The organism is Aeromonas sp. ANP5, from assembly GCF_963870295.1.
Lineage (GTDB): Bacteria > Pseudomonadota > Gammaproteobacteria > Enterobacterales > Aeromonadaceae > Aeromonas > Aeromonas veronii.
Map to the genome: position 1 here is coordinate 1 of NZ_CAWMRY010000032.1, position 57,237 is coordinate 57,237.

Consider the following 57,237-nt stretch of genomic DNA (forward strand, 5'->3'; position numbering starts at 1 on the left):
CGGGACAAGTGAAAGAAAAAGGCCCTGTTGCCAGGGCCTTGAACTCACCGTTTTTTCTCTGCCAGATAGGGAGCAAATTGCGGCGTGTACTCGGCCTTGAACCCCTGTTCGGTCTTGATGATGAGATAGACCGCCAGCTGGTGCTGTTTGGCAAATGCCAACCCCGCTTCAGGCCCCATCACCATCAGCGCGGTATCGAGAGCATCGGCCTCCAGCGCGGTCGGGGTGATGACGCTGGCGGAAACCAACTTGTGGGTGACCGGCTGGCCGGTGGCGGGGTCGATGATATGGGAGTAACGCTGGCCATCCAGCTCGTAGTAGTTGCGATAGCTGCCCGCGGTGCTGAGCGCCATACCGTTGGGGATGACGATATCGGAAAACGCTCCCGGTTGATCGGATGGTTCGACGATGGCCACTTTCCATGGCGAGCCCTTGCTGTTGTTGCCCTTGCTGCGCACCGCACCGGCCACTTCGATCAGGTAGTTGTGTACCCCCTTGCCTTCGAGCAGGGCGGCAATCTCGTCAGAGGCGGCCCCCTCGCCAAGGGTGGAGAGGTCGAGATAGAGATCCGGGATCGTTTTTTCGAGCAGGAAGTGATCCCCTTGCGGGGTCAGGGTCAGCTTGTCGATGCCCACCTTGTGGCGGGCGGCGGCGATGGCCGCCTCATCGGGCCGCTTGACCGGCCGTTTGTCCGGGCCAAAGCCCCACAGATTTACCAGAGGCCCCACGGTCACATCCAGCTTGCCGTCGGTCAGCTTACCGGCATCCATCCCCTGCTGGACTATGATGGCCATGGCGGGCGGGATGGCAAACGGGGTATTGGCTGGCCCCTGATTGAAACGGGAGATGAGCGAACCCGGATCGTAGGTGGAGATCTCCTTGTTCATCCGGGCTAGCAAACTTTCTACGTCACTTTTGAGGGCGGGCTCCCCACCGGGGTAGCTATCGCTCAGGGTCACCACATAGTAGGTGCCCATGGTCTTGCCCTGAATACGGGTCTGGGCAGGCGGGGTTGGTTGGCAGCCGGCCAGCGCCAGCAGCAGGGTCAGCAGCAGGCCGCGCAGGGCCGCCACGGGGGTTATCGCATTCATCCGGCGCTCTCATCTGGAGAAGGTTCATATCGGGGCGCTAGCTTAGCCAAGGGGCGCCCGCCGGGCGAGCCCTGATAGGGGCAATCGGAGGGAAAAGAGCAGAAAAAATTAAACAGTTTTGAACCTGTGACAGCCGAGCGCCGTATCGTCCATCCGTGAGGGAGATAGTGGCGAGTAGAGCACCGTCTGGTGACCTGGCCCGCAGCTTTGGCCAAAAGCCATAGCCGATTGAAGACAATTGAGTAAAATGAAGGTCGATTTAGACGGCATCTTTGCGAAGCGTTAACCGCATCCGCCAAGTCGTTGCCATCCATTGCCAATCAAAGGAGAAGATGATGAAAAAGGCGATTACCCTGCTGTTTCTGAGTACCCTGGCTGCCCCCGTGCTGGCGGATGAGTGTGCACTGGTCATCGAAGGCAATGATGCCATGCAGTACAACCTCAAAGAGATGAGCGTGCCGGCCACCTGCAAGGAGGTGACGGTCACCCTGAACCACACCGGCAAGCTGCCCGTGACCGCCATGGGTCACAACTGGGTGCTGGCCAGCACCGCCGACTATCAGACCGTGGCAACTGCCGGGATGAGCGCCGGGGCCGAGAACGGTTATCTGCCCAAGGATGATCCTCGTGTGCTGGCTCACACCAAGCTGGTCGGCGGCGGCGAGAGCAGCAGCGTGACCTTCAAGACCGACGGTCTGGCGGGCAAGGATCTCACCTTCTTCTGCTCCTTCCCCGGCCACTTCGCCATGATGAAGGGCTCCTTCAAGGTCAACTAAGGTGCTGACCGGCACGAGCCGGTTGCCTCAATAGAAAAGCCGGGATTTCCCGGCTTTTCTATTGAGCTATATATCTGACAGAATTGGCTGGCATCAGACGAGGTTTTTGTTCTAAAGACGCTGGAAGATACACGGAAATGCAATTAGTAAAATTGGTTCTCAGTTGTTGTTTACTCTTGGTGTGTACCATCGCCTTGGCAGCAGAACCTCCGGTAAAGAAAAGTCGTAGTGGTATATGTCATCCGAAAGGGGGGACTTATTACAACCGAACCAAGCATTATATCCCTTATGACACAATGCAAGCATGCCTCGACAGTGGAGGGCGGGCACCCAAACGTTAATCAAATTAGAGCCAGAGTGAAAACTCAGCCAAGTCATAGCATTTGACATTTTTGGTCGCGCATTTTTTCGCCTCGGATTTTAGCCATTCAAATGCAGCTTTTTTATGGCCTTGGCCTTCAATCAAAATGATGACATTTTGTTCAGGGGCTTTGTTTGCGCTTTGTAAAAAGAAAGGAAATTTACGGTCTACAGAGCCAGAAACTTGTTGCTGATGAGGCTCAATACGAGTTAACCCATCAATTGGATGGTTAATTACAAAAGCACTGATTGCTTTAAGCCCATAGAGATCCTCGTAAGGAACTCTGCATTTGAATGTTTTGGCATTAACTAATTTATTATCCTCAACATAACCAAATTCATTCAAAATCTCTCTAATTCTTTTCTGTAGTTGTTGATTACTTTTTTCTTCTTCAGTGGTGAGTTCTGGTGGTGTTTCGAATCCATCAAGTGTGTATTGCATAGGATCTCTCATCACAAAAGCCATGAGAGACCCATATTACTCCGAGATATATAACTTTCAATATTCGTGAGTGATTTTTAACCGCGGCAGATCCTATTTGAGAACATCCTGCAGGGTAAAGAAGGCGATGGCGGTCTTCTTCTGGCATTCGAAGTGAATGATCTCTTCACCGGTCACCACCAGTGTCTCGTTGATGGCCACCTCTTTGCCCTGCACGGCCAGCTGGCCGCTCAGCAGGTGACAGAGGTAGGTCTTCTCTGGCTCGAGGGTAAGGGTCAGCGGGAAGGGGAGGTTCAGTACCCGCACGTTGGCGCTGATGCGATCCGGATGGTAGATAAGTCCCAGATCGGTCACCTCTTTTTTCAGCAACTCGCAGTGGGTCTCCTCATCGCCGCTAAAGTGCGCCGCCTCGAAGGTGGCGTAGGGGTGGCCGTTGAGCACAAAGCCTGCCCCGCTCACCGGCAGCAAAATGCGCTGATAGCCGGGAAAGGGGGAGAAGGGACCCGCGCTCTTGATGGGGGCCGAGCTCAGTCGATAGTCAAAATCGAGTTTGGCAAGGCTGCTCCCCGTGGGGGAGATGAGGATCTGGCTGGTGGTGCCCTGCTGGTTTTTCCAGGGCATCTTCTGGTGGTCAGACTCTTTAATCAGGGTGATCACGGGCACTTCCTCACGATAAAAAAACGCAGGGAGCCGGGGACATCAGCCCCGGCTCCCTGATAGAGATTGGCGATGATAAAGGCGATCAGCCCTGACCATCCAGCGCAGCCAGCCGTGCTTCCATGGCGGCGAGACGACTCTTGAGCTCGCTCACCTCCTGCTCCAGCTCGCTCAGGCGGTCGGCGGCAGGGGAGGCATAGGCCGCGGCGGGGGCAGCATCCATCATCGCCTGAATATCCACTTCGCCGCTAAACAGGTGAACGTAGCGGGATTCGCGCTTGCCCGGCTCGCGCGGCAGCTTGACCACGTAGGGTCCACGCTCGATGAGCTGGGTCAGCACCGCATCCACCTCGGTGACATCATCGAAGCTGCAGAGGCGGTTGGTACGGGAGCGCAGCTCCCCCGGGGTTTGCGGGCCGCGCAGCAGCAGTTCGCAGACGATGCCGAGCTCCTGGGCACTGAATTTCAGCTCGCCAAATTCGGTGTTGCAGAATCTGTGCTGATAGCGGGGCACCCGGGCGTTGAAGCCTGCAGTGTTGACCACCAGCCGCTTGCGGATCAGCTCGTCCACCACGGCGCGGATATCGAGCTCGGAGAGCTCCAGCACCGGCTCGCGGTTGCTCTTCTGGTTGCAGGCGTTGACCAGTGCATTAAGGGAGAGGGGATATTGATCTGGGGTGCAGATCTCTTTTTCAATCAGACAGCCGATGACGCGGGCTTCCAGCGGGCCAAGTACTAACTCCATTTCCTACTCCCTTCCAAATCGAGACATCAAGAGCCCCTATCTTAGTCATGGTCCGCGCCGCGTCTAGCGTTGTGCGCCATTTTTGCGAGCTGATCAGGGCGTTGGCGAAAGGCTCGCCAACGCCAGAGGCCTCCGCTTTTTATCGCTGCCCCTGATAGAAGCGCGCCTTATTGGCATACATGGCATCGTCAGCTACCCGGCTCAGCTCCGCCAGGGGGGTCTGGTCGCTGCTGCTCCAGCCGATGGCAAAACGCAGCGGGAAGCTATGCTCCCCATGCTGCACGATGGCGTGCTGCTGGCTTGCCTCCAATCTGCCTGCCAGCAGCTGGCTGGCGAGGTGATCTGCCTCCGCCAGCAAGACGAACTCGTCGCCGCCGATGCGGAAAATCTTCTCATCCTGACGGCAGAGGGTGCGCAGCTGGCGAGCCATCTGGATCAGCAGGGCGTCGCCAGCCTCGTGCCCATACTGGTCGTTGGTACGCTTGAGGCCGTTGAGATCGAGCATGAAGAGGGCGAGGTGACGTTCGGGATGGCGTGCCAGCACCGCTTGATAGTGGTGGAAGGTCTCTTCGAACGCCTGCCGGTTGGGCAGCCCGGTGAGGTTGTCGGTGCGGGCGACCCGCGCCAGCTCGTCGGTGAAGAGGCGCCCCTCGATGCCCACCGCCAACTGCTTGGCAAACAGCCGCAAGATGGCCCTGTCTTCGGACTCCAGCCCTTCGGCGCTCACCATCAGATAGCCAAACAGCACGCCGCTCTGGCTACCGGGCAGGGTCATGATCTTCCAGAGTGCGTTATCCCACTGGCATTCGGAGTGTTTGACCTCCTCATCCATCAGTTGAGTCAGTTTCTCCTGCAGGGCATCCCGCAAGGGGGAATCGACCCCCTGGGTCAGGGAGTAGTGGGGCTGGCCATCGCGACGGATCACCAGTCCCCAGCGGTGGCCGGGATAGAGCTGCGAGAGTTGCAGCAGGGCGGAGCTGGCCAGCTCGGCAATATCGATATCCAGCTGCTGGTGCAGACCGAACTGCAGCCAGGATTGCAGGATATGGCGGCTACGCTCCTCCCGGCTCAGGGCCGAGCGCAGGGCGGTCGTTTGCGAGGCAACCTCTTGCTCCAGTTCGTCGTTGAAGCCGAGCAGCCGCTGGTTGAAGGCCTCTTTCTCGCTATTGGCCTGCTGCAGCTGTTCATTTTGCTGATAGAGCGCCCGCACCTGATCCGAGATGGTGCTGGCCATATCCTGCAGCAACTGGCGCACCTCGTCGTACTCCACAAAGCGCAGCGGTGCCTGCCGTTGCTGGTAGTTGCCCTTGCCATAGCTGCGCACCAGCGCGGCCAGCGAGCGCAGCGGTCGGGTGAACCAGCGGGTGAGCCAGATGCAGCCGATGGCCACCAGCAGCAACATGACGGCGATGCTGACGGTCAGCAACTGCTGGGATTTATTGAGCTCGCTGACCCTGTCATTGCTGTAGCTGTAGAGGGTGATGGTAGGGGTGATCTCCTGCTCCAGCTGGGGCCAGCCAATGGCCAGGGGCTGCGCCAACTTGCTTGGCTCCCTGTCATCTATGGCGTTCTGGTGAGCCCCTTCGTAGAGACGGTTCTCGCCCTGGGAGATCACCAAATATTCGCTCCCCTTGAGATAGGTTTCCAGCAACTGGGCCATCTGTCGCCAGGGGAGAATGGCCATCACGAAGCCGGAAGGGGTCTGCATCACCCCAGCGCGCTGGTGGTTGCGATAGATGGGGGCTACCAGCGCCAGCCCGCGGCTGCGGTTTTGCTCCATGTCGTCGACCAGCACGGGATCATCGACGGGCAGCAGCAGATGCTTGCCCTGTTTTGCCTCGCGGGTCTTGCCCCAGGCCATCAGCTGCGGCATCAGGTTGCTCGACTCGAGGTGGGAGGCCTGACCATTGATGTATTCCACCACCAACCCCTTGTCATCGATGAGGTAGGCCGAGGTGAGCAGGCTGTTGGATTTGACAAAGGTGGCCAGCGCCAGCCGGGCATGGCTGGAGAAGAGAAAGTTGTCGAGGGCCTGATGGAGCACCCGATCCTGACTGAGTTGATTGATCTGGGTGCCGATCAGCTCGCTGCGAAAGCGGGCCTCTCGGGTCATGCTGGTGAGGGCTCGCTCCAGCTGTGACTGCTCGCTCTGGGCGATGATCTGGTGCTGGCGGATCAGCAACACTGTGCTGGCCAGCAGCGCCGGCAGCAGGGCGACGGTGAACAGGATGATGATGAGGGTCGGGCCGAGCCGAAAGGTGCGATGTTTCATGGTGTTTTGACCTGCCGGTACTGCTGATCAGCCAGCTGCTGCATATAGCGGGCGGTGTCGGCGGCACTGATCCCCTCTTTAAAGCGCTCGAACCCTTTCTCCATCGCTTGCCAGGCGATGGACATGGCGCTGTCGGAGGGCATGGGGGTACTGAGGGTGAACTGCTCCAGCAGCACTTTTTCCTGAGGCGTGGGATGGCGGCTGATGGCGGCGAATGCCTGCTGATTGACCGGCAGCAGCGCCCCCTGATGATAGATGAACTGCTGAATATCCTGACGCTGGATAAAGTCCATCAGTGCCTTGATGACGGGTTGCCGATCCTCATCGTCCATCGCCCAGCGGGAGGCTCCCAACACGTAGGCGCCGCTCATGGAGTGCATGGGATGGCTTTGCCAGCGGGGCAGCAGGGCGACGCCCAGCTTATCCCCCATGTTCTTCACCAGATCATTGAACGCCCAGTCCCCATTGATGAGGTAGGCGCTCTTGCCCTCATTGAAGCGGGCGAGGGCGGTGTCATAGTCGCACTCGGGATCGACCCACTGTTCGCTGGCGACGGTGCGGTAGGCCTCCAGCGCCTGCACCATGGCTGGGCTGTCGAGGGTGATGCGCCCTTCGGTCACCGGCGAGCCGCCAAAGGTGTGTAAAAAGGCGGCGAAGTAGTACATGTCGTGATAGGGCCAGCTGACGGGGTAGACCCCCTTGACCTTGAGGGCCGGGGTGATAGCTGTCAGTTGCTGCCATTGGGTCACCGGAGTCGAGACCAGCGCCTTGTTGTAAAACAGCATCAGATGGTTGCCCTGCATCATGGGCATGCCCCAGCGTTGCCGATCCAGGGTGACATAACGCAAGGCACTGGCCATCAATGAGGGGGAAAACCACTCGGCCGGGAGGGGAGCGAGGGTCATCTGGCGATAGAGGCCGATAAAATCGGAGGGGATCAGCATCAGATCGGGCAGCCCCTTGGCCTGAGCTGCCAGCAGGAGATCCGCCTTGATCTTGCCCGGCTCAATCTGGGTGACCCGTACTCTGTGGTTCCCCTCCTGATTGAAGCGGGCGATCACGTCGTCGATCACGTAACCGGCCTGCTGGGAGTGCCACAGCTCCAGTTCAGGCTCCTGAGCCTGCAGGGGATGGCTCAATGCGAACAGGCAAAGCAGCAAGAGATGATAAAAAGATCGTTTTCTGCTCATGTTATCATCACCGTTATTCCCTGAATTCCAAGGGAAAAATGTAACAAACTACCGGCAAGATCGGTAGGCTCGGGTGTCAACTAATTGACTGAAACAACAAAAAGCCCGGCGCGTGGGCCGGGCTAGGGGATAAATTGCTTATCCGCATATTCTTCGAGGCATCTATTGTGGATGTTGTTTGAGGATGTCGTATATCTCCTCTTTCAGTTTGAGTTTCTGTTTTTTCAGATCTCTCACCTCGGCGCTATAGTCGCTGGCGTGATGCTTTTCCAACTTTCTAATCTCCGCATCCAGGTCGTTGTGCAAGTCAAACTTCTTCTGGAAATGGACATCACTGCTCTTCAGTTTCGAGATGAGTTCTCTGTACTCTGGGAACATGTAATGGAGCCTCCTTGGTTTCGTTTGATTGTGCCTGTAAGACCAAAGCTACCCCTTAGTGCCGGGGATAAATGTGATCCTGATCGGATTTGGGGGCAATGATTTGGAGTATTCGGCGGGATATTTATAACTTGTTGAATCAAAACAAGATAAGTGATTTATCAATCTGAATGGTGAGCCAAACTGTGCGACAAGTCACAACAGGTGCAGTGTTGGCGTGAGGGTGCAGGATCAAAAAAGGGGCCGAGTGGCCCCTTTTTATGGATGCAGGCAACGTTACTCTTTATCTTCGTCCGCCTGCTCTTTTTTCTTTTTCTTCTCGGGCAGCGGCTTGCCATCGCGGTGGATCACCTTGCCCGCTTCAAAGCCAATCTGGGCCGCCAGCTCCTCCAGATCCGCCGACTTGGCCTGATCCCCGATGGCGTAGCGATAGTTGGCGATGGAGAGCTTTTCGGCCACCGGCGTGCCCGGGACGATAGGCTCGCGCCAGCCCTGGCCGATGTGGGCCACTAGGGTGCCGTTCATCAACAGCTCGCCGACGATCTCCTGGGTCGGATTGCCCTTGCCGTAGGTGAGACCCTGCGGGTGCTTCTTGCCGACCAGCGGCTCGTTGCTGGCGGGGATCAGCTTGGTGCGGATCAGCCACTTGGGCTTTTTGGTGTTGCCCACCGCCTTGCCGGTCTGGTACTCGTTGATCTTGATGGTCTTGATCATCTGGGCCATGAAGTCCTTGGTCAGAGCCTTCTGGGCGTCGCTGGTTTCATCGATGGCGATGGGGGCCACATACCAGGTCTGGGTGGCTTGAGCCTTGGGAGCGGCAGGGGCAGTTTGCGCCATGGCCAGGGGGCTGAGCAGGATGGCAGCCAGCAAGAGTCCTATCTTCTTCATTGTGATTCCGCTTTTGTTTCAACAAGAATTTTGTTTTGCCAGCGACGACTGCGCCAGCGCCAGAACATGGCCAGACCGCGCACCCACTCGTCGCAGGCCAGCGCCAGCCAGATACCGACCAGTCCATAACCCTGCATGATACCGAGGAAATAGGAGAGTGGCACGGCAATTCCCCACATGGAGAGCAACGCCATGTAGAGGGGGAAACGGGCATCCCCGGTGGCCCGCAGGGCATTGATCACCACCAGATTGAAGGTGCGGCCGGGTTCGAGGATAAGGCTGATAAGAAACAGTTGCGCCACCTGAGTGATGATGTCGGCATCATCGGTAAAGAGGCTGATGATGGTACGGCCATTGAGGGCTGCCGCCACGGCGATGACGCAGGTGACTGCCAGCCCCAGCTTGAGGCTTTTGAGCAGCTGTTGATAGGCGCGATCGAACTGCCTGGCACCTGCCAGATGACCGATGATGATCTCGTTGCCAAGGCCGATGGAGAGGCCAAACAGCAGGATAAACAGGCAGATCTGAAAGAAGTAGGACTGGGTTGCCAGCGCCTTGTCACCCAGCAGTCCGACAAAGGCTGTCACCACCATAAACTGCAGCATCCAGGAGAGGTTCTCTCCTGCCGCAGGCAGGCCGATATGGAGCACCTTGCCCAGCATCTCCCGACTGGGGTGGACGATATCGCGCACCACCAGCCGAATGCCGGTCTTGCGGGCGACCAGCCACACCAGCAGCACCACGCCGATCAGTCGCCCGGCAACTGTGCTGATGGCGACACCGGCGACGCCAAGCTGGGGCAGGCCGAACCAGCCGTAGAGCAGCAGCAGGTTGCCGACGAAGGTGATGAGGTTGACGATGAGGGTCACATACATCGCCTGACGGGTGTGGCCGTGAGCGCGCAGGGTGGCAGCCAGACAGAGGGCCGCGGCCTCCGGTAACAGGCAGAGACCGATGATCTGCAAGTAAAGCGTCCCGTCGCTCATCAGATTGGCAGGCAGGTTCATCAGCGCCAGCATGGTGCTGGCCCCCGCCATCACGCCGATGGCGGCCACCAGACCGATCAGCAGGTTGAAGCCGATGGCGGTGTGGATCACCACCCGACTTTTCTCCCGATCGCCCGCCCCCAGATACTGGGTGATCACCACGCTGGTGCCGATGCTGACGAAGCTGAACAATGTGATGGCGAGATCGAACACCTGATTGCCGACCGCCAGCGCGGCCACTCCCTGATAGGAGACGTGACCCACCATGAAGGTGTTGAGGGCGCCGGTCAGAAAGTGCAGGGCGAGATCGATAAAGAGCGGCCAGGTCAGCGCAAAGAGGGTACCCGGGCCTGCGTGGGATTGAGATTGCATGGCATGTCCAACAGCTGGGAGGGCACGGGGGAGTGCCCTCTGGGGGCGCATTTAACACCAAGGCCCTGGCCGGTGCAATCCTTGTACAGGATTGCACCGGCCAGGGGAGCAGGCCAAGGGGTCAGGCAGGCGTGGCGCCCGCCTCCTGTTCGCTTGGCAGGGTGAGGCGAGCCGAGTCGGGCAGGGCATCATCCTGCGGCCAATTCGAGCGGATGGCATCTGTGGTGCTCTCCACCACCGCATCATCCTTGAACACCGGCTCGCGGTAGCAGCGGGTCAGGCGCAGCGCCTGATACATGTCGGGGCAGAGGATGATCCCCTCATCGCCCACCCGCACGCCTGCCTGCTTTAACCAGTGAGTCATCTGGCCGTGGCGACCCGCCATCACCATATGGATGCCGCGCCGTTTCAGCTCTTTGTGCAGCTCTCCCACCATGCTCATCACGCTGATGTCCTGATGGGTGAAGCAGGCGACCGCATCGATCACCAGACACTTGGGGGCTCGGGGATCCTGCACCAGCAGGGCCAGCACCCGCCGCTTGAAGTAGGGGGCGTTGAAGTAGGTGAGCGGCGAGTTGAAGCGATAGACCAGAATACCCGGGATCGCCTTGGCCTGTTCGTTGTCCCCCAGGGTACGTACCACCCCCTCGTCATCCATGCCAAGCAGCTGGTCGGTGGGACGCATCACATTGCGCAGGAACTGGAACAGCCCCAGCAACACGGCAAGGGTGATCCCCGGGATTACCCCCATGGTAAGCACGCTGATAAAGGTGACCAGCGCCAGCCAGAAGGCGGAGCGATCGGAGTGGCGCAGGGCCCAAAGACCGCGAAAATCGGTGAGCGACAGGGAGGCCATCACCAGTACCACCCCGAGGGCGGCGGTGGGAATATATTTGAGCGGCGCAGTCAGATAGAAGGTGATGAGGGCGATCACCGCCGCGGCGATGATGGAGACCAGCTGGCTCTTGCCGCCGTTGGCATCGTTGACCGCGGTGCGTGAATCCGCGCCGCTGATGGCAAAGCCTTGCGAGACCGCCGAGGCGAGGTTCGCCATACCGAGGGCTCGAAACTCCTTGTCCGCGTCTATCTCATAACCGTTTTTGGCTGCAAAGCTGCGAGCGGTCAGCATCATGGAGACGAAGCTCACCATGGCCAGGTTAAGGGCAGGCAGCACCAGCTCCCGCATCAGACCGGGGGGAAATTCCGGCATCTGGAACGCGGGCAGGCCGGAGCCCACCGTCCCCAGGGTGGCGATATCAAACTGGCCGAGATTAAAGCCCCACACCAGCGCAGCGGTCACCACCATGGCCACCATGGAGGAGGGCCATGCCGGTTTGTAGCGCTTGGCCAGCAGCAAGGTGAGCAGGGCTACCAGACTCATGGCCAGAGTGGGCAGATGGGTCTGGGTGATATAGGTGGCCCCGCTGGCGATCCGCTCGATGAGGTAACGTTCGCTGAAAGTGAAGCCGAAGATCTTGGAGAGCTGGCCCACCATGATGGTGATGGCCACACCATTGAGCAGCCCCATCAGGATCGGGCGGGAGAGAAAGTCCGCCAGCACTCCCAGCTTGAAGCGGCTGGCAATCAGGCACCAGAAGCCGGTCATGGCGGTCATGGTCATCACCAGTTGCCAGTGACGGGTGGGGTCGCCTGCGGCTAGCGGCGTCACCACGGCGGCGATGACCGCACAGGTGGCGGCATCGGGGCCGACAATCAGCTGGCGGGAGGTGCCAAACAGGGCGTAGACCAGCATGGGCAGGATGCAGGAGTAGAGACCGACGATGGCACCCACCCCGGCAAGCTCGGCATAGGCGATGGCGACGGGCAGCGCCACGGCCGCCACCGAGAGTCCGGCGCGAAGATCTGGCATCAACCAGGCGCGCTGGTAATGCAGCAGGGCGGCGAGGCCCGGTAGCCAGCGTTCGAGAGAGAAGAAGTCGCGCATTATTTAACCCATTGAGTTACAACCAGCTTTTCCCCTAGTGTGCCCAAGGTTATCGAAAGATTGCAATCAGGTTATGGCCAGTTTACCTGAAGGTCAGGCCAGATAGCCTGCCAGCGTTTCTCCTTGATGCGCTGGGTAAAAATCTGTTTGTCCTGACGACATCTGGGGTTGGCACTCACTTGCAGCGACCAGTTGATGGTAAAGCCGTAGGGGGCGAGCCACTCGAACTCGCCATCTCGGGTGAGGCGTACGCCGATGCAGGTGGGCACCTCGACCCAGTGGCTGAGCGCCTCAAGGCTGCTGGCAAACGGCGCTACCAGCTGGCGAGTGTGCATGCGAGCCTGATTGCGTACTTCCCACTGCTGGCCGGGCAGGCGTTTGGCGAGCCAAGCTTCGTGCTCCGCTTCGGCCAGCCCTTGCGGGTCGCTTTTATCGAGATAGATAAGGTCGATATCGTTGAGCGGGGTGGGCACCGCCTTGTGGTGAAGGTGATCCCAGATGAGGTTGCGGATAAAACCGGCCCCCAGCGCCCAGTCGGGCAGATTGAGCTCGGCCGCGGCTTGCAGGCAGGCCATCCGCTGCGGATCGGCCCGCAGCAGGGCTTCTGTTTTGGCTTGGAATTGCTGTTCGAGGGCGGAGTTCAGAGGTTCAGTTGTTGGCATTGCGGCGTAACCAGACATCAATGTAGCGGCAGCTCGGCACTATAGTGAGCCCCTCCGCCTGAGTCCAGTTGAAGAAGGCGCGTGCCAGCTGATCGGCAATCCCCTGCACCCGCAGCTCGGGGGGCACGAAGGTGCTGTAGGCGTCGATGGTCTTGGCATCGAGCCGCCGGTAGCGCAGTCTCGACTCTTTCCCCTCCACCATACAGATGAACTGCTGCTGGTTGGCCTGATGGATGATGTCGCTCATGGTGGGCACCTCTGGCATAAAGTTGGGTCTCTCGGCACAACATAACTGTTAGCCAAGGTATAGAACAGATAGTGGATGATGTATCGATTGTTATCAGGATTATTGAGCCAGCTCTTGCTCTCTGGCTTTTATCTTGGCACGAATCGATGTGGCAATAATCAGCAAGTTCGGAAGAGGTAAAAATGGACACGGTAATGTTGAAAGTTACCCGGAAGGTGTTGGCTCAAAGTCAGAACAGCCCAGATCAGCGGCAGATTGCGATTTCTGATGCATCCAACCCTGAACTCAAGGTTCAGTTTGAAACGGCAGGTAAAAATAGAAAAATTCGGCTGTTGTTGGCCAAGAGAATCTCATTGTGGATGGGGGATACGGGGGCTATTTGGTATAGCCACAACCACGCGAGCAAAAAGAACCAAGAGGATTTTGATCAACTCTTTTCATTGTTGGCGCACCATCCTGATGCGCCATTCCAGTTTATTTGTGAGGTTGCGGCCGATTAGCCACTAGGCCCAGGCTCGCTCCAGCAGGGTGAGTAACTGCTCACGGTCGGCGTCCTTGCGATTGAACAGCATGGCACCGTCGTTGACCGCCAGATCGCGGATCTCGGTCAGTAGCGAGCGATCGCTTACCCCTGCCTCGCTCATGGTGCGCGGCAGCTTGACCGCTTGCCACAAGGTGTCGCGCAGGGTGCGAATGGCTGTGATGGTCGCCTCCGCCCGCTGATGGGCCGGGGTGGCGGCAAAGCGCTCTGCCCCCACCAGCGGCAACAGCAGCCGGGCCAACTCGCTATCCACCTCGGGGCGGTTGTAGTCGAGCACGGTCGGCAAAAAGAGGTTCATGCATAGCCCGTGGGGCAGATGGCAGCGCGCTCCCAGACTGTGGCCGAGGGCGTGCACCAGCCCCACCATGGAGTTGGAAAAAGCCATGCCAGCCAGCGTGGAGCCTTCCGCCAGTTGCAGCCGCAGCTGCTTGTTTTGCGGGTCGTGGATGATTTGCGGCAGGGCGCTGGCGATCTTCTCCACTGCCATCAGGGCCAGCGCATCGCTCACCGGGTTCTTGGCGGTACCGATAAAGGCCTCGATGGCGTGGGTCATGGCGTCCATGGCGGTAGCGGCGGTGATATTGAGGGGCAGTCCCTGGGTCAGGCGCGGGTCGAGCACCGCCAGCTGGGGCAGCAGGAAGGGGGAGGTGAAGGGCACCTTGCGCCCGCTCGCCTCATCCTTGATCACTGCAACCAATGTCACTTCTGATCCTGTGCCCGCCGTGGTGGGCACCACCGCCAGCGGCTTGAGGGGACGGGTTAGGCAACCGGCGCCCGAGTAGTCGAGCAGATGATCCCCCCCCATGGAAGTGAGAATGTTGACTGCCTTGGCGGTGTCGATGACCGAGCCGCCCCCCAGCGCCACCAGACTGTCGCAGTCGAGCTCGCGATAGCGTTTGGCGATCCGCTCCACCACGGCGGTGGAAGAGTCGGCCGGGATCTCGTCCCAGATGGCGGCGACCGGCAGCTCCCCCTCGGCCAGCACATTGGCCAGCAGGGTGGCAAGGCCGGTGGCATTGACCCCCTTGTCGGTCAGCAACAGCGGGCGATGGGCCCCGAGGCTGGCCAGCTCGCTGGCCAGCTGCTCCAGCGCCTGTTCACCGGCCAGCAGTTTGACCGGGCAGAAAAAATCGTAATAGCGGCTCATTTCAAGGCTCCTTGCGCGTTAGCCGGTCACCAGACCCAGATAGATGTTGCAGGCCCGGCCGATCTTGTTGGTCGGGGCGGGATAGTGGCGCAGCAGAGGCCGCGCGATAAAGGCGGGCAGGATCAGGGACTGCAACTGCTCAAGCCCCCGCACCAGATGCATGGCAACGGTCAGGTCTCCCTCCACCAGCAGCCGGTTTTCGCCAAATGCCTGATTGACCCCGAGCCGAAAACTCAGGGCGCGAAAGGCGATATTGGGATGCTTGAAGCGCACCCGCAGCGGATGGATGGTGGCATGAGGGGCGACTGGCGCGCCGGGATACCAGCGCCCACCCTGCTTGTGCATGTTCATGGCGTAGCCGATGCCGCCTACTTCGAGGCGAATAGCCAACCCGTCCGGCAACGGCGCCAATTCACGGCGTACTGCCTCGTCGGTGCGGGCGGCGCGGCAGAGGGTACGACCCACCACCCAGAGCAGTGTGGTGATCCAGAGGCTGCGGCCAAGTGCGGCCAGAGATTCAACGGTCGGAGTTGTCATAGGGGTTGGCTCCTGAGATGGCTGACCAGAAGAGGGCAAAGGCACTGGCTTGCCAGTAGCCGTCTTCTCCCAGCTCCGGTTGATCGACAAACAGTGATGCGCAGGCGAGGAACTGGCCCTGACACACCTCCAGCAACAGTGGCGCGGGTGCCTGCATCAGCTCGCCGCTGGCCTGCCCCTTTGCCAGCAGGGCAGGCAGAAAGCGCAGGGCATCGTTCAGGATCTGGCTGCGGGCCGGTCTGGCCAGCAGCGGAGAGTGAAAGAAACCCAGCACAAATTTGAGCTCATTAGGGTTAGCCAGCATCCACCCCATCGCCTGTTGCCAGTAGTGGCGGGTCTGGTCGTACAGCGGCAGGGTGGGATCTGCTTCATGGATGGCGCCCCCCATCCGGGTCTTTACATCCTGATAGAGGGCGAGGATCAGCGCCTCCTTGCTCGGAAAGTGGTGGAACAGAGTGCCGTTGGCCACCCCGGCCGCCTTGGCGATACGGGCGGTGGCAGCCCCCTGCAGGCCATCTTCGGCGCAGAGGGCGAGGGCGGCATCCAGGATCTGGCGGCGCTTGTCGGTCATGGTTTGTGGCTGCGGGATAGCCTGGTTCATGGTCATCTCCATCATCGCAGGAAGAAGGCCATCATCAGCTTCTGGATCCAGCTGTGGTAGGGCGGATGGATCAGGGACCCGGTGGTGAACTTGCCGCGGGTCAGCACGGTTTTCGCCTTGGAGAAGGTAAGAAACCCCTCGTGGCCGTGGTAGTGGCCCATGCCGGAGGCGCCGATGCCGCCAAACGGCACATCGTCGGCCGCCACCTGAAACAGGCTCTCGTTGATCGCCATGCCGCCGGAGTGAGTCTCCCGGGTCACCCGCGCCTGCAGCTCGGGGTCGAAGCTCATCAGATAGAGGGCCAGCGGGCGGGGCCGCTCGGCAACATAGGCGAGCGCCTCCTCCAGAGTGTCGTAGGGGATAAGTGGCAGCAGCGGCCCGAAGATCTCCTGCTGCATCACCTGACAATGATGGGGCACCCCGGTCAGCAGGTGGGGCACCAGCAGGCGACGCTGATCGTCGCGGGCAGGGCTGCCACAGGGGTGGAGCTGGGCTCCCGCCTGCTCGGCTTCATCCAGCCAGCTGACGAGGCGCTGATACTGGCGGTCGTTGATGATGGCGCCGTAGTCAGCACTATTGAGCCCCTGCGGGTAGAGCTTACTGAAGTGGCGGCGATAGGCGGCGATAAAGTTATCCACCTCGCTGCGGGGCAGCAGCACATAGTCGGGGGCGACGCAGATCTGCCCAGCGTTGAGGCTCTTGCCGAAGATCATCCGCTCGACCGCGGTGGCGACCGGCATGTCGGGGGCGATGAGACAGGGGCTCTTGCCTCCCAGCTCAAGGGTGAGGGGGGTAAGCTGGGGCGCGGCGGCAGCCATCACCAGCTTGCCCACCATGGTGGAGCCGGTAAAGAGCAGGTGATCGAACGGCAGTGAGCTGAACGCCGCCGCCATCTGGGCATCCCCTTCGATGATGGCGATCTCGTTTTCGTCAAATACGCTGGTGAGCATGGTGCGCAGCACGGCATTGGTATGGGGAGTGAACTCGGAGAGTTTCAGCATCGCCCGGTTGCCCGCCGCGATGGCGGTGATGAGGGGGCCAAGGCTCAGCATCACCGGAAAGTTCCACGGCACGATAATGCCGACCACCCCGAGCGGCTGGAAGTGCACCTCTACTTTGGCGGGGGCCAGCAGCAGGCCGGTGTGGCGGCGGTGGGGCTGCATCCAGCGCTTGAGCCGCTTCTGGGTGTAGTTGATCTGCATGATGCAGGGCAGCACATCAGCGATCAGGCTGTCATAGTGGCTGCGCTGGCCATAATCTGCTGCCAGCGCCTTGCACAGCTGCCCCTTGTGGGCGAGCAACGCCTGCTTGAGTTTGGTCAGCTGCGCCCGGCGCTCGGCCAGGGTTGGCATGGGGTGAGCCAGACTCGCCCGCTTGAGCCGTGCCAACTGATCCGGCAGGGACAATTTGATGGCGAGGATATCCTCAGGAGTGTGTTGAAGCTGCGCCGCACCCATGTTGTTCTCCGCATGAAAAATGACCGACTGATTAGTCGGTCTAAATCTAGCTGTTTGTTACCGGAATGTAAAGCTGGCAAGCTGTCTGCCGTTCACCATGAGCCGGACGCAAGAGAGAACTGTGTGTCTCCCCACACTTTTGTGGTTTGCTCGTTGGTGACTTATCTAATAAGGGGTAGTTTTTGGCTATTAACCTACACGGAGAGAGCACTATGACCAGGGAACTGAACAGCTTGTTGGCCCGGCTTGAAGATGTGGTTGAGCGGATGCCGGATTGCTTCAACACCTACGAATTCGCCCAGAAGCTGGCACTGCAATATCAGCCGGAATTCTTTGCCGCGGGCCACTCTCTGGCCGAGCACGAGGGCAAGGTACTGCGGGTGCTGCACCAGAAGATCGCCGAGGCGCTGGCAGGCAGCGAGATGGTGATTGAAGGGGCGCTGCTCCCCTGCGTCACCCCCTGGGGGGAGAAGGCGACCTCACCGCGCTGGCATCGCAAGCACTGAGGGGCGGAGTAAGGCAGATCACTGCCAGATAGCAGATAACGAACAACGATAAAGGGCGCGGCGCTGGCAACAGGGCCGCGCCGTTTTTTGTGCAGATTGTCGCCAGCAGCGCCCCCGCTGCCGGGAGCAAAGGCCCGGTCTGTGATCCCATGCCGGGATACGGGGGCGTCAGCCGGGTAGACTCTCCCTTTTGTCGCAGGGTTTGTCACCGTAGGAATTTCTCATGACCCATAAAATCATTCTGGATACCGACCCGGGTATCGACGATGCCATGGCCATCCTGTTTGCCGAGGCCCACCCCGCCATCGAGCTGCTCGCCATCACCACAGTTTTTGGTAACGCCACCATCGACAATGGCACCCGCAACGCCCTCTGGCTCAAGCAGAAGTACGGCATGAAGGCGGATGTGGCCAAAGGCGCTGCCGCCCCGCTACTGCGCGAGCCGGTCGGCCCTACCACCATTGTCCACGGCCCGAGCGGCTTTGGCGACATGGAGGCGGGGGAGGTGACTATCGCTCCGGATCCCCGCCCCGCTTGGCAATATATTGTCGAGGCGGTGAAAGCCGCGCCGGGGGAGATCACCCTTGTCACTATCGGCCCGCTGACCAATCTGGCGCTGGCGCTACAACAGGCGCCCGAGATTGTCTCGCTGGTGAAACAGGTGGTGGTGATGGGGGGCGCCTTTGGCGTCAACGGCCATCGCGGCAACGTCACCCCCTATGCCGAAGCCAATATCCACGACGATCCCGATGCCGCCGACCGGGTCTTTACCGCCGACTGGCCTGTGGTGATCATCGGGCTGGATGTGACCCAGCAGAGCTTCTTCAGCAGCGCCTATCTGGATGAACTCAGGGACAAGGCGGGGGAGCCGGGCCGCTTCCTGTGGGATGTCAGCCGCTTCTACCTGCGCTTCTACTCCGAGAAGCTGGGGCTCTCCGGTTGCCACGTTCACGATCCGTCCGCCATCGCCTATGTGATCGATCCGACCCTCTTTACCCTGCGCGAGGGGCCGGTGCGGGTGATCAACAGTGGCCCGGCCATCGGTCATACCCTGCAAAAGTTCGATGGCAAGCGCCACTCCCACGATGACTGGGCAGCCTATCGTCCGCAGCAGGTCGGGGTGTCGGTGCGCGATGACGCCTTGCTGGCGCTCTATCGCGAGACGCTGGTGGGCTGGGGCAAGGATTGCTGAGCAAAGAGGCGCTATTGCGCTGACGCGGGGGCTGTGATCGACGCCAAACAATCGGAGCGCACGGCCGCTTATACTGCCTGATATCAAGAGCTTGGGAGGGATGAAGATGGCCTGGATTTCCTTGATAGTGGCGATAGCCCTGATCTGGTGGTTGATGAAGCTGGGGCGTGGTGCCCTGTTCGAGATCCGCCTTGCCCCCGGCAAGGTGGTGGTCAAGCAGGGCAAGGTGTCACCCGCCTTTATTGAGCATGCCAAGCAGATCTTGCGCCACGACACGGTGCGCGGTCGCATCGTGGGGCAGCGTGATGGCGATGGCGTGAAGCTGATCTTCTCCCGCTCCATCCCCGAACCGGTGGCCCAGCGGTTTCGCAATATCTTCCCCTATGGCGATTACCGCCAGCCAACGGCGCCGCTGCCGGGGCCCAAATCCCGCAAGGGATAAGCACCGGAACGTGGTTCATCAATAGCAAACGGGCCTCCAGTGGAGGCCCGTTTTTATGGCACTTGGCCAAGAGAGAGCTGACAGCCCTTACTCCTTGCCGTGCAGCTCGCGCTGGGCCTTGACCGCCGCCGCCTTGACGGCGGTGCCTTCATTGCCCCAGGAGGCGCGCAGGGTGTTGACCAGCTCGGCGAGCCGCTCGTCATCCATGGTCCAGCCATAGCCCGGCATGTGGTAACCCAGATGGCCGTGGGTGACCGGGGTCTCGGCACCGTGCAGCAGCACATTGATCAGGCTCGACGGATCGCTCGCCAGCACGGTGCGGTTGTTCACCAGCGATGGAATGACGTGGTCATTGCCCTGGCCGTTGACCCCGTGACAGGTGGAGCAGTACATGGCGTAGTCCGCCTTGCCGCTGGCACTGGCGTAGGCGCGGGCCCCTTTCTCCGCCACCTGTTCATCTTTCAGATCGGTCAGATAGGTGGCGATGCTGGCCAGATCGGCGTCGCTGAAATACTGGCTGCTGTGAGTGATCACTTCCCCCATGGGGCCCGCGACCGCTTCATGCTGGCTGCGGCCGGTTTTCAGCAGGTCGATCAGCGCCTGCTTGCTGTAACGGCTGCCGCGAATGTCGGGGGCATACCAGCCATCCAGCGCGGCACCGCTCAGGTAGACGGGATCCGCCTCGGTCAGCGCTTTCTCCTGCATCCCCAATCCGCGTGGGGTGTGGCAGCTGCCGCAGTGGCCGGCACCCTGCACCAGATAGGCGCCACGGTTCCACTCTTCGCTTTTGCCTGCGACCGGGGTGAAGCGGCTGTCATCGTGGTAGACCCAGTTCCAGCCCATCAGCGGCCAGCGCATGTTGAGGGGCCAGGGGATGTCGCTCTCCTTGTTGGCAATGGCCAGCGGTTGCACCTCCTTCATCAGATAGTGATAGAGATCTTCGAGATCCTTATCGCTCATCTTGGCGTAGGCGGTGTAGGGCATGGCCGGATAGAGGCGATGGCCATCGCGGGCCACCCCTTCACGCATCACCTTGATGAACTCCGGCAGGCTGTAGTTGCCGATACCGTGGGTCTTGTCGGGGGTGATGTTAGTGGCAAATACGGTACCGATGGGGGTCGGGAACCCTTTGCCGCCCGCCAGCGGCTTGCTGGTTTCGCTGGTGTGACAGGCGGCGCAATCGCCGAGCTTGGCCACGTATTCCCCCGCCGACATGGCGGGGGTTGCGTTGGCGGCAAGGGCGGGCAGGGCCAGCAACAGGGCGCTGGCGGTCAGTGACAGGGCGCGGTTCATTGGGCACCTCCCTTGCTCATGGCAACCAGCTCGTTGACGGCGCGCCACGCTTCGTCGATGGCGGCGTGGGCGTAGGGGCTCCAGCCTGCATCCGAGTTGGCGATGGTGATGTTGCCGATCGGCTGGCGACCCAGTTCAATCCATTTTTCGCACTGCGCTTCGTCATCAAACAGGGTGTTGGTGACATAGGAGTAGCCGTGAGACCAGCGGTTGACCGTGATGGCGAGGATGTCCTGCTCATGGTTGAAACCGGCGCTGCCGAGCATCCCCTGCAACTGTTCGCGGATCATCTGTTCATGCTGCTCGAACGGCATGCCGAGGATCATGGCGCGCCCCTTGCGGGACTGCTCGCGGGCCGAGAGGCCGCTGCCCGGCAGGGTCGGCACATAGACCATGTGCAGGCACATGGGCTGATCCGGGCTCTTGGGATGCTCGTAGCCACCCATTCTGACCGGATAGTCGAGCTTGACCCGGCTGTAGGGGGCGGCAGGGGAGTAGACCTCGTGCACCCCCAGCTTGACGAAGGCTTGCCAGTTCTTGATCACCACCTTGGTGTAGACCAGCGGCGCCTTGGCATTCTGGCGCAGCGCCTCCTTCTGGGGCTCCGGCATCTCGGGCACCATGTAGGGGATCATCATGTTGTAGCCAGCCATGATCGACTGCTTGGCCCGCACCCGGTGCAGTTTCCCCTCCTTGATGTAGGTGACATCCACCGCCAGCTTGCCGTCGGCGAGGCGCACGTTTTTGGCCTGTAGCGCCGTGCTGCCAAGGCGCAGTTGCACCTTGTGCTCAGGCAGGTCGAGCTTGCTGTAGTCAAACTTGGCCAGCACCACATCCTGCATGGTGTGACCCGGCGCCACCTGCGGAATGAGCTTGCGCACCATCAGGCGGGTGAGACCGGCGTTGCCATCGGGGAAGTGGAAGATGTAGGGGTCGTCCAGCTCCGCCTGCTCCTCGGCATCCAGCGGCGTCAGATTGAGGCCGTCGAACCCCGGCAATGCGCAGAGGCGCGCATCGGCGCAGGCGGTGGCGTCGATGCCGACCGCCTGGAAGTCGTTGGTGCGCTGCTGGAAGTAAGTGATCGCCCGCTCGCTCAGGCCCACTTTATCGCGCAGGAAGGTGGTGTAGCTGTTGCGAGTCACCCACTCATCCTGCTGCTCACGGGTCATGCCGCTCAGGTAGTCGATCTTCGATTCGTGCAGGGCCAACAGGGCGGCCTTGTCGGCATCATCGAGGGGGAAGTCACCGATAAACTCTGCCAGCGGCCGACCGTTCAGGCGATCGCGCGGGATATCGTCCGCCACGTTGTGGCCCGGATCCCCGTTCACTATCTTGTTGACGCCAAAATGTTTCTCGTCGAAATAGACGCCGCGGCTGAGCCCCAGATCCGGATAGAAGGTCTGCTGGAAACCGGCGGCCAGCTCGTCGATGTTGACCTCCAGCGCCTTGAGCAGACCGAGCGCAACCGGGCTGTAGACCGAACGCGGTGATTGCAGGGATTCACTGCCGCCGTAACCCAGACGCAGGCCATCGGGGGTGGTGAACTCGTTGCGCTTGGCGTGGCCGCCAAAGTCATCGTGGTTGTCGAGTAGCAGGATCTTCTTATCCGCGCCGAGCAGTTGCTGATAGAAGCAGGCGGCGGCCAGGCCGCTGATCCCGGCGCCGACGATCACCAGATCGTACTCCCCCTCAAGGGGAATATTGGCAAAATCATACTGCTTGCCGTCACGGGCGATGCTGTGGGCCGGTTCGAAAGAGCCCGGGTGGTTACCGCGCAGGCCGGTGAGGGCGGGCGGGTAGGCCAGGGTTTTATCCGCCAGCGTGCTGCCGCCTTCGGCAGCCTTGAGCAGATTGATGGGGGCGACGCCTGCCGCAATGGTGATGGCAACGCCGTTGAGAAAATCTCTGCGTGTAATACTCATGGCTATCCCTGTGTTAGGAGAAGTAATGAATAAGTGGATTCATTATGGGAGGGAGACACAGATCCTGTTCAGGATTGGGCGCCGAATCTACCGCTATCCTCACGCTGAGTCCATACGATTGCTAATGGATTATTAAGCACCATTTTCCTGCTTGTGACGAGAGTGATGCGCTGATGGGGGAGATTTGCCCTGTTGCAGGGCAAATTCTCTTCCGGCTCGGTCGGTCAATGATTGCCGCAGCTGATTAGTTTGGGAGGCGTTCGGGCATCATTGTCGACTCGGGGGGATGATCGCGCTAAGCTCTTAACTACTTGTTTTATCGACTCTCTTTTTATTCATAGGCATAAAGGCCACTCAGGAGGCGCAATGAACTGGTATATCTCGGTCCTCAAGCAATATGCGGTATTCAGCGGGCGGGCCCGTCGCACCGAATACTGGATGTTCGTGCTGTGCAACGTCATCGTCATGCTGCTGCTCGGCATGGTGGACAAGCTGATCGGCGGCGACAAGGAGCTGATAAGCTCCATCTATTCGCTGGCTGTGCTGCTGCCATCGCTGGCGGTGGCGGCCCGTCGTCTGCACGATACCGACCGCAGCGGCTGGTGGCTGCTGCTCGGGCTCATCCCCATTATCGGCACCCTGGTGCTTATCTACTTTATGGTTTGCAACGGTCAGCAGGGGCCAAACCGCTTCGGTGATGATCCCAAAGCAGCCCCCTCGCAGGGCTTTATCGTCAGCTAACGGGCTCGGCTTGGCCAATCATCGATCAATAAAAAGAGAGGGAGGCATCACGCCTCCCTCTCTTTTTCGTTTTGATGGCCGATCAACGCTCGATCAGCGGGGCGGAGCGGTAGCTCCACATGCCGTAGGTGCGCAGGGCGTCGCGGTAGATGCCGAGCAGCTCGCTCTCGCTCGGGGTGGCCAGCTCCTCGAGGGGCTTGTCGGGGTAGCTGACGCTCGCCACCTTGATGTTGGCCGGGCCAATCTGGTCGCAGGCGATTTCCAGCACCGTCTGGCCGCGGCGTACATGGCTGGCGGAGCTTACAAGCACCGCATAGTCAATCTGGTGGCGGGCGAGGGCATAGGCGCTGTAGAGGGCGTTATCCACCGTGCTGGTGGCGTAGTTCTCTTCAATCAGGCGGCTGCGATCGATGCCGTGGTTGGCCAGCCAGTCAGCCATCAGCTTGCCCTCGGTCTGGCGGTTCTGGGGCACGCCGCCGGTCAGGATGATCAGCGCTTCCGGGTCGGCCTTGGCCAGCTCAAGGGTGGTTTGCAGACGGCCCAGCAAGATCTTGTCCATGCTGCCGTCGGGATTGAGGGCGTAGCCCAGGGTGACGATGGCGCGTTTGCCCTCCCTGCTGGCCTTGACCTGATCCCCGGTCAGTTCGGTTTGCAGCGGGGCGGCGGTGATCCGCTGCACCCGGGCGATGATCTCCTCCAGATCGGCGGCGCGGCCACTGTTGCGATCCGCCACTTTCGCCAGATAGCTGCGGGAGGCATCCTTGTTGCCCTTCACCAGCTGCCAGATGGCGAGATAGCTGTTGATGTCGAGATCATCGGGGGCGACGGCCTGCGCCTGCTCCAGCAAGGTGATGGCGCGGCTCAGGTTGCCGTTGTAGATCTGGGCGTTGGCCGCCGAGATGAGCAGGTCGGTGCGGTAGGGTTCCAGCTGGTAGGCGGCCAGCAGCCGCTCGGTCACCAGCTCCATATTGCTCGGCATCTTGGCGGTAAAACCGGCGTGGGAGATCTTGGCTGGCGACTTGTAGATCTGCAGCGCTTCGCCGAGCAGCATGTCCACCGCCTGGCGTTTGCTGACCAGGGTATTGAGGTCGTGCTCCATCTGCATCGAACTCTCGGCCGCTTGCAGGGTGAGGGGCGAGAGCGCGAGCAGGCCGCCGAGGGTGAGGGCAAGAAGGGTCTGTTTCATCAAAAGGTCCTCTGTCGGGCTGAATCGCGCCGTGGCGCAGCGGTTTGCGGGCCGATGCGACGAGGCAAATGTGCGTCAATTCAGTCTGTTAGTGCCAAAGAGGGGGCAATATACCAGTTAACGGTGCGGCAAACTGTGAGTCGGGGCGAGTCGTCGGGTGATGCCACACCTGTGGCCGCAAAAGTGGCCGCAACGGGTCAGCTGCCATCTGAAAAGGGCAGGGGGAGCGTGACTCCCCCTGCTGGGAGGGGCGCTGGCCCCTCCCTCTATCTCTCGCGATTCAAGATAGATGGGGTGTCAATCCATCTGTTGGCGAGTGTTCGCGGTCAGTTCCACATCGGGGAGATGCGGGTTTCCAGCGTCTCTTGCTGCTCTTCGGGCATATCGCTGAAGAAGTTGAGCTGGGTCTGCTCTTCCACCTCGCGTACCGAGACCCGGTAGTCGGCGATCTGGCTGATGGGCACCTCTTCCTGCGGCATGATAAAGGCGATGGCCTGCAGTCTGGCCGGGTCCATCACGATCTTGTAGTAGGCGCTCGGGATCGCCACACCCTGACCGATGGACTCTTCAGAGCCGGTAAAGATGGGGCCGGTGATCACCTGCACATCCTTGCGGGAGACCGCCCACTTGTTCACCTTGTCCTCCAGCACGCGCCACGCCTTCTGGTTGAGCACCCCGATCTGCGGCGTCATGTTGCTCAGCAGGAAGCTCTCTTTCATGGTGTTCTTGTTCGATTTCATGTCCCCAGCCGGGGCCTGATGGCCACGGTCGTAGCCCGAGCCCTTGTAATCGGAGAGGGTGGCGCGGTAGGCAACCGGGATCTCCCTGTCCTCGGCGAAGGCATCCTTGCGCGGCACTGTGCCCTGTGCGCTCTGGGCGGTCATCCGGTAGGAGACCCAGTCCGCTACCTTGTAGTCGTAGTTGTAGCCGACGGCATACCCTTCACGGCAGAGCTTCTGATCCGATTCGGAGGGCAGGCCGAAGCGCACGTGCTCGCCGCACTCCCAGTGGGCGGCCAGCAAGGGGGTGGCAGTGAGGGTGAGGGTAACAGCCAGAACCAATTTATTGATTTTTATCATTTTTGTGATGCTCCAGTTTAGTAGGCGGAGCCATTTGACATGAGATCTGACCAGCGCTTCAATTGCTGTTTTTTTACACGTCACCGTTCTGTGACGGCTCGCCAAGATCCGTGATGTGACTGGTTAATATGTTTTAAATCAGTGGCTTGGTCGGTGGGATGATATGCGGTTGCTCGGCTGGCAACGAAAAGGGGCCCGTGATGGGCCCCTTGTGATGAGCTGTCTGACTGCTATCAGGCTGCGTTTGCCTTGTTGCCCAGCGTGCGGGCCAGCAGTGCTTCCGGATTGTGAATCGCCTCCTTGGTCTTCACATCGATGACCTCGATATTGGTGAAGCGCTCGCGGTTCTTGATAGCCACGTCGTGGGCGAAGATGACGCAGCGGGCGTTTGCGACATCCTTGGCGGTAATGCGGTTGATGATGCCGTTGGCGCCCTGGGTCTCGACCTTGATCTTGATCCCCTGTTGGGCAGCGGCCTTCTGCAGGCTCTTGGCGGCCAGGAAGGTGTGGGCCACGCCAGACGGGCAGGCAGTGATGGCCAGTACGTCTGCTTCCCCTTCCGCTTCAATGACTTCGAAGCTGGTTTGGGTGGTGGTCACGTCATCTTCTTCGCTCACCGGCTTCTTCAGCAGGTTAACGATGATGGCTGTGGTCAGGGCGCCGAGGATGGTACCCAGGATGTAGCCCATCTTGCCTTCAACAACCGGCAGGACAATCCAGCCACCCCAGGGGGCGTGGTTGATACTGTGCATCATGAAGCCGGTGATGTTGCCGACGATGCCGCCTGCGACGATGGCCGGGATAACACGCATGGGGTCAGCAGCGGCGAACGGGATAGCACCTTCACTGATACCGATCATGCCCATGATGGCGGCCGCTTTACCGGATTCACGCTCCTCTTTCTTGTAACGCTTCGGAGACATGAAGGTCGCCAGCGCCATACCCAGCGGCGGTACACAGATGGCGATACCGACGCCGCCCATCAGCCAGGGCTGGGTGTTGACCTGAGTCTGGGCAAACAAGGTAGCAACCTTGTTGACCGGGCCGCCCATATCGAAGGCGGTCATACCACCCAGAATGGCACCCAGCATCACTTTACCTGAGCCCGCCATGCTGGAGAGCCAGTGGTTCATCCCTTCCATCATGGCGGCGATCGGGGCACCGATCCCCCACATCACGATGCCACACACCAGGAAGGTACCGATCAGCGGATAGATGAAGATAGAACCAAGGGAGGTCATGGAGTCAGGCAGCTTGATCCGTTTAAGCTGATTGACCACGAAACCTGCGATAAAGCCCACCAGAATGGCGCCGAGGAAACCGGTTTGATAGTGCTGAACGGCAATCCAGGAGCCGATCATGCCCGGAGCCAGGCCCGGCTTGTCAGCCAGCGAGTAGGCGATGTAGCCACCCAGTACGGCAGTAAACAGAGTCAGACCGGCGATACCCATGGTGGCCATGTCTTTGAGGAAGCCCGCTTCCGGCACGGCGCCCTTGCCGCTCATCATCACCGACAGTGACAGCAGCACACCGCCTGCCACGATGAAGGGGATCATGTGGGAGGTACCAAACAGCAGGTGCTGCTTCATGGTGTTGAGGCGATCCTTGAAGGTGCGCTCGTCGGGTTCAACTGGAGCAGTGGCTGCCGGTTTGGCGGCTGGCGCCGGTTTTTCTATTTTCGGGCCCTGTTTGAGCAGGGTCAGGGCTTGCTCGACGGTAGTGGCCGCCTTCATCTGCTCGATAAAACCTGGTTCCAGCAGACGGGTGGAGAGCTCGGCCAGCACTTCGATATGGTGGTTGGCACCGCCATCTGGGGAGGCGATCATGAATATCAGCTGGGTCGGCTTGCCATCTTCGGCGCCGTACTCGATACCTTGGCGGCTGACACCGATGGCAATGGCAGGGCGGCTGACGGCCTTGCTCTTGGCGTGGGGCAGGGCGACACCCTGCTCAAAGCCGGTGCAGTCCAGCTGCTCGCGGGCCCAGACATCTTTGACGAACTGTTGTTGATCAGACACGGCGCCATCGCGCGCCAGCATCTGTGCCATCTCGTCGAACAGGGCCTCCTTGCTGGTGGCCTTCAACTCCAGGCAGATGAGTCTGCCGTTGGTCATGGTGGGTAACATATTACACTCCTGGCTCCGTTGCCGAGCCGCATGATGGGGGGAACAATTGACCTGGATATTGTTCTCCCGTTGGCGCGGTGCCGAAATCGGACAAATGTGCCGTTTACTGGATTTTTGTGCTGTGCAAGTCGCCATGTGACCCAGCTCGCATATCATCATGAAAGCAAATTCATACCGATTATTTATTTTTTTCAAATAAAAACAATGTGTTATGAGTTGATCTTGCTACTTACATGAGTGCGACGAAAAGGTTTCGCCTTCGGAGGTGTGGAGATTTGTGTGCTGCTTTGAGGGCGAAAAATGTGAAGGTGCTGGCAAAACGCGTTGAGAGAACAATCAGAAAGAGGGAGGGCTGCTCTTGATGTGAGTCAATCCATCTACTGATCACTTGTTATGTGCAGCATGGGTGTCTTCGGGTTTTGTATGGTTCCTTGTTTGACAAAGCCCGCCACTTTTATGAATGGCGGGCTGTTTAGTGCTTCAGCCTTATTGAGCTGATTAATGAGGGGAGGAGAATCGGGCGTTATGTCCGAAACTTGCGTACAACCTCCTGCAGTTGTGTTGCCAACAGGTTGAGGTCGTTGCAAGCCTGAGCCATTTGTTTGGCGCCGGTCGCCACTTCTTCCGAGGCATTGCTGATGTTGACTACATTGCGATTGAGCTCCTCGCTTACCGTCCCCTGCTCTTCGGTTGCGGTGGCAATCTGAATATTCATGTGGGAGATACTGTTAACCGAGCTGCTTATTTCGGCAATAGAGGCTCCCGCTTCGCGAGCAGTGTGGACCGTCTCGGACATCATATCCTGACTCTGTTGCATGGTGACGCCCGCTTCGTTAGCACGCTGCTGCAGTTCGGAGATGATGTGGTTGATCTGGGAAGTGGAGTCTTGAGTTCGTTTGGCCAGAGTGCGGACTTCATCTGCTACCACGGCGAAACCACGACCTTGTTCACCGGCTCGGGCTGCCTCGATTGCCGCATTCAGTGCCAGCAGGTTGGTTTGCTCGGCAATTCCCTGAATGACTTCAAGCACCATGCCGATATTTCGGCTGTCATCACCCAGCTGGCGGATCACCAGAGCTGTCTCTTCGATGGCGGTAGCCACCTTTTCAATCCTGCCGATTGAGTCATTGACGGTCTCGCTGCCTTGTGCGGCTGTGTCGCTGGCCGACGTTGCTGCGCTGGCGGCGTCGTTGGTGTTGCGGGCCACCTCCTGCACCGTGGCTTGCATCTCGTTCATGGCTGTGGCCAGCTGATTGAGCTCATGTTGCTGGGCGCCCATGTTGTTGGCCGATTGCTGTGCCACCGCGCTGATCTCTTCGGCGGCCGCACTCAACTGCACTACCGAGCCGGAGACCTCGTTGACCAGCATGCGTAGATTGGATTGCATCTCGTTGAACCCTTGAGCCAGCTTACCCAGCTCGTCATGGGAGAATTGCTTCATGTCGAGTTGGCTGGTGAGGTTGCCTACCGCCACCTGGCGTGTCTGCTCCAGCAGGGTCATCACAGGATTGCGGATCTGCCGGATCAGCAGCCAGGCCACAATAACGACGAATAGCAAGGTTAGCGCACCGACTGTAGTGCTCAGCAGTTTGGCCCGTTCATAGGAAGCCTCACTCTGCTTGGTCAGCAGGTTGGCGACCCGATCGTTCTCCTTGCGCAGCTCCAGACCATCCTGTCCGGCCTGCTCAAGGGCTGCGCGGGATTCGTTTTTGATCAGCGACTGCACCTTGGCAATATCTCCCTGCCGTATGGCTGTTTCCAAGTCACCATGGGCTGAAAAATATTTGGCTGCTGCAGTTTTCAGCTCTGCAAACATGTTGCGATCTCGCTCCGACACAAAAGGCATCGATCCATACCGTTGCTCGGCGGCCATGTACTGACTCTTTGCCGCTTCGAAAGACTGTGTGCTGCTGTTGAGGGAGTCGGGATCCTTGCCCAGTGCATCTATCACCATGTTCAGTTCGGCACGGCGAGCGTCCAGCAAGGACACATGCATCTGGCTGGATGCCCGGATGGAGGGAACGATATTGTCGCTGACCTCACTGGCGTCACGGTAAATATTGGAGAGTTGTAAAGTGGCAAACCAGGCAAAACCCAGCATCAACAAAGCGAGAGTGGTAAACGCCATGGTCAGCTTTTGCCCAATTGTCATTTTTGTCAGCATATATCCTCTTTTATCTATTTTTGTCAGGGGATCTTTGTGTGAAATTTATATCGGCGAATAGATGTGATACCTTAAAAATAAGTCAAATAAAAGAGATCTTAATCATAGAGGGTATTTAAGGTCTATTTCTTTACTGCGATGAGGTTTGGCTGGCATATCAAAAAATAAATATCAAATCTCTCATTACCCTGCTTTTAAATTGATTGAATTGTCAGTTCATGCAGCCTGGCTTTTTTACGGATTACGTCAGCTTTAAGGTGTGATGTAAAAGAAAAAATGCTACATATCATGATCTTATGGTTTTTCTTAAGTTGTTATTTTCGACAAAATTCGAATGGTTTGCTTGGAATTAAATTATAGAACGACTAAAAAATAGGGCCGCATCTCGAAAAATCAAAAGAGATCCCTTTCGTTTGCATTATTAATGGTTCTGTATGACTACGGCTGCTAAATGTTTACAGACCGAATGATGATGGCCGGGGAAAGGTTTAATGGTGATGCATCTATGTGCTGTTTTAGTTTTCATCAGAGGGTGAAAATAGTAGAGGGTAGAGTTGTTATTTTTATTGCCTCCATTTTTTCGGATACTCAGAGTGTCGCCGTTGCTTGTGCAGGCTGGAATTTTCTTCGTTTCAGCAAACCAAGTCATCTGCATCAGGGGTGCGCCAAGCTTGGGTGACAAACCTGTGGAGCTGGTTGTGGGCAGGATGCAATCAGGGATGGGCTTCAGAGCGAGATGCCTGAAGGAAGGTAGGAATAAGAGAGTTGTAGAGATACAGACTGACTTGACTGGTAGGCCATATTGCTCTGTTGGGAGGGGGAGGCATATTCCCCCTCCAACGAGAGTCGACTCTTATGCTGATTAGCAGCGGTTGCCGGCGCGAGCGACCCGCCCTTCGGCCAGCAGTTGATAACTGCCAGTCGCTGCAGGAATAAAGGCAGATTGCCCCTTTTCCAGACGCAGTGACTGTTCGCCTTGCTTGAGGGTCACTGTGTCATCGATGGCAAACAGGATCTCGGCGCTGGCAGTGGTGAGCTGATGCTCGCCAGCCGGGTAGACGCTGAAAGTGAAGTCAGGTACCGGCACGTCGAAGTGCTGTACCGCACCATCACAGCGGGGGGCCAGCAGGATCTGGTCGTCCGGCTTGGGCAAGCAGCGCGTGCAATCCAAAAGCTCTGCCACATCGATGTATTTGGGGGTGAGACCGGCGCGCAGCACGTTGTCCGAGTTGGCCATGATCTCTAGGCCGGTGCCACGCACATAGGCGTGCGGGGTGCAGGCATCGAGGAACATCGCCTGACCTGGCTCAAGCGTCACCACGTTGAGCAGCAGCGGCGAGAAGAGGCCTACATCTCCCGGGTACTGGGCCGCCAGACTGGTGATGAGGGCAAACGTCTCCTCATCCTGATGGGCGGCGGCATAGTCCAGCAGTCCTTCCAACGCCTCCTCCTTGCGCGCCCCTTCCAGTACCAGCAGCTGGTGGAAGAAGTGCTGCAGGCCCGCTTCATTCTGGCTGGCGGCAAGGGCTGCGGTCAGATCGGCGATGGCCGCCAGATTGACCCGCTCGAACAGTGCCAGAATGGCCGAGATGGCGCGAAAGCCATTCATCGCCTGATAGGGGGTGAGGGCAAAGACCAGCTCGGGCTTGTGGTTCGGGTCCTTGTAGTTGCGATTGCTCGCCTTGATATCGATGCCTGCGGCCTCCTCTTTGGCAAAGCCCGCTTCGGCCTGAGCCTTGCTCGGGTGCACCTGAATGGAGAGAGCCTTCTCGGCACACAACACCTTGAACAGGAACGGCAGGCTGCCAAAACGGGCGAAGGTGGCCTCACCCAGAGCGGCGGCCGGAGCCCTGTCGATCACCGAAGAGAGCTTTTGCACACTGCCCGCCAGCGTCACCTCGGAGCAGCCGTTGGGGTGAGCCCCCATCCAGAGCTCGGCCTGGGGTTTGCCTTGCGGGTTGGGAATGCCAAACAGGGTGGTGAGGGAGTCATGACTGCCCCAGTCATAGCCTTGAATCGGGTTTTGCATCAACAGAAAGGAGGGCAGATCGCTACTGCTCATAAGGGACGCCTCGTCTAGTTTGAAGAAAATCGGGTGCAGAAAAGGGTGGCATTACTGCAGTGGACCGGACTATAACATGGGCGGTCGTGCGCGCCGCAACCGCTTGCCTCTCTCTTGATCAGGATCACCATGTCTCTCATCTTCAGCCAACTGCTCGACGGAGCCCTGAGCGAACAGGTTCCATTTGACCAAATCTGGTTTGCCAGTGAACAGGGGGTGCCACCCAGTTTCAGCTATCAGGTCAACTTTCCCCGCCTCGAGCTGGTCTTTAGCGGCGAGTATCTCAACCAAATTTGGGACAGGGAGGAGGGGGTCAGAGAGATCAGCGTGTTACCAGGGCAGGCGCTCTATATTCCCCCTAACGGCTGGAACAAGCCGCTCTGGACCACCGACTGCTCGGTGCTGAGCCTGCTGTTTGGCAAACGCCAGCTGGGGTTCAGCCTGGTGAGCAAACGCCGTGAAGATCCGGACTTTTTCGATGTGCAAAAGCACAGCATCATGGCGCGGGCGGGCCATGTGATCGAACACATTTTGGCGGCGCTGAACGTACTGACCGAGGATCCCGGTCGCTCCCCCACCGATGATCACCTGCTGCAGGCTCTGCTGGCGAGTGCCCGTCAGCTGTTGCTGGAGTCCGCCACGGATCGGCCACGGGGGGCAGAGCTCTTTCACGGGATCTGCATCTATATCCAGGAGAACTTTCACCGTCCCATCACCCGTGACTCCATTGCCCACCGCTTCAACGTTTCAGCCAGCCATCTCTCTCACCTCTTCCGCGAGCAGGGTCATATGCGCCTTGCCGATTACATCAGCTGGGTGCGGATCGATCGGGCCAAATTCATGTTGAAAAAGTACCGCTTTCGTCTTGAGGAGGTGGCCAGTCGCTGCGGTTACAGTGACGTGAACTACTTCTGCCGGGTGTTCAAGCAGAAGACGGGATTGACCCCGACCCAGTATCGCTCCCTGAGTCAGCCCCAAAACCAGAGTCATGAGCTGGCGTGATAGAAACGGGGGCGAAACAGGGGCGCGGCCGGGATGCAATTGCCACTGTCAAAGAGGCTCTACCTCTTTGGTCTGACATGCTTTCTTGTCGTTTTATTATGAAAATGAATGGGCTAAGATGGCCGCGCGCAACAAACAAGTTGATAACAAACGGAAGTTAGGAGATGCCGATGGAAAGCAAAGTAGTAATCCCGACCCAGGGTCAGAAAATCACAGTCGATGCCAACGGCAAGCTGCAGGTTCCCAACCATCCGATCATTCCGTTTATTGAAGGGGATGGCATCGGTGTTGACGTAACCCCGGCCATGTTGAATGTGGTGAATGCTGCGGTCGAGAAAGCCTACAAGGGCGAGCGCAAGATCGCCTGGATGGAGATCTATACCGGCGAGAAGTCGACTCATGTCTATGGCGAAGGTGCCTGGCTGCCGGCCGAAACCCTGGATTTCATTCGTGAATATTGCGTGGCCATCAAGGGCCCGCTGACTACTCCGGTCGGTGGCGGTATTCGCTCCCTCAACGTAGCCCTGCGTCAGGAGCTGGATCTCTACATCTGCCTGCGTCCGGTGCGTTACTACGAAGGGACCCCGAGCCCGGTGAAACGTCCTGATCTGACCGACATGGTGATCTTCCGCGAAAACGCCGAAGACATCTACGCCGGTATCGAGTGGAAGGCCGACAGCGCCGAAGCAAACAAGGTGATCGCCTTCCTGCAAAACGAGATGGGCGTGAAGAAAATTCGCTTCCCCGAGTCCTGCGGGATCGGCATCAAGCCGATGTCCAAAGCCGGTACCGAGCGTCTGGTGCGTGCCGCCATCGAGTATGCCATCGACAACGATCGCGACTCAGTGACCCTGGTGCACAAGGGCAACATCATGAAGTTCACCGAAGGTGCCTTCAAGGATTGGGGTTATGCTCTGGCCCAGAACGAGTACGGTGCCCAGCTGATCGATGGCGGCCCCTGGTGCTCCTTCAAGAACCCGAAAACCGGCAAGACCATCGTCATCAAGGATGTCATCGCCGACGCCTTCCTGCAGCAGATCCTGCTGCGTCCGGCCGAGTATGACGTCATCGCCTGTATGAACCTCAACGGTGACTACATCTCCGATGCGCTGGCTGCTCAGGTAGGCGGTATCGGCATCGCACCGGGTGCCAACATCGGCGACGGCGTGGCCCTGTTCGAGGCAACTCACGGTACTGCACCGAAATATGCCGGTCAGGACAAGGTCAACCCGGGCTCCCTGATCCTCTCCGCCGAGATGATGCTGCGCCACATGGGCTGGGTTGAAGCGGCCGATCTCATCATCAAGGGGATGGAAGCTGCGATCCGCAACAAGACCGTCACCTATGACTTCGAGCGTCTGATGGAAGGGGCCACCCTGCGTTCCTGCTCCCAGTTTGCTCAGGACATGATCGACCAGATGTAATCTGCTGCTTGCCAGAAACGCAAAACCGGCGCCATGTGCGCCGGTTTTTTATCGTGAAAGAGTGCAGGGGCTTATTGCGCCTGCTCTACGTGTTGCTGATAGCGTTGCTGCCATTTGCTGGTTTCTGCTTCATCACCCTGGGCCTTCCAGAAGGCGCAGATGGTGTTGGCAAGTTCCGAAGCCATCGCGTGATCTCCGTCACGTCGACTCATCAGATAATCTCCCAGCCAGCTTTGATATTGTTTCATTACCCGATCTCCTTATCTCATGTGCCCTTGAGGGTGCCCACCTTGACGGAAGCCTGTCGGCTCATCCTGGGGGGAACATCATCAGGCATGATGGTGCAAAGTCACGACCCGGGCAGAGAGCCCGATGGGCAATCTGGCGGCGAACGTGACGCGAGATGTCAAAAAATGAGCGCCATTTTAGCACAAACTGACCAACTTGGGGAAATTGTCGCCATGGACTGCGACAGAACAGCCCCATCCCCTTGTTCCCACAACAGAAAACCCGCCGTGATGGCGGGTTGATTTGCAGATAAATGTGGCAAAACAGCCTAGATCTTGGCGCTGGCCAGGTACTTTGCCATCTCTTCGGCAGGCACCATGCCACCGCCGGTGGCCCACACCAGATGGGTGGCCTGTGCCATGGTTGCGGCATCGCAACCGCGCCCGGTTAGCCACTCGGGATTGGCTGCCACCCGCCACGGGCCGGCCATACCTGCCAGAGCGGAGGGTTCGAGTGTGATCTGCTCATCGCGCGCCAGCAGTCCGAGCAGGTCATACATCTCCTGATCACTCAGGGTGTAGAAGCCATCAAGCAGTCGTTCCATGGCGCGGCCGACGAAGCCGGAGGCGCGTCCTACCGCGAGGCCATCGGCTGCGGTGAGGTTGTCGATGCCCAGATCCTGCACCGCAATGGCATCGTGCAATCCGGTGTGGACCCCCAGCAACATGCAGGGGGAGTGAGTGGGCTCGGCGAAGAAGCAGTGAACGTTATCCCCGAACGCGAGCTTGAGACCAAAGGCCACGCCGCCCGGGCCGCCACCCACGCCGCAGGGCAGGTAGACAAACAGCGGGTGGTCGGCATCCACCTTGATACCCATCTGGTCGAACTGCTTTTTCACCCGCTCGCCCGCCACCGAGTAGCCGAGGAACAGGGTGCGGGAGTTCTCGTCGTCGATAAAGAAGCAGTTGGGATCGCGCTCGGCCTCTTTGCGCCCCTGTTCCACCGCCACCCCGTAATCTTCGGCATATTCGACCACGATGACGCCGTGTTCACGCAGCTTGCGCTTCTTCCACTCCCGCGCATCGGCTGACATGTGGACGGTGACGGTAAAGCCGAGCTTCGCGCTCATGATGCCGATGGACATGCCAAGGTTGCCGGTGGAGCCCACTGCGATGCTGTACTGGCTGAAGAACTGGCGAAACTCGTCGCTGAACAGTTTGCGGTAGTCATCCTCTTCCCGCAGCAGACCAGTCTTGATCGCCAACTGTTCGGCGTGAGTCAGCACCTCGTAGATACCGCCTCGCGCCTTGATGGAGCCGGAGATGGGCAGGTGACTGTCTTTTTTCAGCAGCAGTCGACCGGTGACCTCAACCCCGTAGCGCCGGTTGAGCGTAGCCTGCATCGCCGGAATAGCGGCGATCTCGGACTCCAGAATGCCGTTACTGGCGCGGGTCTCGGGGAAGGCTTCGCACATGTAGGGGGCGAAGCGGGCCAGCCGGGCGGAAGCGTCCGCCACATTGTTGTTATCGAGCCCCACATAGGGCAGACCGGCAGCCAGAGTGGTGGTGTTGGGGTTGAACCAGGTGACTGGCTCAAGCGCGATCAGGGATTGCACTAGTGGAAATTGCACAGTGAGCTGTTGTACGTTGATGTTTTTCATAGTGTTCTCGGTCTTGTTACACGATAAAGGAGAGCAAGAAGGTACCGGCCAGCGCCATCAGGGAGGCGACAAAGGTGGCGGTGGTGTAGTACTTGAGCGTTTCGTTCAGGGTGGCGCCGCAATACTGCTTGACCAACCAGAACAGAGAGTCAGTCACCATGGTGCAGCCAATGGCACCGGAGCCGATGGCCAGGGTCATGATCTCCGGGCTGATGTTCGGGTAGTGCACCATGATGGGGGAGACGATGGCGGTGGCGCCCATCATGGCGACGGTGGCGGAGCCCACGGCGGCGTGCAGCACGATAGCCACCAGCCAGGCCAGCAGAATCGGGTGCATATCCAACTGGGAGAGGATAGTGGCCAGAGAGTCGCCCAGCCCACTCGCCTTGAGTACGCCGTTGAAGGCGCCGCCCGCTCCGATAATGAGCAGGATATTGGCGATGGAGGAGAAGCACTCCTCGGTCTTGTTAAGCAGTCCCTCCATCTTCATCTGCTGGCGGATCCCCAGCACGTAGTAGGCGGTGAAGGCGGCAATGAACATGGCGGTGATGGGGTTGCCGATAAACTCCAGCACGGTGTAGAGGTGGCTGGCGTGCTCCATATTGAGCTCGGCGACCGTCTTGGCCAGCATCAGCAGGATGGGCAGCAGCACGGTAAAGAGCGAGGCGCTTAAAGTCGGGAGAGTTGCCTCATCGCGCGCCTTGATGTCGGCAAAGGCATCGGGTACCTCCTTGAACGGAATCTGGTTGCCCAGCAGTTTGAGGAACAGGGGGCCGCCGATAAGCGAGGCAAAGAGGCCGACCGCCAGACCATAGACGATGACGGAACCCACATCGGCGCCCAGCTGATTGGTGACATAGAGGGCAGCAGGGTGCGGCGGCACTATGCAGTGCACAGCCATCAGGGCGGTGCAGAGCGGAATGGCCAGGGTCAGCAGCGAGGTTCTGGTCTTGCGGGCGATGGAGAAGGCGAGCGGGATCAGCAGCACTACCCCCACTTCGACAAACAGGGTGATGCCGCACACCAGACCCACCAGTACCATGATGACCTGAGGCGAGAGCCAGCGGCATCTCTGCAGGGCGAGGCCGATGCGCTCCGCAGCCCCCGACACCTCCATCATCTTGCCGAGTATGGTGCCAAGACCGATGACGGCGGCGAGAAAGCCGAGCGTGCCGCCAATGCCATCTTCCATGGCGCTGACCATCTTGAGGGGCTCCATCCCCATCAGGGTGCCGACATAGAAGCTCGCCAGCAGCAGGGCGAGGAAAGGATGCACCTTGCCCTTCACTATGGTGACCACGATAAGAACGATGCTACTTAGCAAGGTAGCGATGACCCATACCTCTGAACTCATACTGCGCCTCGACATCTGTTGTGTGTGATTGTTTATGCGCTTATTGAATGAAAATGAGGCGGGGCTGACAAATGATGAAATCAGCCACTTGGATGAGCTGAGGTGATGCAAAGGCGCTACATTGGTCACAATTTATCGAAATCACACTCTTTGGGTCTTTTGGTTTCATCCTGAAAGTGGCCTGTGGGTGTATCATCGACGGCCATTGCGAAGAGGGGGATGAATGTATAACGGGGATAATTACATATCGCGCAACAAGCTGTTGAGCGGCTACCAGTTGGCCAAGCTGCACACCTTCGAGGCGGCCGCCCGCCACGGATCTTTTGCCATGGCAGCTGATGAATTGTCGCTGAGCCCCAGTGCCGTGAGTCACCGGATCAGCGCGTTGGAAGAGGAGCTGGGGTTCAAGCTCTTTGAGCGTTTTCACCGCAAGGTGATATTGACGGCAGATGGGCAGCGGGTGTTCTGGGCGCTCAAATCTTCGCTGGAGTTCATCAATCAGGAGATCCTGGAGATCAAGAATCAGGAGCTCTCCGGCATTTTGACCATCTATTCTCGCCCCTCCATCGCCCAGTGCTGGCTGGTACCCAGGTTGGCGGAGTTCTCCCGCCTGCATCCGCAGATCGAGCTCAATATCATCACCGGAAACGAGAACATCAACCTGCATGGTTATGGCATCGATTTGACCCTCTATTTCGATGAGAAGAGCCCGGATCGACTCGCCATCCACCCGCTGATGGATGAGTACATGCTGCCGGTCTGCAGCCCGGAATATGCCGAGCAGCACGGGCTTGTCGGTAATCCCGCCAACTTGTCCTTGTGCCGTCTGCTTCATGATCGGCAGGCATGGGGATTTGACTCGGATACCGATGAATGGAGCTGCTGGGCTCGCCACGCCGGGGTCAGCCTTGAGGCATGTCAGCTGAGCATGGGTTTTGATCGTTCGGATCTCGCCATCATCGCCGCCATGAATCACGCCGGGATCGCCATGGGGCGCAAGAATCTGGTGAGCAAGCGACTGGCACGCAACGAGCTGGTGGCCCCTTTCCCCGGGCTCGAGGTCAAGTGCGAACAGCGTTATTACATGGCGACCCTGCCCAATCGGGCGTGTCCCAAGATCCAGGCCTTTATCGACTGGGCGCAGGGAATGGCTGCCGAGATGGAATGAACAGAGGCCGGTGCGCAAGAGCAAAATGAAGATGGTAAAGCGCGAGTGAACGAAGGTAGCAGTTTAACGTAGCGGGAAAATTGGGGGAGAGAGGTTGGCTGATGGTGGTTGGTCGCGAGTGGCCTTGCTGCCAACACCGGATGGCTGGCAGCAAGGCACGGTCGGGATCAGGTGGTCTTTTCCAGATGGTTCTGGTAAATCTGCTGCCACTTGTCCAGTTCGTTTTCATCACCCTGCTGCTGCCAGAACTCGCAGATGGAACTCGCCATCTCGCATGCCATGGCGTGGTCACCGTCACGGCGACTCATCAGGTATTGCCCCAGCCAGCTTTGATACTGTTTCATTGCACGATCTCCTTATCTATTTAACCCTTGATACTGCAGCTGTGGGACACCCGTCCGGCAGTGTTGCGCCACACTCCACTTTCGCCGCGCGCTGCTTGTTATTGCCTCGCTTGTTGTCAATCAGGACAGAGAGCGTATGAGAAAGAGGCGAAAGTGTTAAAAATTGGCCACCACCTTATCACAAAATGGTGTGATATGCAGGCTTTGGGGCCAATTGAGTTATAAGCGCGGGTTGTGTGTCCTGACATAGCGACAGGGATTGACGGAGAGTATCGGCACGCAACTTGTGCCGCAAGCAGGCATTTGAGCGGTTACTGGGTCACCCGACGTGCCTGCCAGTAGCGACTGTTCCAGTAGACGTTGTCGAGGCGGGAGCGGATCACTCCCTTGCTGGTGGAGGCGTGAATAAACTCGCCGGCACCTGTGTAGACCCCCACATGGTACTGTTGCCAGCCGGTTTTGAAGAAGACCAGATCCCCGTGTTGCAACCGGTAGCGATCCACCGGTTTGCCAATGCTGGCTTGAGATTCGGTGGTTCTTGGCAGGTTGAAGCCCAGCACCTGACTGTAGGCGATCTGGGTGAAGGCGGAGCAGTCTAGCCCGGCGCGGCTGGCGCCGCCCATGCGGTAAGGGACACCGCGCCACTGTTGGTAGAAGCCATCGAAGGCACTGCTCTGCAGGGGGGCCGGAGGCGGCTCCGGCGTGCTGGAACAGGCGGCCAGCAGCAGAGTCAGCAGGGATAGCAGCAGCTTGCGATACATCGGGCTCTCTCCACGGACGGGTCTAACAAACGAGACATTTATCGAGCGCCATATCCTGCCAAATCGTTCTGGCGGTAGGGGGCGCGACAACTTTTCCATCATAAACAGGGATCTGGCTCCAGACCTAGTCTCTGAGAGGAAAAATGTGGCGGGGAACTGAAAAACGCCAGCCCGAGGGCTGGCGTTTGTTGTCACTCGTTGTGGCTGATCAGCGGTTTAAGCAGCTCGGCCAGTTTGTAGAAGGTCTGCACCCGGGTGGTGCTGGGGCGCCAGACCAGACCGATCTCGCGATAGGAGGTCTCTCCCGGCAGCGGGATGGCCACCAGATCGGAGTTGGCAAGAATGCCGGCATCGATGGCCATCTGTGGCAGGAAGGTGGTGCCAAGACCCGCTTCCACCATCTGCACCAGGGTGTGCAGGCTGGTGGCGGCAAACGGGTTGATCTTGCTCTTGTCCCGCAGGCGGCAGGCGCTCACTGCGTGCTCGGTGAGGCAGTGCTCCCGCTCCAGCAGGAAGATGCTCTGGTTGGGCAGCTCCTTGTAGTCGAACGGGGTATGCAGACCGGCCGCCATGCTGGCGGGCATCACCATGTGGAACGGATCCTGACCGACGGTCTTGCAGTGAAATCCACCTATCTCGATGGGCAGGGCGAGGATCAGCAAGTCGAGCTGACCCTGCTCCAGCTGCTTGAGCAGATTGCTGGTGGTGTCTTCACGCAGCAACAATTCGAGGTCAGGATAGGTTTTGCTGCACTCTTTCAGCAGCTTGCTCAGCAGGAAGGGGGCGATGGTGGGAATGCAGCCAAGACGCACTGTCCCCTGCATCACGCCCCCTTGATGTTGCCCGAGTTCCATCAGATCCCGCGCATCGGAGAGCAAATTGCGAGCGCGCTCGACGATTTCCATGCCGACCGGGGTCATAATGAAGCTCTTGTGGTCCCGCTCCACCAGTTGCAGGTTCATCATGTCCTCCAGCGTCTGGATCCCGGTACTCAGGGTCGACTGGCTGACATGACAGGCCTTGGCGGCGCGGTTGAAGTTCTTGTGCTCATCGAGAGCGACCAGATATTGCAGCTGTTTGAGGCTGGGCCAACGTTGCATAGAAAAACCCGATTGATGCTATCTATTTAATTTGATTTAACTAATCTACCACCGGGTCTATAGTTTGTCGCTTGAATTAGATGGACTTGGCTCTAGGTAGCCCAATCCTCACCGGATTGTTCACTTCACATAAAGAGGAATTGAATATGGTATTGGTAGGCCGTCCCGCACCCGATTTTACCGCCGCAGCTGTTCTGGGTAATGGCGAGATCGTTGATTCATTCAACCTGTCATCCCACATCAAAGGCAAAGCTGCTGTTGTCTTCTTTTATCCGCTCGATTTCACCTTCGTCTGCCCGTCCGAGCTGATTGCCTTCGATCACCGTTATGAAGAGTTCCAGAAGCGTGGCGTGGAAGTGATCGGTGTTTCCATCGATTCCCAGTTCTCCCACAACGCATGGCGCAATACCAAAGTGGAAGATGGCGGTATCGGTCAGGTCAAGTACCCGCTGATCGCTGACGTCAAGCACGAAATCTGCAAAGCCTATGACGTTGAGCATCCGGAAGCCGGTGTGGCGTTCCGTGGCTCCTTCCTGATCGACAAGAACGGTGTCGTTCGTCACCAGGTTGTCAACGATCTGCCGCTGGGCCGCAACATCGACGAGATGCTGCGCATGGTCGATGCCCTGCAATTCCACGAAGAGCACGGCGAAGTGTGCCCGGCTCAGTGGGAAAAAGGCAAAAAAGGTATGCAAGCCTCTCCGGACGGCGTTGCCAAGTACCTGTCCGAGAATGCTGACTCCCTGTAATCGGGTCGTACTCTCCTTGAAAAACCGGCGTTTTGGCACTAATGCCAGTCAGTTAAGCCTGACTGGCATTGTTTTTATTGGTTTTTTTCACACTGTACTTCTGTGGCCTTGGCTTCACACTGCGGGGGTAACTCCGCTCCCTTCGCTCCGGTAATACAAACTGCCCCGCCTGCTTATCCAGCTCCGCCACCCGCTTCGGGATACTCCCCGGTGACAGGTACGGCATGCAGCTCAGTTCATGGATGAGCTAGACCGACGCCATGTGAAAACTCAGCTGGCTCGCCGTGTATCCCTTCAGACTCGCCGCCATCTTTACCATCTGGCTGCGCGCAAGAGGTTATACGCCAGCAGCACGCCCCACAGCTCTTGCCGTATCCCCGCCGCCTTCTTGCTGCGCAGAGTCAGCCGGTGTTGTTGCAGGCTGTGCTTCATCTCCCGATAGCCCAACTCGATTTCCCAGCGGTGGCTGTATAGCTCGACGATGTCAGCCCCCGGGAAGCGCATCGGGTCGACCATTGAGGTCAATACTTGGCGCGCCTTGCCATTGATGTTTCGGGTCAGCAAGCGCGCTTCCACTTTGTCCGGCAGGTGCGGCCACTACACTTTTTATTGTCCCGGTTCTGGCAGGCAAGCAACTGATTGTCGGTTGCAAAAAACAACGTAATTGCCCTGAAAAATCTAATCTTTACGGCTTTGTTTTGGAGTTGTTAATTATATTATTCGCCAATCTCTGATTACTTTTTTTAATCCATTTGGATTCAAGTGTTGCTGCTATCACATTTTTTGATAATTTAACCGTAACGCAGTCTCTTTGTAGATTTTTTTGTGTTTATGCTCACATTAATTGCAAGTGATAGAACCTAGTATCGCTTCGTCCAGTGAAATAAAACCCTACAAATTAATAAATAAAAAGAGATTTGCGATGAAGATGTATAGCAATCTGCCCATTGGTCTTCATGATATTACCGAAGCCAAAAAAAGACTGACCAACCATATATACAAGACCGCGCAATTACCCTCTAACTACATCAGCGAACGTTGCCATGGCGAGGTTTACCTCAAGCTTGAAAACATGCAACGTACAGGCTCTTTTAAAATTCGTGGTGCCTTCAACAAACTCAGTTCATTAAGTCTGGAGGATCGTCAAAAAGGTGTTGTCGCCTGCTCTGCCGGTAATCACGCGCAGGGGGTATCTTTGTCCAGTGCCATGCTGGGAATTGATGCCAAGGTGGTCATGCCTTGCTGTGCACCAAAATCAAAAATTGCTGCAACCAGCGATTATTCGGCGGAAGTTATTCTGCATGGCAATAGTTTCAATGACACCATTGCCAAAGTCAGTGAAATCGTGGAAATGGAAGGCCGCGTATTTATCCCCCCCTTTGACGATGCAAAAGTGATTGCCGGTCAGGGCACCATTGGTCTGGAAATCATCGAGGATCTCTATGATGTGGACAACATCATAGTGCCGATTGGCGGTGGTGGTCTGATTGCTGGCGTCGCCATGGCCATCAAATCCATCAACCCGACTATCCGTGTGATTGGCGTGCAGTCGGAGAATGTCCACGGCATGGCGGCTTCATACTACGCAGGCACCATTACCAATCACAGAACCAGCAGCACGCTGGCCGATGGCTGTGATGTGGCAAGACCCGGTTCACTGACCTTCGAAATCGTCAAACAATTGGTGGATGATATTGTACTGGTCACCGAGGATGATATTCGTCATAGCATGGTTGACCTTATTCAGCGCAACAAGGTGATTACCGAAGGGGCGGGAGCTCTGGCCTCGGCAGCGCTGCTCAGTGGCAAGCTGAAACATTATGTCGAAGGTAAAAAGACCGTCAGCATTATTTCGGGTGGCAATATTGATCTGACCCGGATCGCCGAAATTATCGAACAGAACAATATTCGTCAATTTAGCCTGTAAGGAATGCAGTCATGATATTAGACAGTGTTGTAACCGGCAGTAAAGAGAATACGCGTGCATGGCGTAAATCGGATACCACATGGGGATTAGGTCTGTTCGGTACTGCTATCGGGGCGGGGGTCTTGTTCTTTCCAATCCGGGCCGGATATGGTGGCCTGATCCCAATATTAATCATGCTGGTGCTGGCTTACCCCATTGCATTTTATTGCCACAGGGCGTTGGCCAGATTATGTCTTTCTGGCAGTAATCCATCGGCAAATATTACCGAGACCGTTGAAGAACATTTTGGCAAGATGGGTGGAGTGGTAATTACCTTCCTCTATTTCTTTGCCATCTGCCCACTGCTGTGGATATATGGTGTGACGATCACCAATACCTTTATGGCATTTTGGGAGCATCAACTACAGTTGGTTCCGCTTAATCGAGGTGTGGTTGCACTGGCATTGTTGATGTTGATGGCATTCGTGATCTACTTCGGTAAAGATCTGATGGTCAAGGTGATGAGCTATCTGGTCTTTCCCTTTATTGCCAGTCTGATCGTTATCTCTCTCTCCCTCGTCCCGTACTGGAACAGTGCCGTCTTTGATCAGGTCAATCTGAGCGAGATATCGATGTTTGGTCACGATGGTATTCTGGTTACCGTCTGGCTGGGGATCTCCATCATGGTCTTCTCCTTCAACTTCTCGCCGATAGTCTCTTCTTTCATTGTCTCCAAACGGGAAGAGTATGAGCAGGAGTTCGGGCGTGATTTTACCGAGAAACGCTGCTCGAAGATTATCTCCGGTGCCAGCATGCTGATGGTGGCCGTGGTGATGTTCTTTGCCTTCAGCTGCCTCTTTACCCTGTCACCGCAAAACATGGCGGAAGCCAAAGCCCAGAATATTCCGGTGCTCTCCTATCTGGCTAACCACTTCTCCTCAATGACGGGCAGCAAGTCTGCGTTTGCCACCACCCTGGAGTATGCGGCGTCCATCATTGCGCTGGTTGCCATCTTCAAATCCTTCTTTGGCCACTATCTGGGGACGCTGGAAGGGTTGAACGGCCTCATCCTCCGCTTTGGCTACCAGGGCGACAAGAGCAAGGTTTCCAGTAAAAAACTCAACATGGTCAGTATGTTGTTCATCATGGGGTCGACCTGGCTGGTCGCTTATGTGAACCCCAACATCCTCGACCTGATTGAGGCCATGGGGGCGCCGATCATCGCTTCCCTGCTCTGTCTGCTGCCGATGTATGCGGTGAGCAAGACACCGGCACTGGCAAAATATAAAGGTCAGGCCAGCAACCTGTTTGTCACCATCATCGGTGTGCTGACCATCCTGAATATAGTTTCCAAGCTGTTCTGAAAACCTTTTCTGCAAGTCATCAGCCATTCAGGCCCCCTGGCGGGGTCTGCATGGCGCAGTCAGAAGTGTGCAATAACCTGTTCTTGGTTGGCCCAATTATGTGGGCCAAGGACAAGGCTATCCGTGATTTGGCCACCACACTCAGTGGTAAATATGTTCTGACTGCAGTGACTCGACATCATAAATATCGAGGCGATGTAATGAAGTTTGATTCGTTGGTTCTGGTTATCAATTGCGGATCTTCGTCGGTCAAATTCTCGGTACTGGAGAGTCAATCCTGTGAGGTGGTGATATCCGGTATGGCGGATGGTATTGAGACGGCCCATCCACAATTGCAAGTGGGTAAAGAGCCCGCAATGTCATTAGCTGAAAATAACCACACCTGTGCATTGGCTGCCATCGCGGCGGAATTGAAAAAAAGGGGTCTGCTGGATGCCATTGCACTGGTGGGTCATCGAATTGCTCATGGTGGTAGTGAATTTAGCGAAGCCGTGATCATTGATGAACATGTATTGGCCAAAATAAAGCAGGTGTCACCCTTGGCTCCCCTGCACAATCACGCCAATTTGAGTGGTGTGATGGCGGCTCGTCAGCTATTTCCCACACAACCCCAAATTGCGGTATTTGATACCGGTTTTCACCAGACCCTGAAGCCGGAAGCCTATATCTATGGGCTGCCTTACCAATATTTGCAGGATTACGGCGTGCGCCGCTATGGCTTCCATGGCACCTCCCATCGCTATGTGGCCGAGCAGGCCTGCGTATTTATGGGGCTGGATGAGCAGCATGCCGGTCTGGTTATCGCCCATCTGGGCAATGGCGCCTCTATTTGCGCGGTACAGGATGGCAAGAGCGTCGATACCTCGATGGGGATGACGCCGCTGGAAGGGTTGATCATGGGCAGCCGAAGCGGCGATATCGATTTTGGCGCGCTGGCCTATATCGCTAGCAAGACGGGGCAATCCATCGAGGATATCGAGCGGGTATTGAACAAGCAGTCCGGTCTGCTGGGTATTTCGGGGTTCTCCTCCGATATGCGGGTATTGGAAGCTGCCTATCACGAAGGACATCCCGGCGCGAAACTGGCCATTCACGCTTTTGTCCACCGTATTGCCCGCCATATCGGCGGCCATGCCACCTCATTGCGCCGGCTGGATGCCGTTATTTTCACCGGCGGGATCGGCGAGAACTCGGCCTTTATCAGAAAGCTGGTATGCGAACGACTTCAGGTATTTGGCGTAGCGATCAGCGAGCCGTTTAACCAGCGTCCCAATAGCGAGGGCTGCCGGGTAATTTCGGCGGCAGAGTCCATGGTGCTGGCGGCGGTTATTCCCACCAATGAAGAGAAAATGATCGCGCTGGATGCCATTCGTCTGGGGCAGCAGGTTCGTCAGGCCGAGTGCGTCTGACATCTTCCACTGTAGTGTCATGAGTAGTGAATGAGGTTTATTTGATGAAAGTTGATATGCAATTGGATCAGGATAAATTCCGTCAGGCATGGCAAGGTTTTGTCGGTGAAAACTGGAAGCACGAGATCAACGTCCGTGATTTTATCCAGCAGAACTACACCCCCTATGAAGGTGACGAACAGTTTTTAGCAGATGCCACAGAAGCGACCACCACTTTGTGGAACAAGGTGATGGAGGGGATCCGTATCGAGAACACCACCCACGCACCGGTCGATTTTGATACCAATATTGCCACGACCATTACTGCCCACGGGCCGGGTTATATCGAGCAAGGGCTGGAAAAGATTGTTGGCCTGCAAACCGACAAGCCCCTTAAAAGAGCACTGCACCCATTTGGCGGCGTAAATATGATCCGCAGCTCTTTTGAAGCATATGGCCGGGCGATGGATCCCGAATTTGAATATACCTTCAGCGAATTGCGCAAAACCCATAATCAGGGGGTGTTCGACGTCTACTCTCCCGAGATGTTGCGCTGCAGAAAATCGGGAATTTTGACCGGTTTGCCGGATGGTTACGGCCGTGGTCGCATTATCGGAGATTATCGTCGGGTCGCGCTCTATGGCATAGATTATCTAATCCGTGAGCGGGAGCTGCAGTTTGCCGATCTGCAACCGGCGCTCGAGCGGGGAGAGCAGCTGGAGCAGGTGATCCGCCAGCGCGAGGAGCTGGCCGAGCACAAGCGGGCACTGGTGCAGATCAAGCAGATGGCGGCCAGCTACGGCTTTGACATCTCCGGGCCGGCGCGCACTGCCCAGCAGGCGGTGCAGTGGCTCTACTTTGCCTATTTGGCGGCGGTGAAGTCGCAAAATGGCGGGGCCATGTCCCTCGGTCGTACTGCCACCTTCCTCGACATCTATATCGAGCGGGATCTTAAGGCGGGGCTTATCAGCGAACAGGATGCCCAGGAGCTGGTCGATCACTTCATCATGAAGATCCGCATGGTACGTTTCCTGCGTACCCCGGAGTTTGACTCCCTCTTCTCCGGCGATCCCATCTGGGCGACCGAGGTGATTGGTGGCATGGGGCTGGATGGTCGTACTCTGGTGACCAAGAACTCCTTCCGTTACCTCCACACCCTCAAGACCATGGGGCCAGCGCCCGAGCCCAACCTCACCATCCTCTGGGCGGAAGGATTGCCGCGGGCCTTCAAGACCTATGCCGCCCGTGTCTCCATCGATACGTCATCCCTGCAGTATGAAAACGATGACCTGATGCGCAACGATTTCGAGAGCGATGACTACGCCATCGCCTGCTGCGTGAGCCCTATGGTGATCGGCAAGCAGATGCAGTTCTTCGGGGCCCGTGCCAATCTGGCCAAGACCCTGCTCTACTGCATCAACGGCGGGGTGGACGAGAAGCTTAAGATCCAGGTTGGCCCGAATGTGGCGCCCATCATGGACGAGGTGCTGGATTACGAGACCGTCATGGCCAGCCTCGACAGCTTTATGGATTGGCTGGCGGTGCAGTACATCAGCGCGTTGAACCTGATCCACTACATGCACGACAAGTACAGCTATGAGGCCTCGCTGATGGCGCTGCACGATCGCGACGTCTATCGCACCATGGCCTGCGGCATTGCCGGTCTGTCGGTGGCGGTCGATTCGCTGGCGGCCATCAAGTACGCTCAGGTCAAGCCGGTGCGCGATGCTGACGGGCTGGCGGTCGATTTCGTGATTGAGGGGGAGTATCCCCAGTACGGCAACAACGACGAGCGGGCCGACTCCATCGCCTGCGATCTGGTCGAGCGCTTCATGAAGAAGATCCAGGCGCTGCCGACCTACCGCAATGCGGTGCCGACCCAGTCGATCCTGACCATCACCTCCAACGTGGTGTATGGCCAGAAGACCGGCAACACCCCGGATGGCCGCCGCGCCGGTGCCTCGTTTGCCCCAGGGGCCAACCCGATGCACGGTCGGGATCGCAAGGGGGCGGTCGCTTCGCTGGCCTCGGTGGCCAAGCTGCCGTTCAAATACGCCAAGGACGGGATCTCCTACACCTTCTCCATCGTGCCAGGGGCGCTCGGCAAGGAACCGGCCAATCGCGAGAACAATCTGGTGGGGCTGATGGATGGCTACTTCCATCACGAGCGGGATGTGGAAGGGGGTCAGCACCTCAACGTCAACGTGATGAACCGCGAGATGCTGCTGGATGCCATCGACAATCCGGACAAGTACCCCAGCCTGACCATCCGGGTCTCCGGCTATGCGGTGCGCTTCAACGCCCTGACTCGCGAGCAGCAACAGGACGTCATCTCCAGAACTTTCACCAACATGATGTAACTCTCATGCCCGGGGTGAGCAGGCTTGCTCCGGGCCTACTTTTTGTTTATCAGCACGAGGAAGTAACAGATGCGACAGGTTATCACTACCAAGGCGGCGCCGGGCGCCATCGGCCCCTATGTGCAGGCCACCCGGATTGGCAACATCCTCTACACCTCCGGTCAGATCCCGCTGGACCCGGTGAGCGGCGACGTTGCGGAGGGGATCGAAGCGCAGACCCTGCGCTCCCTGCAAAACGTACAGGCGATTGTCGAGGCGGCAGGCGGCGAGGTGCGCAACATCTTCAAGACCACGGTGTTTGTTTCGGATCTGAACGACTTTGCTGCGGTCAACCGGGTCTACAACGACTTCTTCACCGAGCACGATGCCATGTATCCGGCTCGCTCCTGCGTGGAAGTGGCTCGGTTACCGAAGGATGTGAAGATCGAGATAGAGGCGATTGCTGCGCTGTAACCCCATCGGGAGTGTGTCAGCAAGCCAAAACAGAGCGGCTGCCAATGGCAGCCGCTTTTGTCTATATGGTCATCGGGCAGATCAGGCGATCCGTTCGATACGAGCCATGTAGAAGCCGTCGAAGCCGGTCTCGGACGGGCTCACGGTGTGATCGTCACGCAGACGGAAGTTCTCGTTGGCGGCGAGGAACTTGTCCACCTGCTGGCGGTTCTCCTCGGGCAGGATGGAGCAGGTTGCATAGACCAGCAGGCCGCCGACTTTCACCATCTGGCTGTAACGCTGCAGGATCTCTTCTTGCAACGCGACCAGCACCGGCAGACGCTCGGCGGTATCACGCCACTTGGCATCCGGATTGCGCTTGAGTACGCCAAGACCGGAGCAGGGCACGTCCAGCAGTACGCGGTCGGCGCTCTCTTTGAGGCGCTTGACGGTCTTGCTGCTGGTGATGACCCGGGTCTCCACGTTGTGGGCACCGGCGCGACGAGCGCGTTGCTTGAGGTTTTCCAGCTTCCACTCTTCCACATCCATCGCCAGCAGACGGCCTTTGCCCTGCATCATGGCGGCGATATGCAGGGTCTTGCCACCAGCACCGGCGCAGGCGTCGATAACGCGCATGCCTGGGGCAACTTCCAGCGCAGCAGCAACCAGCTGGGAGCCTGCGTCCTGCTGTTCGAAGCAACCATCGGCAAAGGCCTTGGTACGGAACAGGGCTGCGTCAGAGGTGACCTGCAGGGCAGTCTCCACACCTTCAACCGGAATTGTGGTGACCTGCTCTTTGGCCAGAATGGCTTGCAGTTCATCACGGGTGCACTTGAGGGTGTTGACCCGCAGGTAGCGCTTGGGCATCCAGGCCAGCGCTGCACGCTCGGCAGGCCAAGCTTCACCCAGCTGCTCGCTACCCAGTTTCTCCAACCAGCTCGGGCAACCATCCATCAATACCGGGTTCTTCTTCGCCTCGGTCAGACGGCGGCGGAATGCTTCCTCATTGAAGCGATCCAGGGTCGGGTTGTTGGGCTGGGCAATTTTGTGGAAGGCGTGCCAGCTGTGCAGCAGTGGCCAGACATTCTTTTCGGCCTGACGCACCTGAATACCGGTGAGGAAACAATAGAGGCTGAGACGGCGCAGCAGGTCGCCGGTGACCAGGGCAATCCTTGCCTGTTCTTGCGGTTTGAGTTCGATGCCGGAGAAGTGACGGGCATAAGCGCGGTCGAGGGTAAGACCCTGACCGAGCACATCGTCAACAATGGCAACGACCAGATCCCCGAAACGGGGCAACAGTGGGGATTTGAGCATGAGATTAACCTTGGCCAGATAAAGATGAACCGCACCTTTGTGAAGAGGAGCAGTTCTAAAATTGACAAATCCGCGCAATGATAGGGGTTAGACGGGGTTGGCGCAACACTCCCCATGGGTGAGTGGCTGAAACAGTGGCGCCGGGCTTTTTGATTCGGCGGGATAATGATGCCGGTAATGGTTCAAAAAAGTGCATGACTACAAGGATGACAAAGATGCATGTGACCAGTAAGTGTTCGTTGGCCTTGTTGGTGGCCAGTTTGTTGGGGTCAACCAGCCTGATGGCCAGCGAGTGGAGTACGGTAGCCGCCAGAGCGACTGCGGAGCAAGGTTATGAGGTGCGGGCTAATCAGTTTCGGGTGGCCAAGGTGCCGCTCGACTATTTTGCCGGGCTGCAAGCCGGGGCGAGTGAGCTGACCCTGCCGCTGCCCGATGGGGGGGAGGTCACCTTTGCTCTGGAAGCCTACGACTTGCTGCCTGCAGATCTCGCCGCCAAGTATCCGCAGATCCGCACCTTCAAGGGTCACAACCCGGCGCATCCGATAGAGACGGGGCGCTTCGATCTGGGGCCGCAAGGTTTCCACGCCATGTTCAGCCATCAGGGCAGGATGGTGTTTGTCGATCCGCTGCGCAATGCCGAAGGCTACGCCGTCTATTACCAGCAGGATGCCCATAGTCGATTGGAAGAGGCTGCAGATGAGGTGATAGGGCCCAAGCTCAGCAAACTGGTGCGCAAGGTGCAAGTGGATGGCAATGTTCGCAAGCGCTACGTCATTGCCATTTCGGCGACAGGAGAGTTTACCCAATACCACGGTGGTTCCAGAGCGCTTACCATGGCGGCGATTGCGACCTTGCTCAACCGCGTCAATCAGGTCTATCAACGGGATGTGGGTGCCGAATTCGTGCTGGCCAGTGGCAATGACAACCTGATCTTTACTGATCCTGCCAGCGACTTGTTTGCCAATGATAATTCGGATGCGCAGACCAATATCGGGGTACAGGCTTATTACTTTACCAATATGCAGCTCGGTAATTTTGATATCGGCCATGTCTTGAATACCAATGGCGGCGGTCTGGCCGGATTGGCAGTGCTCTGCACCAATCAGAAGTCTGGTGGGATGTCGGGTTCACCCACACCGGTTGGAGATGCCTTCTTCGTTGACTATGTGGCTCATGAAATTGGCCACCAGTTTGGTGCTGATCATACCTTCAACGGCACTACCGGGAGTTGCGGTGCTGGTACCCGGGTTGCGAGTCAAGCCTATGAGCCTGGTAGTGGCAGCTCCATCATGGCCTATGCCGGTATTTGTGGTGATGAGAATATCCAGACTCACAGCGACCCCTATTTTCATAGCAAGTCCATCGAGCAGATGCGTGCACACATGGCGACCGTATCGACTTGTGGAACCACACTCGCGTTGAGCAATAATGCCCCGCAGGCAGCTGCAGGGGGGGACTATGTGATCCCTGCCAATACGGCCTTTATGTTAAAAGGGGCTGGTGGAGATCTGGATAGTGATTCTCTGCTCTACAACTGGGAGCAGATCGATCTGGGTACTGAATCGAGCAGTGCCGCCACCATGATTGACGATGGCTCCCGGCCGCTGTTTCGTTTTGTCTCTCCCACGGCATCGCCGGAGCGGATCCTGCCGAGTTTGCCATCCCTGCTCTCCGGCACGCTTGCCAAAGGAGAGGCCTGGCCGACTACCAACCGAGATCTCAATTTCAGACTGACGGTGCGTGATGGTCAGGGTGGCGTTGCCAGTGATGACATGAAAGTGCAAGTGATCAATACCGGTGCGGCATTTCGCATCACCAACCCGTTTTACGGGGTGACTCTCACTCCGGGGGCCAGTCAGGCAGTGGCATGGGATGTGGCGGGCACAACTCTGGCGCCGATCAGTTGCAGCAAGGTGGATATCTCGGTGACCCAGGATGAGGGCGTAAGCTGGACAATGCTCGCCGCCGGACAACCCAATAACGGCGCAGCAACGGTAACGTTGCCTGCCGATCTCACCAGCAGCGTCAGGCTGAAAGTGGCATGCAGCGACAATATCTTCTTTGCCATCAGTCCCCTCAAATTGCCTCTGGTGCAAGGTGGCTCGACTTCAGGTGGCGGCGGTGGTGGCGGGGCGCTCGGATTGTGGACGCTGGCTCTGGCGCTGCTCGGCTGGCAACGGAGGCGCATATGAAGGTAGTCCCTCTGTTGCTGCTTGTCATGCTCGGCGGTTGTCAGGCCGATGCCAGCACGCTGGAACAGGGGCTGAGTGCAAACCTCGCCAGACAGGATTACCGCCTGATAGTGATAGCCGGGCGGGGAGAGTTTGCTCCCGGTATTGCAGCCGAGCAGCAGGCAGAGGCCAAGGCGCGCTGTGGCAAGCGTTATCTGGATGGATTGGGCGATGTGATAAGGCCCGGTCAGCAAGAGATACATGCCAAGTTGAGTGCTTACGCCAGCGAGTATAACCAGCGTATGGTGATTCATTGCCCAATAGCATCGGGCGCTGGCAAGCAGTAATACACCAACGAACCAATCCAAATGGAGGGGATATTCATCCCCCTATCTATCCGTGAAGGCGCCAATGGCGCCTTCACTTTTTCCGTTGTTGAATGGGGCCAGCCTGTATTGCTTGAGATGGGGAGCGCGGGTGTAGCACGATTTTTCAGCGTGACAGAAGTTTTGTGCGAATTTTCTTTTCTGTCTGTCACGCAGATTGTCAATTGAGGCTGCGCCATACTTGTTGTCACCAAGGTAGGGCATGGAGGCTCTATGAAGCACGGCATTGCGGTGATTATCACCAGTTTGTCTGTTCAGGTTGCAGCAGAACCCCAGTGGACCTTCATGGATGAAAACTTGGAAAGGGGAGGGATCTATGATGTGCGAGCTGAAAAGGTCAGAGTGGTGGTTCCTGACAAGCCTTTTGAACCCGGGCATCTCGCCAGTGTATTGACCTTGCCATTGCCGGATGGCACTACGGTGCAGTTTGATGTTCATCCCAATGCCTTGCTCCCGGAGCCTTTGGCCCAGCGCTACCCTTCTATCAATACTTACAGTGGGAAGGCTATCGATCGGGCGGCGGATACAGGCCGATTTGATGTCACCATACATGGTTTTCACGGTATGTTTACCCATCAGGGGCGTACCTTTTATGTCGATCCGCTTCAGGACGGTTTCTCTTATGCCGTTTATGAACAGCAAGATGCCTGGCGGCGACAGGATGTGGATCAGGTGATTGATCCTCATGGTATCGAGCGTGAGCGAGCTGTGCTGGTCGATGGCAATTTGCGCAAGCGCTACAGCATCGCCATCTCGGCAACCGGGGAATATACCCAGTATCACGGTGGTACCAAGGTTGCAGCACTCTCGGCCATTGCAACACTGCTTAATCGGGTCAATGAAGTCTATCGCCGTGATGTGGGGGCCGAGTTTCAGCTTGCAGCTGATACGGATAATGTGATTTTCACCGATCCTGCGACGGATCCTTTCACCAACTCGACCCAGGATATCGCAATCAACCAGACCCAACAGGGGGGGTTGCTCAATCCTTCTTTTGATCTGGGCCATCTGCTGGCTACATCAGGCGGCGGGGTGGCGACCCTGAGATCTTTATGCAACCCTTTCAGCCGTTCACGGGGCATGACTGGAGGCTCACAGCCTATCGGTGATGCGTTCTTTATTGATTATGTGGCTCACGAATTGAGGCACCAGCTGGGGGGCGAGCACTCCTTCAATGGCATGGCCGACAGTTGTGCAACAGGTCGCAAGGCTAGCTCAGCCTGGGAACCGAGCAGTGGCTCGACCATCATGGCCTATGCCGGGATCTGTGGTGAGGAGAATCTGCAGGTTAACAGCACACCTTTTTTTCACAGCAAGTCGATCGAGCAGATGCGGGCTCTGATGGCCTCTCTGCCCTCCTGCGGCACCGACCTTGCGCTTGCCAATAACGCACCGGTTGTGGATGCGGGGGGCGATAGGGTGATCCCCGCCAATACGCCTTTCACTCTTGTCGGTAGTGCGCTGGATCTGGATGGTCATCCCCTCAGTTACACCTGGGAGCAGGTTGATCTTGGCAATGCATCCTACAGCGTGGCAACCATGGTGGATGATGGAACCCGCCCGCTGTTTCGCTTTGTTTCACCAACATCGGATCCCCGCAGAACATTGCCCGCCATGAGCTCTCTGATATCGGGTGTCTTGGCCAAAGGAGAAGCGTGGCCTGCGACCAATCGCAATCTCCAGTTCCGCCTTACCGTACGTGATGGTCAGGGGGCGGTGAGCAGTGATGAAATGGTGGTTCAGGTGATCAATACCGGCGCTGCATTTGCCATCACAGCTCCGCAGATCGGCGCCATGGTGGCGGGTAGCACTCAGCTAGTGACATGGAATGTTGCTGGGACCGATCAGCCTCCTATCAATTGTCCCAGCGTGGATTTGGCACTGACACAGAATGGCGGCTCTACCTGGACTACGCTGGCAAGCGGGCTTGCCAATAACGGTTCGGCCAGTGTGGTGTTGCCTGCACCGTTGACCAGCACGGCCAGGCTGAAGCTGGCATGCAGCAATAATATTTTTTCTCTATCAATGGGATAAGAGGTAATGCGTCTGCCACTACGGAAAGTGCAACTGTCATTACCGACAACAATGCGGGTGGCGGCGGTGGTGCAGTGAATCTTATCGTGATCCTCCTGATGGGAGGGGCAGCCGGATGGCGCAGGTATTACGGTTAGCCGTCAGTTTGCTGTTTCTGCATATCTGCGTGGCGCCTGTTGTGGCCGCATCACTGACCGAGGCAATAGATGAAAGTCTTGCAGCTCAGGATTATCGGCTCATCGTGCGCGGCGGTATGGCTCCGGGGGTTGTGGAGTCATTGCAAGCAGAAGCGAGAACCCGGTGCGGAGTCCGTTATCTGAAAGGGTTCGGTGATGTAATTGAGATGGGCAAGGAGTCGGAGTTTGAGCAGCGGATTGACTATGCCACCCGATATAACCGACAGATGCTGGAAAGGTGCATGCCGGAGGCGATTTCAAGGCCGTAGTGGCTGCTCAACAACGGCGTGTAAATCGGCATGATTGGAGTTATAACTCTAATATTCCAAACATAGTGATAGTCTCATGGGAATGATTCGATGACTCACATATGAGCCCCCATATACTTTTTTTGGAGTTTTAACTCTATTAAAAAGAACTGCTGAAAATGCTAACAAAATGAGCTGTTTATAAACTATAACTCACTAACTTCATGATTTTAAATGAAATAAAATTCATTTAATTTTTATTTGAAAAGTTGAATTGTGATTTGCGTCACGTTATTCTCGCCGGCTGTTCAGTCAGGTGATTAATAATGATGAAGTTCACAATAAATGCAATCTCAGTTGTCATCGCAATGTCAACCAATATCGCGCTGGCATCCCCATGGCATATGATCGAAAAACGCAGCAAGCAGGCCGATGAACCTGTAAGGGCTCGCGCATACAATATCTTTGAGGTAGAACCGGGTTTTTTAGAAAATCTGCGCTTGGGTCAAACCGTGATTGCGCTACCATTGCCTGATGGCAAGATGGTGCAATATGAATTGGAAGCCTATTCCGTATTACCGCCTGCGCTGGCAGCAAAATACCCAGATATCATGACCTATAAAGGACATGAAGTGGGTACCGCCAGCAATACTGGTCGCTTTAATATTTCTCCACGCGGTTTTAACGGCATGTTTATGCATGCTGGAGAGCAGGTGTTTGTCGATATTCAGCGCAACGGTACCTACGCTGTCTATTACAAAAAAGATGCGCATTCAATGAGTGGCAAGAATATCAATGAGATCATTGACAAGTCCGAGCTGAAAAAAAATCTAGAAAATAATACTGAAGCGGCTCGTAACGAGGCTAGTTATAGCAAGGCAGCGCTTACCCAGTACAGCATTGCATTCTCTACCACTGGTGCATATACCAAGTTCTTTGGCGGCAAGGCGCAAGCCTTGGATTCACTGGCTGTATTGGTTAACCGTTTAAATGAGGTGTATGAAAGGGACTTGGGTGTTCGTTTCGTATTGGCAGAGGGAAATCACAATATTATATTCGAAAATCTTGCTGACGATCCTTTTGTGAATGGCAGATATCCAGGTGAAACAAGAGATACTCTTATAAATGCTAGAGTTCAGAGAGAGAAACTGATTAGTAGAGAGATTGGTTATTTCGACCTTGGCCATGTATTGACCGCGGGTAAAGATGCAGGTTCGGCGAGAGTTGGGTCATTATGTGATGACATAGGATATCTTTATTCATCTAGGTCTCAAGCTGTTACAGGAAATATAAATCCTGTTGGTGATGCATTCTTTATTGACTTCGTTGCGCATGAAATTGGCCATCAATTTGGCGCCAATCATACCTACAATGCAAATGGGACACAAAGAGAGCCCTCTATGGCATGGGAGCCAGGCAGTGGTAGTTCAATAATGGGTTATGCGGGTTTGATGGGGGAGCAAAACGTACATCTCAACAGCGAGGCTTATTTTCATAGCAAGTCGATTGAGCAGATGCTGCAGCATATCATCGCGAGAGAAGCCAAAGCGCAGAAAGGGGAGATCGAAATCAAGGACGCAGCGATTCTTGCACCGACTATCGCATCGCGTTGTGGCGCCTCTATTCCGAGACAGAATGGGGACAATTTGGAGCCGGAAATT

The 57,237-nt window shown here is 57.5% G+C and carries 50 protein-coding genes and 2 pseudogenes (1 of these 52 only partly in view); 21 read left to right on the forward strand and 31 right to left on the reverse strand.

All coding sequences use genetic code 11. The features are described 5' to 3' along the window. Positions 1–44 precede the first annotated feature (44 nt). A complete protein-coding gene (locus AACT07_RS16695) occupies positions 45–1,091 on the reverse strand; it encodes an FAD:protein FMN transferase (protein ID WP_069529007.1) in 1,047 nt (348 codons plus the stop codon). A gap of 335 nt (positions 1,092–1,426) precedes the next feature. On the opposite strand from AACT07_RS16695, the gene azu reads away from it, so the two are divergent. Both azu and AACT07_RS16705 read left to right on the forward strand, forming a co-directional pair. Next, positions 1,427–1,867, forward strand: a complete 441-nt coding sequence (gene azu / locus AACT07_RS16700; protein ID WP_069529009.1) for an azurin — start codon at positions 1,427–1,429, stop codon at positions 1,865–1,867. 137 nt (positions 1,868–2,004) lie between these two features. After that, on the forward strand, positions 2,005–2,208 hold the full coding sequence (locus tag AACT07_RS16705) for a hypothetical protein (protein WP_083249997.1): 204 nt from the start codon (positions 2,005–2,007) through the stop codon (positions 2,206–2,208). Between the two features lie 5 nt (positions 2,209–2,213). Here the strand turns inward: AACT07_RS16705 and AACT07_RS16710 are convergent, their stop codons facing one another. The 11 genes from AACT07_RS16710 to AACT07_RS16760 form a co-directional block, all read right to left on the reverse strand. Beyond that, positions 2,214–2,669: a PD-(D/E)XK nuclease superfamily protein gene (locus tag AACT07_RS16710; RefSeq protein ID WP_069529010.1), complete on the reverse strand. Its 456-nt coding sequence runs from the start codon at positions 2,667–2,669 to the stop codon at positions 2,214–2,216. 93 nt (positions 2,670–2,762) lie between these two features. Then, positions 2,763–3,326: a HutD family protein gene (locus AACT07_RS16715; protein ID WP_069529012.1), complete on the reverse strand. Its 564-nt coding sequence runs from the start codon at positions 3,324–3,326 to the stop codon at positions 2,763–2,765. Between the two features lie 85 nt (positions 3,327–3,411). After that, positions 3,412–4,071, reverse strand: coding sequence for a YceH family protein (locus AACT07_RS16720; RefSeq protein WP_069529014.1), 660 nt, complete (start codon positions 4,069–4,071; stop codon positions 3,412–3,414). 139 nt (positions 4,072–4,210) lie between these two features. Next, entirely contained in the window at positions 4,211–6,343 is a 2,133-nt protein-coding gene (locus AACT07_RS16725; protein WP_069529015.1) for a diguanylate cyclase domain-containing protein, read from the reverse strand. Then, positions 6,340–7,533 (reverse strand): sugar ABC transporter substrate-binding protein, encoded by a 1,194-nt coding sequence (locus tag AACT07_RS16730; protein WP_069529017.1) that lies wholly within the window; start codon positions 7,531–7,533, stop codon positions 6,340–6,342. Before AACT07_RS16730 ends, AACT07_RS16725 begins: the two co-directional genes overlap by 4 nt. Positions 7,534–7,695: 162 nt before the next feature. After that, positions 7,696–7,911, reverse strand: a complete 216-nt coding sequence (locus tag AACT07_RS16735) for a YdcH family protein (RefSeq protein WP_005337763.1) — start codon at positions 7,909–7,911, stop codon at positions 7,696–7,698. A 276-nt stretch (positions 7,912–8,187) separates the two neighbouring features. Continuing rightward, positions 8,188–8,799 (reverse strand): hypothetical protein, encoded by a 612-nt coding sequence (locus tag AACT07_RS16740; protein ID WP_021230678.1) that lies wholly within the window; start codon positions 8,797–8,799, stop codon positions 8,188–8,190. Continuing rightward, complete coding sequence (locus AACT07_RS16745; RefSeq protein WP_013723595.1) at positions 8,796–10,157, reverse strand: MATE family efflux transporter; 1,362 nt, start codon at positions 10,155–10,157, stop codon at positions 8,796–8,798. Before AACT07_RS16745 ends, AACT07_RS16740 begins: the two co-directional genes overlap by 4 nt. 121 nt (positions 10,158–10,278) lie before the next feature. Continuing rightward, positions 10,279–12,102 carry a SulP family inorganic anion transporter gene (locus AACT07_RS16750; protein WP_021230679.1) on the reverse strand — a complete coding sequence of 608 codons (1,824 nt, stop codon included), beginning with the start codon at positions 12,100–12,102 and terminating at the stop codon, positions 10,279–10,281. A 71-nt stretch (positions 12,103–12,173) separates the two neighbouring features. After that, positions 12,174–12,764, reverse strand: a complete 591-nt coding sequence (locus AACT07_RS16755; RefSeq protein ID WP_058055884.1) for a nucleotidyltransferase family protein — start codon at positions 12,762–12,764, stop codon at positions 12,174–12,176. Beyond that, on the reverse strand, positions 12,751–13,011 hold the full coding sequence (locus AACT07_RS16760; protein WP_005337747.1) for a GNAT family N-acetyltransferase: 261 nt from the start codon (positions 13,009–13,011) through the stop codon (positions 12,751–12,753). Before AACT07_RS16760 ends, AACT07_RS16755 begins: the two co-directional genes overlap by 14 nt. A gap of 194 nt (positions 13,012–13,205) precedes the next feature. Between AACT07_RS16760 and AACT07_RS16765 the strand changes: the two genes are divergently transcribed. Further along, entirely contained in the window at positions 13,206–13,511 is a 306-nt protein-coding gene (locus AACT07_RS16765) for a hypothetical protein (protein ID WP_124928964.1), read from the forward strand. A 3-nt stretch (positions 13,512–13,514) separates the two neighbouring features. Here the strand turns inward: AACT07_RS16765 and AACT07_RS16770 are convergent, their stop codons facing one another. From AACT07_RS16770 to AACT07_RS16785, 4 genes are read right to left on the reverse strand one after another with little or no spacing between them, the layout of a single operon-like run. After that, positions 13,515–14,699 carry an iron-containing alcohol dehydrogenase gene (locus AACT07_RS16770; RefSeq protein WP_069529023.1) on the reverse strand — a complete coding sequence of 395 codons (1,185 nt, stop codon included), beginning with the start codon at positions 14,697–14,699 and terminating at the stop codon, positions 13,515–13,517. A gap of 18 nt (positions 14,700–14,717) precedes the next feature. Then, on the reverse strand, positions 14,718–15,236 hold the full coding sequence (locus tag AACT07_RS16775) for a hypothetical protein (protein ID WP_005347224.1): 519 nt from the start codon (positions 15,234–15,236) through the stop codon (positions 14,718–14,720). Further along, positions 15,217–15,837 (reverse strand): TetR/AcrR family transcriptional regulator, encoded by a 621-nt coding sequence (locus AACT07_RS16780; protein ID WP_069529076.1) that lies wholly within the window; start codon positions 15,835–15,837, stop codon positions 15,217–15,219. The genes AACT07_RS16775 and AACT07_RS16780 overlap by 20 nt, the downstream gene beginning before the upstream one ends. A gap of 11 nt (positions 15,838–15,848) precedes the next feature. Beyond that, complete coding sequence (locus AACT07_RS16785) at positions 15,849–17,294, reverse strand: coniferyl aldehyde dehydrogenase (protein ID WP_069529025.1); 1,446 nt, start codon at positions 17,292–17,294, stop codon at positions 15,849–15,851. 212 nt (positions 17,295–17,506) lie between these two features. Between AACT07_RS16785 and AACT07_RS16790 the strand changes: the two genes are divergently transcribed. The 3 genes from AACT07_RS16790 (at position 17,507) to AACT07_RS16800 (ending at position 19,434) form a co-directional block, all read left to right on the forward strand. After that, positions 17,507–17,800: a hypothetical protein gene (locus AACT07_RS16790; RefSeq protein WP_005353197.1), complete on the forward strand. Its 294-nt coding sequence runs from the start codon at positions 17,507–17,509 to the stop codon at positions 17,798–17,800. Between the two features lie 223 nt (positions 17,801–18,023). Beyond that, a complete protein-coding gene (locus tag AACT07_RS16795) occupies positions 18,024–18,992 on the forward strand; it encodes a nucleoside hydrolase (RefSeq protein ID WP_069529027.1) in 969 nt (322 codons plus the stop codon). A gap of 106 nt (positions 18,993–19,098) precedes the next feature. Then, positions 19,099–19,434 (forward strand): DUF3634 family protein, encoded by a 336-nt coding sequence (locus AACT07_RS16800; protein WP_005353195.1) that lies wholly within the window; start codon positions 19,099–19,101, stop codon positions 19,432–19,434. 87 nt (positions 19,435–19,521) lie between these two features. On the opposite strand, the gene AACT07_RS16805 is transcribed toward AACT07_RS16800, so the two are convergent. Beyond that, positions 19,522–20,727: a c-type cytochrome gene (locus tag AACT07_RS16805; protein WP_069529029.1), complete on the reverse strand. Its 1,206-nt coding sequence runs from the start codon at positions 20,725–20,727 to the stop codon at positions 19,522–19,524. Further along, positions 20,724–22,649, reverse strand: a complete 1,926-nt coding sequence (locus tag AACT07_RS16810; RefSeq protein WP_069529031.1) for an NAD(P)-binding protein — start codon at positions 22,647–22,649, stop codon at positions 20,724–20,726. The genes AACT07_RS16805 and AACT07_RS16810 overlap by 4 nt, the downstream gene beginning before the upstream one ends. Before the next feature lie 366 nt (positions 22,650–23,015). Here AACT07_RS16810 and AACT07_RS16815 point away from each other — a divergent pair, with 366 nt between their 5' ends. Further along, on the forward strand, positions 23,016–23,390 hold the full coding sequence (locus AACT07_RS16815; RefSeq protein WP_069529033.1) for a DUF805 domain-containing protein: 375 nt from the start codon (positions 23,016–23,018) through the stop codon (positions 23,388–23,390). Positions 23,391–23,472: 82 nt separating this feature from the next. Here the strand turns inward: AACT07_RS16815 and AACT07_RS16820 are convergent, their stop codons facing one another. The 5 genes from AACT07_RS16820 to manA all read right to left on the reverse strand — a co-directional run bounded on the left by AACT07_RS16820 (position 23,473) and on the right by manA (position 32,007). Next, the gene (locus tag AACT07_RS16820; RefSeq protein ID WP_069529034.1) at positions 23,473–24,576 is read right to left on the reverse strand and encodes a YdcF family protein; all 1,104 of its coding nucleotides are present in this window, start codon (positions 24,574–24,576) and stop codon (positions 23,473–23,475) included. 326 nt (positions 24,577–24,902) lie between these two features. After that, positions 24,903–25,655, reverse strand: coding sequence for a DNA/RNA non-specific endonuclease (locus tag AACT07_RS16825; RefSeq protein ID WP_069529036.1), 753 nt, complete (start codon positions 25,653–25,655; stop codon positions 24,903–24,905). A 233-nt stretch (positions 25,656–25,888) separates the two neighbouring features. Beyond that, the gene (locus AACT07_RS16830) at positions 25,889–27,781 is read right to left on the reverse strand and encodes a PTS fructose transporter subunit EIIC (RefSeq protein WP_069529038.1); all 1,893 of its coding nucleotides are present in this window, start codon (positions 27,779–27,781) and stop codon (positions 25,889–25,891) included. Between the two features lie 523 nt (positions 27,782–28,304). After that, positions 28,305–29,945 (reverse strand): methyl-accepting chemotaxis protein, encoded by a 1,641-nt coding sequence (locus AACT07_RS16835; RefSeq protein WP_069529040.1) that lies wholly within the window; start codon positions 29,943–29,945, stop codon positions 28,305–28,307. 862 nt (positions 29,946–30,807) lie between these two features. Continuing rightward, on the reverse strand, positions 30,808–32,007 hold the full coding sequence (gene manA / locus AACT07_RS16840; protein WP_069529041.1) for a mannose-6-phosphate isomerase, class I: 1,200 nt from the start codon (positions 32,005–32,007) through the stop codon (positions 30,808–30,810). Between the two features lie 129 nt (positions 32,008–32,136). On the opposite strand from manA, the gene AACT07_RS16845 reads away from it, so the two are divergent. Continuing rightward, positions 32,137–33,009, forward strand: coding sequence for a helix-turn-helix transcriptional regulator (locus tag AACT07_RS16845; protein ID WP_069529043.1), 873 nt, complete (start codon positions 32,137–32,139; stop codon positions 33,007–33,009). 170 nt (positions 33,010–33,179) lie between these two features. Further along, a complete protein-coding gene (gene icd, locus AACT07_RS16850; protein WP_043821327.1) occupies positions 33,180–34,433 on the forward strand; it encodes an NADP-dependent isocitrate dehydrogenase in 1,254 nt (417 codons plus the stop codon). 71 nt (positions 34,434–34,504) lie between these two features. Here icd and AACT07_RS16855 read toward each other — a convergent pair whose 3' ends face one another. The 3 genes from AACT07_RS16855 to dsdX form a co-directional block, all read right to left on the reverse strand. Then, complete coding sequence (locus AACT07_RS16855; protein WP_005337712.1) at positions 34,505–34,681, reverse strand: hypothetical protein; 177 nt, start codon at positions 34,679–34,681, stop codon at positions 34,505–34,507. 308 nt (positions 34,682–34,989) lie between these two features. Beyond that, positions 34,990–36,321, reverse strand: coding sequence for a D-serine ammonia-lyase (locus tag AACT07_RS16860; protein ID WP_069529045.1), 1,332 nt, complete (start codon positions 36,319–36,321; stop codon positions 34,990–34,992). 16 nt (positions 36,322–36,337) lie between these two features. Further along, positions 36,338–37,675 (reverse strand): D-serine transporter DsdX, encoded by a 1,338-nt coding sequence (gene dsdX / locus AACT07_RS16865; RefSeq protein ID WP_069529046.1) that lies wholly within the window; start codon positions 37,673–37,675, stop codon positions 36,338–36,340. A 223-nt stretch (positions 37,676–37,898) separates the two neighbouring features. Here dsdX and dsdC point away from each other — a divergent pair, with 223 nt between their 5' ends. Further along, positions 37,899–38,843 (forward strand): DNA-binding transcriptional regulator DsdC, encoded by a 945-nt coding sequence (dsdC, locus tag AACT07_RS16870; RefSeq protein ID WP_069529048.1) that lies wholly within the window; start codon positions 37,899–37,901, stop codon positions 38,841–38,843. Between the two features lie 167 nt (positions 38,844–39,010). Here dsdC and AACT07_RS16875 read toward each other — a convergent pair whose 3' ends face one another. The 3 genes from AACT07_RS16875 to AACT07_RS16885 all read right to left on the reverse strand — a co-directional run bounded on the left by AACT07_RS16875 (position 39,011) and on the right by AACT07_RS16885 (position 41,048). Further along, complete coding sequence (locus AACT07_RS16875) at positions 39,011–39,187, reverse strand: hypothetical protein (RefSeq protein WP_005337704.1); 177 nt, start codon at positions 39,185–39,187, stop codon at positions 39,011–39,013. Positions 39,188–39,498: 311 nt separating this feature from the next. Beyond that, the gene (locus AACT07_RS16880) at positions 39,499–39,948 is read right to left on the reverse strand and encodes a C40 family peptidase (RefSeq protein WP_069529050.1); all 450 of its coding nucleotides are present in this window, start codon (positions 39,946–39,948) and stop codon (positions 39,499–39,501) included. Positions 39,949–40,139: 191 nt separating this feature from the next. Then, positions 40,140–41,048: a hydrogen peroxide-inducible genes activator gene (locus AACT07_RS16885; protein ID WP_005337702.1), complete on the reverse strand. Its 909-nt coding sequence runs from the start codon at positions 41,046–41,048 to the stop codon at positions 40,140–40,142. Between the two features lie 146 nt (positions 41,049–41,194). On the opposite strand from AACT07_RS16885, the gene AACT07_RS16890 reads away from it, so the two are divergent. Beyond that, positions 41,195–41,797, forward strand: coding sequence for a peroxiredoxin C (locus AACT07_RS16890; RefSeq protein WP_005337701.1), 603 nt, complete (start codon positions 41,195–41,197; stop codon positions 41,795–41,797). A 52-nt stretch (positions 41,798–41,849) separates the two neighbouring features. Here the strand turns inward: AACT07_RS16890 and AACT07_RS16895 are convergent. Further along, positions 41,850–42,394: pseudogene (locus AACT07_RS16895) on the reverse strand (transposase); the annotation flags it as partial. Between the two features lie 325 nt (positions 42,395–42,719). Between AACT07_RS16895 and tdcB the strand changes: the two are divergent. From tdcB to AACT07_RS16920, 5 genes are all read left to right on the forward strand, one after another. Next, positions 42,720–43,724, forward strand: coding sequence for a bifunctional threonine ammonia-lyase/L-serine ammonia-lyase TdcB (tdcB, locus tag AACT07_RS16900; RefSeq protein WP_069529052.1), 1,005 nt, complete (start codon positions 42,720–42,722; stop codon positions 43,722–43,724). 11 nt (positions 43,725–43,735) lie between these two features. Beyond that, positions 43,736–45,067: a threonine/serine transporter TdcC gene (gene tdcC, locus AACT07_RS16905; protein ID WP_019444738.1), complete on the forward strand. Its 1,332-nt coding sequence runs from the start codon at positions 43,736–43,738 to the stop codon at positions 45,065–45,067. Between the two features lie 50 nt (positions 45,068–45,117). Beyond that, positions 45,118–46,476 carry a propionate kinase gene (tdcD, locus tag AACT07_RS16910; RefSeq protein WP_290438964.1) on the forward strand — a complete coding sequence of 453 codons (1,359 nt, stop codon included), beginning with the start codon at positions 45,118–45,120 and terminating at the stop codon, positions 46,474–46,476. 44 nt (positions 46,477–46,520) lie between these two features. Further along, positions 46,521–48,815, forward strand: coding sequence for a formate C-acetyltransferase (gene pflB, locus AACT07_RS16915; RefSeq protein ID WP_069529056.1), 2,295 nt, complete (start codon positions 46,521–46,523; stop codon positions 48,813–48,815). A gap of 69 nt (positions 48,816–48,884) precedes the next feature. Beyond that, positions 48,885–49,268: a RidA family protein gene (locus AACT07_RS16920; protein ID WP_069529058.1), complete on the forward strand. Its 384-nt coding sequence runs from the start codon at positions 48,885–48,887 to the stop codon at positions 49,266–49,268. 81 nt (positions 49,269–49,349) lie between these two features. On the opposite strand, the gene AACT07_RS16925 is transcribed toward AACT07_RS16920, so the two are convergent. Continuing rightward, the gene (locus AACT07_RS16925; RefSeq protein ID WP_069529060.1) at positions 49,350–50,561 is read right to left on the reverse strand and encodes an RsmB/NOP family class I SAM-dependent RNA methyltransferase; all 1,212 of its coding nucleotides are present in this window, start codon (positions 50,559–50,561) and stop codon (positions 49,350–49,352) included. 215 nt (positions 50,562–50,776) lie between these two features. Between AACT07_RS16925 and AACT07_RS16930 the strand changes: the two genes are divergently transcribed. The 5 genes and pseudogenes from AACT07_RS16930 to AACT07_RS16950 form a co-directional block, all read left to right on the forward strand. Beyond that, the gene (locus AACT07_RS16930; RefSeq protein ID WP_069529062.1) at positions 50,777–52,753 is read left to right on the forward strand and encodes a reprolysin-like metallopeptidase; all 1,977 of its coding nucleotides are present in this window, start codon (positions 50,777–50,779) and stop codon (positions 52,751–52,753) included. Then, on the forward strand, positions 52,750–53,079 hold the full coding sequence (locus AACT07_RS16935) for a hypothetical protein (protein WP_069529063.1): 330 nt from the start codon (positions 52,750–52,752) through the stop codon (positions 53,077–53,079). Before AACT07_RS16930 ends, AACT07_RS16935 begins: the two co-directional genes overlap by 4 nt. A 252-nt stretch (positions 53,080–53,331) precedes the next feature. Then, positions 53,332–55,289 (forward strand): annotated as a pseudogene (locus AACT07_RS16940) (reprolysin-like metallopeptidase). Then, entirely contained in the window at positions 55,268–55,597 is a 330-nt protein-coding gene (locus AACT07_RS16945) for a hypothetical protein (RefSeq protein WP_083249998.1), read from the forward strand. Before AACT07_RS16940 ends, AACT07_RS16945 begins: the two are co-directional and overlap by 22 nt. A 305-nt stretch (positions 55,598–55,902) precedes the next feature. Continuing rightward, positions 55,903–57,237: the 5' portion of a reprolysin-like metallopeptidase gene (locus AACT07_RS16950; RefSeq protein ID WP_083249999.1), read on the forward strand. It continues 795 nt past the right edge of the window; only the first 1,335 of its 2,130 coding nucleotides appear in the window; its start codon is at positions 55,903–55,905; its stop codon lies off the right edge, out of view.

Excerpts from the sequence above, each read along its gene's own strand:
- AACT07_RS16695 (WP_069529007.1), bottom strand. The coding sequence starts at position 1,091 with ATGAATGCGATAACCCCCGTGGCGGCCCTGCGCGGCCTGCTGCTGACC.
- azu (WP_069529009.1), top strand. The coding sequence starts at position 1,427 with ATGAAAAAGGCGATTACCCTGCTGTTTCTGAGTACCCTGGCTGCCCCC.
- AACT07_RS16705 (WP_083249997.1), top strand. The coding sequence starts at position 2,005 with ATGCAATTAGTAAAATTGGTTCTCAGTTGTTGTTTACTCTTGGTGTGT.
- AACT07_RS16710 (WP_069529010.1), bottom strand. The coding sequence starts at position 2,669 with ATGCAATACACACTTGATGGATTCGAAACACCACCAGAACTCACCACT.
- AACT07_RS16720 (WP_069529014.1), bottom strand. The coding sequence starts at position 4,071 with ATGGAGTTAGTACTTGGCCCGCTGGAAGCCCGCGTCATCGGCTGTCTG.
- AACT07_RS16725 (WP_069529015.1), bottom strand. The coding sequence starts at position 6,343 with ATGAAACATCGCACCTTTCGGCTCGGCCCGACCCTCATCATCATCCTG.
- AACT07_RS16730 (WP_069529017.1), bottom strand. The coding sequence starts at position 7,533 with ATGAGCAGAAAACGATCTTTTTATCATCTCTTGCTGCTTTGCCTGTTC.
- AACT07_RS16735 (WP_005337763.1), bottom strand. The coding sequence starts at position 7,911 with ATGTTCCCAGAGTACAGAGAACTCATCTCGAAACTGAAGAGCAGTGAT.
- AACT07_RS16740 (WP_021230678.1), bottom strand. The coding sequence starts at position 8,799 with ATGAAGAAGATAGGACTCTTGCTGGCTGCCATCCTGCTCAGCCCCCTG.
- AACT07_RS16745 (WP_013723595.1), bottom strand. The coding sequence starts at position 10,157 with ATGCAATCTCAATCCCACGCAGGCCCGGGTACCCTCTTTGCGCTGACC.
- AACT07_RS16750 (WP_021230679.1), bottom strand. The coding sequence starts at position 12,102 with ATGCGCGACTTCTTCTCTCTCGAACGCTGGCTACCGGGCCTCGCCGCC.
- AACT07_RS16755 (WP_058055884.1), bottom strand. The coding sequence starts at position 12,764 with ATGCCAACAACTGAACCTCTGAACTCCGCCCTCGAACAGCAATTCCAA.
- AACT07_RS16760 (WP_005337747.1), bottom strand. The coding sequence starts at position 13,011 with ATGAGCGACATCATCCATCAGGCCAACCAGCAGCAGTTCATCTGTATG.
- AACT07_RS16765 (WP_124928964.1), top strand. The coding sequence starts at position 13,206 with ATGTTGAAAGTTACCCGGAAGGTGTTGGCTCAAAGTCAGAACAGCCCA.
- AACT07_RS16770 (WP_069529023.1), bottom strand. The coding sequence starts at position 14,699 with ATGAGCCGCTATTACGATTTTTTCTGCCCGGTCAAACTGCTGGCCGGT.
- AACT07_RS16775 (WP_005347224.1), bottom strand. The coding sequence starts at position 15,236 with ATGACAACTCCGACCGTTGAATCTCTGGCCGCACTTGGCCGCAGCCTC.
- AACT07_RS16780 (WP_069529076.1), bottom strand. The coding sequence starts at position 15,837 with ATGAACCAGGCTATCCCGCAGCCACAAACCATGACCGACAAGCGCCGC.
- AACT07_RS16785 (WP_069529025.1), bottom strand. The coding sequence starts at position 17,294 with ATGGGTGCGGCGCAGCTTCAACACACTCCTGAGGATATCCTCGCCATC.
- AACT07_RS16790 (WP_005353197.1), top strand. The coding sequence starts at position 17,507 with ATGACCAGGGAACTGAACAGCTTGTTGGCCCGGCTTGAAGATGTGGTT.
- AACT07_RS16795 (WP_069529027.1), top strand. The coding sequence starts at position 18,024 with ATGACCCATAAAATCATTCTGGATACCGACCCGGGTATCGACGATGCC.
- AACT07_RS16800 (WP_005353195.1), top strand. The coding sequence starts at position 19,099 with ATGGCCTGGATTTCCTTGATAGTGGCGATAGCCCTGATCTGGTGGTTG.
- AACT07_RS16805 (WP_069529029.1), bottom strand. The coding sequence starts at position 20,727 with ATGAACCGCGCCCTGTCACTGACCGCCAGCGCCCTGTTGCTGGCCCTG.
- AACT07_RS16810 (WP_069529031.1), bottom strand. The coding sequence starts at position 22,649 with ATGAGTATTACACGCAGAGATTTTCTCAACGGCGTTGCCATCACCATT.
- AACT07_RS16815 (WP_069529033.1), top strand. The coding sequence starts at position 23,016 with ATGAACTGGTATATCTCGGTCCTCAAGCAATATGCGGTATTCAGCGGG.
- AACT07_RS16820 (WP_069529034.1), bottom strand. The coding sequence starts at position 24,576 with ATGAAACAGACCCTTCTTGCCCTCACCCTCGGCGGCCTGCTCGCGCTC.
- AACT07_RS16825 (WP_069529036.1), bottom strand. The coding sequence starts at position 25,655 with ATGATAAAAATCAATAAATTGGTTCTGGCTGTTACCCTCACCCTCACT.
- AACT07_RS16830 (WP_069529038.1), bottom strand. The coding sequence starts at position 27,781 with ATGTTACCCACCATGACCAACGGCAGACTCATCTGCCTGGAGTTGAAG.
- AACT07_RS16835 (WP_069529040.1), bottom strand. The coding sequence starts at position 29,945 with ATGCTGACAAAAATGACAATTGGGCAAAAGCTGACCATGGCGTTTACC.
- manA (WP_069529041.1), bottom strand. The coding sequence starts at position 32,007 with ATGAGCAGTAGCGATCTGCCCTCCTTTCTGTTGATGCAAAACCCGATT.
- AACT07_RS16845 (WP_069529043.1), top strand. The coding sequence starts at position 32,137 with ATGTCTCTCATCTTCAGCCAACTGCTCGACGGAGCCCTGAGCGAACAG.
- icd (WP_043821327.1), top strand. The coding sequence starts at position 33,180 with ATGGAAAGCAAAGTAGTAATCCCGACCCAGGGTCAGAAAATCACAGTC.
- AACT07_RS16855 (WP_005337712.1), bottom strand. The coding sequence starts at position 34,681 with ATGAAACAATATCAAAGCTGGCTGGGAGATTATCTGATGAGTCGACGT.
- AACT07_RS16860 (WP_069529045.1), bottom strand. The coding sequence starts at position 36,321 with ATGAAAAACATCAACGTACAACAGCTCACTGTGCAATTTCCACTAGTG.
- dsdX (WP_069529046.1), bottom strand. The coding sequence starts at position 37,675 with ATGAGTTCAGAGGTATGGGTCATCGCTACCTTGCTAAGTAGCATCGTT.
- dsdC (WP_069529048.1), top strand. The coding sequence starts at position 37,899 with ATGTATAACGGGGATAATTACATATCGCGCAACAAGCTGTTGAGCGGC.
- AACT07_RS16875 (WP_005337704.1), bottom strand. The coding sequence starts at position 39,187 with ATGAAACAGTATCAAAGCTGGCTGGGGCAATACCTGATGAGTCGCCGT.
- AACT07_RS16880 (WP_069529050.1), bottom strand. The coding sequence starts at position 39,948 with ATGTATCGCAAGCTGCTGCTATCCCTGCTGACTCTGCTGCTGGCCGCC.
- AACT07_RS16885 (WP_005337702.1), bottom strand. The coding sequence starts at position 41,048 with ATGCAACGTTGGCCCAGCCTCAAACAGCTGCAATATCTGGTCGCTCTC.
- AACT07_RS16890 (WP_005337701.1), top strand. The coding sequence starts at position 41,195 with ATGGTATTGGTAGGCCGTCCCGCACCCGATTTTACCGCCGCAGCTGTT.
- tdcB (WP_069529052.1), top strand. The coding sequence starts at position 42,720 with ATGAAGATGTATAGCAATCTGCCCATTGGTCTTCATGATATTACCGAA.
- tdcC (WP_019444738.1), top strand. The coding sequence starts at position 43,736 with ATGATATTAGACAGTGTTGTAACCGGCAGTAAAGAGAATACGCGTGCA.
- tdcD (WP_290438964.1), top strand. The coding sequence starts at position 45,118 with ATGGCGCAGTCAGAAGTGTGCAATAACCTGTTCTTGGTTGGCCCAATT.
- pflB (WP_069529056.1), top strand. The coding sequence starts at position 46,521 with ATGAAAGTTGATATGCAATTGGATCAGGATAAATTCCGTCAGGCATGG.
- AACT07_RS16920 (WP_069529058.1), top strand. The coding sequence starts at position 48,885 with ATGCGACAGGTTATCACTACCAAGGCGGCGCCGGGCGCCATCGGCCCC.
- AACT07_RS16925 (WP_069529060.1), bottom strand. The coding sequence starts at position 50,561 with ATGCTCAAATCCCCACTGTTGCCCCGTTTCGGGGATCTGGTCGTTGCC.
- AACT07_RS16930 (WP_069529062.1), top strand. The coding sequence starts at position 50,777 with ATGCATGTGACCAGTAAGTGTTCGTTGGCCTTGTTGGTGGCCAGTTTG.
- AACT07_RS16935 (WP_069529063.1), top strand. The coding sequence starts at position 52,750 with ATGAAGGTAGTCCCTCTGTTGCTGCTTGTCATGCTCGGCGGTTGTCAG.
- AACT07_RS16945 (WP_083249998.1), top strand. The coding sequence starts at position 55,268 with ATGGCGCAGGTATTACGGTTAGCCGTCAGTTTGCTGTTTCTGCATATC.